Source organism: Sporosarcina sp. FA15, assembly GCF_051550195.1.
GTDB lineage: Bacteria > Bacillota > Bacilli > Bacillales_A > Planococcaceae > Sporosarcina > Sporosarcina psychrophila.
Map to the genome: position 1 here is coordinate 1,559,631 of NZ_CP188818.1, position 57,158 is coordinate 1,616,788.

Here is a 57,158-nt window from a genome sequence, read left to right on the forward strand (position 1 = left end):
CGCTTTCGACATAATACTTTAAAACATCGTTATAGCAAGATGAATACTTAATAAATTTAAACCTTGCGTATTCTTCTATGTCTCCCATAGTATCTCTGATGACTCTATTTATTGATTTATCGCCTCTTTCTCTCCAGTAATTCCAATTCCTATTTATGATTCTTGATAAACTGTGTCCACGCACCCAATCATGAATGAGTCTGGCGTAAGGGTATGTGGCACCTGGGTGATCACCCGATAAATATTCGCTTATCGTACCGATGATGAGCATAAACCTATTTAATGCGTCGGAGTCATAAGGATCGATAGGGAAATAATTCTGTATCTGTCGCTGGCTACGAAAAAAGTCTAGAAGATTTTGTTGTGCAAGCGGGCTTATCCCTGGATGTCTCAATAATATATCTTCTGGCACTTCGACTTCCTTCATTTTCTGACTGATTACGTCATTAATTTCATCAATAACGTCCTTGGAATGATGGCTTAATAAAGGTGAATTATTCAAATCTCCGTGCCTAAGTTTTTCACCTACCAAATAGACAAAACCATATTCCAAATCAGTCCATTTACTTAATTCCTCTCTCGGGGTTCCACGATTGATGTAGTCAATTAAGTGTTCAGTATCTTCTATAACATTATCAACTGATTTTTCAATTTCGTATTTTCTCCTGATTCTAGGAGGTGGAGTCTGCCATACATCTTCTTTGTTGGGTTCTATACATATTATATTCCCCTGAAACTCTTTTCCTTGCCTACCAGCCCTACCAGCTAAGTTCCAAAAATCAACCTCACCCATAGGTTTTCCGATGCCCTTTCGCGGTCCACGAACAAAAATAGAGCTTGATGGAAGATTCATCCCTTCTATTAAAGTAGAAGTGCATATCAAGTACCGAATTTTCCCTGTTTTAAAAAGGGCTTCGATTTCATTTTTTATGATTAGTGGCATGTTTCCGTAATGGTAAGCAATACCCCTTGATAAAACTTTTATAAGGGCAAAATCCTTGTGTATAATCGTTTTAATGAGGGTTATTAGCGATTCGATATCCTCATCTACAATTTCATTCTCTTCACCAATAAGATCCCAAAGAATTCCCGACATACTTTCAGCATCGGAAGGCTTATTTGCATAAATAATGTTTCCACCCGATACGGAACCCAACATATATGCGATTGTTGGTAGCTTTTTCATAGCCTGTCTTGGGTTCTCTTGTAGATTTAATTTCCCAAGAAAAATTGTCTCTTCACCCGAGCATAGATTAACATCCCATTCCTTCGGTTTTCTATAAATCTGTGTAACCCAAATCAAATTTTGATTGACTATTACTTGTTCAGTTTCAACGGTATTGTTTAATTCGTTGGTTGTCTTAGGAAGCAGTATTTCTGGATTTGATGTCATCGGGCTTGAAAATATAATTTTTGACTCATCGGAACGCCGCCTTATTTCTTCTATAACTTGTTGGAGCAGTATCCCTCTAGTTCCATCACCGATTTTTTGAGCTTCATCTATAAAAATTATATCTGGAGTAAATAAACTACTTTCGGTTAAAAGCCATTGCAACCTTTCTTGTGTCAAAACAAATACTATGTTTAATCCCTTTGTATTTTCAGGAATTACTGGTACCGAAGTAACGTATGTATTGCTTATTTTATGTTCTAAAAGCATTTCCTGAATATCTTCTTGAACTTGTTGGATTAAAGATCTCGTTGGTACTACATATACGATAGTATTATTGATATTTTTTTCAATCTGCAATTTAATTATTTGTAGCAAAATAAAAGACTTCCCGACGGAAGTAGGAGCGGAAATGCTTAAATTATTCGAGTGCTTAAACCCCTCCATTACATCATTTTGAAATCGATTGATAGGCAATAATTTATTCTCCTCTGAGTCAAAGATAGAAAATTCCATCCCCCTTGAAATCATTTCAAGTTTTACAGGTAGGGGCAGTGAATTCTTATAGTCTTCTTTAATTAAATTCTTCTTTATAGCCAGATTTATCGAAGGGTGGTTTGTCATTGAATCAAAAATTACAATTGCAGCATTTTTTTGAGCCTCAATAGTATCTTCGCTATTTAGACAATGTTGAGCGATTCTATACGCTGCATCTTGATGTGCTGATTTTGTAGATTGTGCCAGTATGCTGCTGCAAAGCAATAAATAACTCCAGTCTATTTCAGGTTCCACCTTCTGTTTTACCAGTCTGTTAAATTGACCGCTAACCGAGTCAATTAGCAAGGGTCTCAATAATTCCTGAAACCCCTCCAAATTATATAGTTTCGTTGCTAGCGATTCTTTAGACATGTTGTAGTCCCCCCAAAAAGAAATCTCTAAACTTGCCCACCGAAGGAAATGGAATCAAAAATATTTCTATTTTGAATGTATCAAGTGGATGTCTCGATTTAATCTTCGAATTAATTTTATTGTGCCAATTAGCTAGCGATTTGTTAATATCCTCCATTACAAGTTCCTCAATTTTCTCGTTTGGACCTTTGGGATAACAACCCTCATCAAAACCTATTAAACAAACAGCTCTATATTGAAGCTTTTTATACATGGGATCAGCTGGATTAAGATATTTCAAGAGGATTTCTTCGAGTTCCTCACTTATCACGTCTAGATTCGATGTTATCAGTTGCATATCTCTCGATGTTGGACCCGAGGTTTCATCATCGAATAAGAATGGCTTAATACTATCTAGGCAACTAGTAATAGCACTATCGATGGATTGATAAAGTTTCGACTCCCCCCAGTAAATAGCAAGCTTTTTACTATCTTTGTCATAACCAACATGAATTCCGTCTGAACCATGATAATGAACTTGGCTACTCGTTTTCAAAGGCATCTTGCATAGCAATTGAGGGAATCCAAGAAAGCTTTGAACCAACATGTATAGGAGCATTTCGCCACCCTCCCCAGTATTGGGGATAGATGTAAATAGACTTTTTGCTTTCATTTTTAACTTGACCATGTTTGTTGTAGTATTTTCTATGTCATCTGCTTTTTTCGCTTTTTCAATTTCAGACCTAGGAATAGCATAATCAAGAACTCTTGTAGCAATTTCAATTGCTAAAGGTTCTACCCTAGGGACATCGCTTCCATCCTGCCCAATCATGAAGCAATGTACATTTGTCTCTGTGTCTAATAATTTTTCATTCACTTTGACTTCAGTTAAAAATGCGTCTAGTTCATTTCTATTTCCACGGATAAGATTCTCCAATAATTGTTCTATATCATCAGTCATATTTGTTAAAGGTTTAGCAAGCATGTCTAACCTCCTATAAAAATAGATATTTTAGATAATTTCCCATTAGTATACCATACATTGATGCATAATAATTAGGTCGAATATTCTAAAGGTTCTTACTGAAAATGTGACATCTTTCTCTTAGTTAAACCATAAAGTAGTTCTAAATATACTAGGAGGGTCATTATGACTAAAAAATTGCTTATAGCGGTTATGGGGCAGCGAAACTCAGGGAAATCTGAAACATGGAAAGTATTGTTCAATGATAAGAACATTAGAACTACTCCGAAATCGGAAAGAATACTAAAGGTTGGTCCAAATAATGAGTACACCAATGTATTCCTCATAAATGGCTCACCTCAAGAACGCGGGAAAAGGGTCGAGGATATTATTCAGCTTAACTACAATCCAGAAATTGCGTTATGCTCAATACAATTTAAAAAAGATGCATTAAATACATTAAAGTATTTTCATGATAATGATTACCATATTTATTTGCATTGGTTGAATCCAGGGTATCATGACTCTTATGAATATCCCGATTCAGAAAACATTATCCAGGAAATTATGAAAATGGATTCATTAATAGGAAAAAGAAGTGGAAAAACAATTGCAAGTCTTAGGGTTGAGGAAATAAAGAATTATTTATATGATTGGTCAAAAAGAAACGGATTACTAAAATTATTGTAAAGTCTAAAATTATTTCGCATCTATTAAATTATATAAATGTAAAATAATTAACAGCTAAAAGTCCTTATAATAAAAAGGGGACGCGGATATCAACTTAAAATTGATCCGCTTCCCATAAGTTCTAGAGCACCTCTATATAAATTAATATTTCTCAAAGAGGTTATTATTGATTTATTGGTAAATTAATTTCTTTTAAAAATTCAGATCTCTTAGTTGGCTTACCATTAATCATCTTCGGAAATGTAATATACAAATTCTTTTTTGGTCTAGTTACAGCTACATACATTAGTCTCCTTTCTTCTTGTTTAGTTGAAGGAGGTTCAGCTTTCTCAATACATTCTTGTATTTCAGTCAGATTCATTTCTTTTGCACGCTTACTTGGTAGCCCCTCATTGTGCACGCCAATCAAAAATACATTTTCAAAAGATAATCCTTTACTTTTATGGATGGTTAATAGATACAACGCATTATAATTCCCCTTATGATATTCCTTAATTTTGTCTTTCATATCTTCTTTTTTCTTTATTAAGGAATCGTGACGCTGAATCATTTCATTCCAAGTTTTGAACTGTTCCGCTTCTTTATCTATCCACTTAATCTCTTCTTTTGTTAGATTTGTTTCAACCAATGGAAACGAAAGGAATGTTTTGATAATATTAGATACTGGAATTACCTCTTGGTTTTTCAACTTTATTAGGTCTTCCAAATATGTTATAACTACATCTTTCTTTACTTTATTTTTTCCATTGCAGATAAATTCAGCAGCTTCTTCTGGCTTGACAAATAAACCTTTATTTCTAAAAAATGAATTTACCTCATGTTTGTTTTTGTAAAATGAGAAAGCTGTTTGGTAGATAATTTGATTCCATCTAAATATTTTATCATCATTCTCATAAATAAACTTTTTCCAATTTAAAAAGGCTTTTTTGAATTCATTTAAATTGAAGATACCCATAAGATCTTCATTGGCTTCAATTACAAAAGGTATATTTTGACTTTCTAATTGATTTAACATTGTTTTTATTTGAGTATTTGAGCGATAAAGAATTACACTTTTTGTATAATCCGCCGTATTTTTATCTTGGTTTTCCAATTGGTTCATCCCCAATTTTCGGCTTTGCTGAATAATCCATTCAGCCTCTTCTTCTTGGTTATTCAATGCTCGAATAAAACAATCACCTTCAGTTTTCTTAAACGGGACCATATCCTTCGGTATTCGATTACCCTCATTATACTTAATTACTCTGTTTCCAGCTTGTACAACAGATGCAATAGAGCGATAATTCATCATCAATGTAAGAGTATGCGTTACATACATCTTATCAAATTCTTTTATATACTTTGGTTCCGCTCCCCTAAAAAAGTAAATGCTTTGATCGTCATCTCCTACAATGATTAGTTTAGTTCCCTCTTCTTGGTTAGGGGGACATATTTGTTTAATAATTTCCATTTGAAGAGGGTTCGTGTCTTGAAATTCGTCAATAAAGATGTATTGAAATCGCTGTTGGATATATTCTCTTACTTCATTGTCTTCTTGTAACGCCTGAAGTAAATTAAGCATGTGATCATCAAAAACTCCTATATTTCTCTCCTTACGAATTTGATTCATTTCGCTCATCATTTCTTTAAATCTCATGCTTATTGGGTAATCATTACTCTCTTCTAAATCGTTGAAATGCTTCTCCACGTACTGAGTCATTTCTTCATATGAAAAACCCATATTAGTCCAATACCCAATTTTCTCAAATAAACTTTTCTCACTCGCACCTTCATTTAGCAATTTCAAATTGAACTTTTTGATAAGTTTAATTAACAATTTTTTATATTCATTTTCACCTTTTTTGGGATCCCCGACCTTAACACCCATACTTTCTATATAAGGAAATTTCCTTATCAACTCCCAATATAAATTTTGGAAAATCGAATGGAATGTCCCTACCGATATATTGGTATTTTCAGCTCCTAAAAAATCTATGACGCGCTCTTTCATTTCTTCAGACGCTTTATTAGTAAAAGTTAACATAGCTATATTTTCTTGACGAACATTTTTCATCAGGACTAAATAAGCAGCCTTTGCACAAATAGTTTGGGTTTTTCCGCTTCCCGCCCCAGCAATTATTCGGAGATTCTTCTTCATGTCATAACGAATTGCATTAATCTGGTCGTGATTGAAGTCATTGTTCCCATTTTTAACTTTCAAAAAATCGAAGAATCCTTTATCTTCATCGAACTCCGAAATTGCTTCATCATTTTCTATCTGATCCTTAACTTTTATAGCACCATAAAGTTCTGAGTATGTTAGAATCATTTCTTCTTGTTTATTTAATTCATTTTTTTTGCAAGTTAAATCCGATCTCTGTTTGTCTATCTCATTCTTCATTTTTTCGATTAATTCATTTTTTCTTTTTAATAATCCATCCACTTTCGACATAGCTTCGTTCCATTTATTCTGCTTTTGACGAAAATCATTAACAATATTTTCATTATGTTGATTGTCAGATTCCAGGGAGGATATTTGGTCATTCAGTCGATTGATTTCATTAATAAATTTTGTTTTACCCAATAAGTTATCAATTATTTTCATTTTCTTCTCCTTATACAAAATATCAAGATATTAAATTACTGCTTTATATATAGATACTATACTAGCACTCCCGAAAAAGAAATCCCATGCACTATGTACATGGGACTAAAATAGAGGTAATAATGATGGAATGAATAGATGAACATGGTGGAATAGCTTAATAAAAAATTTCCTTCTTTCAAATTGAAACCAAATATTTATTATCAATAGGATATCGGCATCCGCCTATCACAGGTGAATGGATCTATCTTATTTGATGGTTACTTTTTAACATTCCGAACAATTTTGTTTTTGTTTTAATGCGAAAGCTTTTTCTTGGCGCTCTTTTAATTCCATAATGGTAGTTTCGTTTACATTAATTTTTTCTGATTGCAAACGTTCAATCGCTTCATCAATGATTGCAATTTCATTGTCGAAGTCTTTGAGTCTTCGATATGCCATTGCATACGATGTATATAATGCTGGAGCATTGTAGCCGTTATATCGTGCTATATCAAATAACTCAATAGCTCTTTCAAGGTTACGAGCTTTTCGCTCCTTATCGCCTTTTTCCCAATATGGCATCCCTTCATCAAAGCCTTTATCCCAATTGGATAGGTTTTTCACATCTTTTAGTGGAACTCGATTGTGGATTGGATTAATCGGTATCTCTTCTTTTGAAACTGTTTCAACTTCTCCAAGCTTTTCTTTTAAGAACTTCCAAACATCAATTAAATGAAAAGTTGGTATGTTCTGCCCTATCTTCTCTAATGCTTGCTCTTGGTCGTTTTCATAATTCGTCACATAATCGTCACCAATATATATCCATGCAGTCACTGATTTTGCAAACTTGCTTTTAAGTATTTTGCTGCCGTTTGTAGATAATAATGCCTTTGTTTCATCTTGGTACTTGTCAAATTCTCCGCCATATATTATACCAATTTCATCTCTTGCACTTCGAGTGATGAAGACCACCGCTTTTAAATTTTCGTACATAACTTCATCAAACGATCGGGATTGTATTCCAAAGTAATGCTCTTCTATCTCACTTGCGTAAAGATATGGAGCTGTTTCAAATTGTAGTTCAGGCGTTTCAGAACTGCGACTATATCCATTATCCCTTTTAGTGAAGAGTGGTGTTATACGGTTCGTTAGTCTATCGTTTGTTTCATTTAATATTCGTGTCATTTCTTTACTCTCTAGCTCTATTGCTTGTTCTTCGGTTAGTCCAGTTTCAACAAAGCGAGAGGCAGTATCATACATTTCACGAATTTTTTCAGCTTCATATGCTCGTTCGTGGAACATTTTATAACGGTTGCCCCGTCCTTTTCCGACATAGAATATTTCGCCAGTATCTTTAATAAACCATACATATACATAAAAATCTGTGGCTGCACTTCCAGTAGAAACACCCACGGGTAATGAGGAAATAGAAAATCCGTTTTTATCAGATGAGATATTTAAAGATAGACCCATGCCTACGCCAATGTCCTTGTCGTTTTTAGCTGTTTCTTTCTTTTTATCATGTTTTAGCAGTTCCTTTTTTTCATTTAACACCTTTTGATTATCATTGTGCTTTGCTTGTTTTTTATTCCCGAATAGTTTGCCAAACATACCCACTTTATCAACCCCCTTTTTAACTAATCTCTTCTGCTGCAACTTCCTAACGTCTTATTAAAATAATCTGCTCTTTTCAATAATTATATCATGTCAATAATTAGTTTCCTTCTATTAACATATAAAAAAGGACAAACTAAAAGCTATCCTAATTTGTACTTGAATTTGGTGTTATTTGCTTTGTGTTTGCGATGTTATTTATAGTTTTGTAACACTCAATTGGGTGGGCTATTAAAATACATTTTCATGTCGCATAATTAATCATTTAAACAGGTCAAACTATAAAAAACCAAGTCATTTTAGACTTGGGTAACATGTTGTGATGGATCGCTTAATAAAAATTTCTGTAAATTATTTTCCAATTGGTTCAAGTATAAGGGAAGTCTTTCCCAATCAGACGTATAGACTTCTTTTTGTTCTTTCGGGTTTTGCAACCCTTTAATCTTCCAGCCGACCAACAGTCCGACTGAATCGGGTGAGTTATGCAAAGGAATCTCAAAATCTTTTAAATATCCAAGCACCTTGTATACACCATCAGCTAAATAACCCCTGTTTTGCGATCGTTTCACTTCGATAATTGAATATCTTTTAGTATTTTCTTCGTTTACCCACTCCAGCAGAATATCAGGTCTACGATGATGGTTTGCCCCCTATATATCGGACGCAGTTAAATACTAGCTTTGAGGTAACAAGTGCGCTTCCAAGAAGGCTTTAGGTGTCTTATACCCTAAACGTTTTTGGCTTCTCTCATCGTTAAAGTAGTTGCGGAAGGCCAGTAAGTCGATTTTAGCCTGTGCATAATTATTCAAAGGATAATGAAAATCAAATTCGGTTTTGAAGTGAGAAAAGATACTTTCAATGACCGCGTTGTCCCAACAGTTTGCTTTTCTCGACATACTTGGCGTAAAGCCAAGTTCCTTTGATTTCTTATGGTGCTGAAGTGATGTAAAGACACTTCCTTGATCGGTATGGAAGAGAATGCCTTTCATCGACTGAAGATCACGTTCATTCATTGCCATATGAATAGTAGCTTCCACTAGCTCATAAATCGGCCTGGAACCAACAGCCAGCGCAATTAGTTCTCGATTGAACAAATCAACAATAGCTGAAATGAACAGTTTTGCGCCCTCTGCTTTGATTTCGGTGAGGTCCATAACCCATTTTAGATTCGGAGAATCTACATCAAAATTTCGATTTAATATATTTGGATAAACATGGCCAACAAGGTTTGTTCTTGTTTCTCTAGTGATTCTTGCCTTTCTTATCTTAGATGCTAAATTCAATTCATGCATTAATCTGGCCACGCGTTTATGGTTTATAATGTGGCCTCTTTCTTTAAGTTCTCCTGCAATATGTTTACAACCATAAGTACCTTTGCTCTTATTATACGTTCGTTTTATAGCTTTAATATCTCGAAGATCGCGTTCTGATGGTCCTTGTTGTGGGCGCTTCATGTAATCATAATACCCACTTTTTGATACACCAAGTGTCTTGCAAAGTCTTTCAACCGAATATTCCTTTCTCAAAGAAGTTATGGCATCATATGACTTTTGTTTTCGTTCTCCTTGAGAAAGACCTGGAACTTTTTTAGAATTTCAATCTCCTCTTGTTGTTGATAATATTTCGTCTCAAAGCAACGTAGGCGTTCTAATTCAATCCTATCATCTGATAGTAAGTCTGGGTTTTTCGATTGAAGACCAGTCTCACCGTGCTGTTCAAAGGTTTTGACCCAATTAATTACTGAATTTACACTGAAGCCAATTTCTTCGGCAACAAGCCTTTTGTTTCGGTTGAACTCTATCACTTGTGTAACCGCATATAATTTTGTTTCAAATGTTGAACGACGCTTTTTTAACTTTTTCCGGATATACATAATAACCTCTCCTTTAAATAGAATAATAAGGCTTTGTATATTCTATACCCTATTTTGTCCGTTTTAAGGGGGTCGACCATGATGAATGCTTAAATTCGACTCTTTCATTAATTCTTTATATCCGCTGGTATTATAATGACTTTAACAACACCGCATAAATTTATGCGGTGTTGTTAGTTTGTATGTGTATTGATGTGTTATTGATTCAGTCAGATTGACTAAATCATTGATATAACAACAAAAAGGAGGCACCGATTCATATGTGAATTTTTTATCCAATTAGGTTGTTATTTAACGTTCTCTCCCCAATAACCGAACCAGTTACTATACACTTAGTTGCTTTACTGAATTATTCACTTTAAGATATATTATTATTTCCTTATGATGATATTCAAATGTTTTCGGTCTTTTTTAAGAAAAAGTAAAATAATAAATTCGATGCTAACAACCACATAGCAATAAAATAGTAAGAAAAGAAATTGGAATGCTGATGTTCAATTACCAATACGGTGTAAACAAGAAAGACTATAAAGGAAATAAAGTAAGCGACAAATTTTTAGTATTTGTAATTAAGTCGTGCTTTTTTTAAGTTATCGACCACATACAGACTATAATAAACCAAACCATGTAAAAAAAACTGTATCAAGATAAATGAAATATGCTCCATTTTCTACACCCCTTGGATACAATAAAGATTTTAATGGTCTTGTCAATTGAAAATCCAAAGTAATATATAAACGATTGTCGGTGATAAACCTAGAATGTATACAATCCAGCTACTATTTTTATATTTTTGTAATCCGCTTTCTAATTGTTCCATAGTTTCACTGCGGATTAACTCCCATTTCCGACAATCTTTACTGGAAGTAAAAATTATATCAGCGTATTGAGATAACACTTTCAATGCTTCTTTGTTTGCACCAGATTCATCATTGATTTTAATAGTATTTAACAAAATAGAATAAAAAAAACTTATGATCATAATTCCACATAGAATCCATAAAGGAATTTTATAAATATATTGATTTATTCCTACCAATAGTATTGCTAATATAACGATACTAAATAAAACCAAATTTCCTAATTTAAATATTAAATACTGTTTATAATTATTTCGATTGTTAATGAAATGACCTACCTCGTGTGCTGCGGTAATTATGCTGCTGGTTTTTGAATCATCATCACAAAGTATTATTTTCGAAATTCCTTTAGCTTTATATAAAGTTTCACTATATCCTTTTCTGTTATTTAACTTCACTATACATTCTTTATTTGTGATATTAAGCAGTTTCAGTAGCTCCTCCGCAAAGTCTTTCCCTACAATCATCCTTTTCCTCCCATAACTTCTATTTTAGTTATAAATATCGAAAGAAATGTTTTATAAAAAAACTTTTAAATTATAACTTTCAAACAGTTTGGATTTCAATACTGAACAATGATGCTTATCTTTCGCTGATATTTACATTAAGTATTAAAAAAAGAAGCCCAATTTTAGAGAGTTAATATGGAATTAAAAGTATTATCCAAAAGCTTGATTTGTAAAAAAAACCATATAGGAAGCTTTACTGGTACATAAATCATCTTCCTATATGCATTTATATAATTATGGTTTTATATTCTGCATGACTCCACATAACCTGGCAGGGTGTAATCAAACGTTTGAATTAGTGGCATAGCAGTAAGATAATGTCCAACGAATAAAGCTAAACTAAAAGGTGTGTTTAGAAATAAATAAATTTCATTAATCCCTTTGCTTTTTAGATCTTCAGCAACCTCTTTTACTTTTGAAGCATAGGCAACTGCTTGTTCTGCTGTTTCAATCGAAGTTTGACTCGGACCACTTTCAGGTAATACATTGACTAACATCCTGTAATTTTTATTTTCCAACCCTAAAAATTCTTTTACTTCAGAGTGAATATCCTTGCTGACGCTTAAAATTAATATGGCTGTCTTACTTTGTTGCGAATTTCCAGAATGATATTCAGTATATGGTTTATAGGTCATATCAATTTTATCGGTTGACCATAATTCTCCATAATGATCGATTTCTAAAATAGTTCCTTTCGTTTTTGAAAAGTGAGTTCCAATGGCTATGCCCGCTGTAAGAGGCAGCTTGCCTTGTACTCTTATTCTATTTGTTTTTTTCGACCAGTTTTCTTCCCAAGTATTCAAAGAATAAGCTAATTCAGGATTTAATTGATTTTCCCAAATTTCACACGTGGGAATGAGACGCGGTTTGTACTTAATGTACGCAGTCCAATCTAGGGAGACTCCCTCTCCATCGCCTTTTTGTTTGTCATAGCCCTGAATACTTAGCATCATCGACATCTTCGTTTCTTTCACGCTGTTTAACAGAAAAGTTTTAATGTGTTTAAAGATTGCGCTACTTTCATCTGTTTTACAAATTCCTTTATGATCTACATCAACAGGATACTTAATTGCATCATCAAGATGAAGTGGTGAAGAGGACTGTTCAGTGACAACCCCATCCTGAGCACCGTACATTAACAGTTGAGGAATGGAATGTACCAAGTTTTTAGGTACAATTTTGGAACCACCCCTAAGTGTATATGTGGTCCACTCTTCCTCTAGTTCTTTAAGTTGGTTACTTCTTTTTTGTAAAGACCGAATCTGTTTATTAAAACTACCAAAAATGCTTGCCAGTGGTGCTCCCTTAAAAGGGACACATAAAAAAATAGCCCCTTTAATGAGCTTCAGATTTATTTCATCATTCATTTTATAACGATCAATGATGTATTGTTGTATAACCAACCCACCCATACTATGTCCTACAAAAACGATATCCCTTCCAGGGATTTTAGCCATAATGTCTGAATGAAGAAGTTTTGCTATTTGTCTGAAATCATATTGTCCAGGCGTAAATCCTGTTTTATACCCAAATGAATACACATCGAGATCGTCTATATCTTGGTCTGAACCAATTAGTTCAGGAAGGGTCTTTGTAAACCTGTCTCTTTTCCACGTATCTATTGGGTCACCATTAAGACCATGAATAAAAACAATAACGCTATTTTTTTTCGAATCTGAAATTTTATAAAGCTTAGCTGACTTTACCCCAAGACTTTCCCCCCTTTATTATTTTGTTCGACAAAAGGAGCAGTCGGTTGTATCGTTTGGATAGTTTGTTGAATAATTTTAAACGTTAATGGTTTATCTGGGTAGGCATATAAAACAGATTGAGGGATAACCCTCGTCAATAAATCTGAATAGGTAAATCCGTAATTATTGGATTCACTCTCACCTGTCATTTGTGCAAGGTGAGCTAATTCCTTTGGTGTTAAGGTAATATCATCAAAGTATTTTCTGAAAACTTCATATCTTTGTTCAAGGTTAGGGCGAGAAAAAGTATGAACAAGCGCTGCCCTTCTTTTAATAGCTGGGTCAAGTGCACCTAGTCGATTTGTACAGAATACAACCAAAATAGGAGTGGCTGAGTTACGAATATGATCAATTCCCTGAATTAATGCATTTACACCAGCCCGATCTTCATGATGCATTTGATTTTCTTCTCTTGACTGAGCAAGGCTATCTGCCTCGTCTAATAACACAATTACTGGTTTTTTTGTGCTTGTAGCTAGTTGCTTGGCATCTTGAAATGATTTTGTTATCAACTTACTCATTTCTCCTACTACACCATTGCCACGGGATTTCATACTCATGCGTGCTAAAATGATTTCTTGGTTCGTGGCTTGTGCAAGTTCATTACCAAAAGTCATTGCAAATTCAGTCTTTCCAGTACCAACATCTCCTTCAAATATAAAAAAAGGATAGCGGTCGCTAAATGATAATAAAGCTTCTAACGATTTGTTGTGAAACCTTTTACTCCAATTCTGAAGCGTTTCTGGAGCCATGATTGTGGCTCCTTCTTTTTTAATAAGGCTTTTTATATCGTCCAATCCAACTAAACGATTGTACCTTTTCTGAAGCTCTTCGTTAGGAAGACTTATGATTTCTTCGAATGTTGTAGATGCTGTATCAATCATAGCCGCACTTCTCTCATTTATTTTTTTCACACTTATGACTAGAGGTTTTTCAGCATATCCAAACGCTGCAAACGATTTTAAATATTTTATAATATTTGAAGGAGTGGAGGCATTTTTCAAGTAACCCTTCTCCTTAATCGATTGTTCAATTACCTGCACTGCGTTTGAGAAAGCATTGCCGCTTTGCGATTCTGCTTTCATCATCATCGCATCAAAGTCATATTCAAATTCTTGGACTAAATGCCCTTTTTCATCTGTTAAGTTAATATTCATAATTTTAACCACCTAAAATTGAGCGTTGCACACCTAAAGAACCACTCGAATATTGTTTATCAGAAGTTCGAGAAAGACCACTGGCGTATGTAGTCCCATTCGACTCTCCCCAATTTAAATCAAGTGTTTCCTTGTATTCTACTTGTTCATCTTTCGATAACTCATGCCATTTAGACGTCGTTTCAACGACGACATAAGTCGATGACTCAGATAGGTCAATTCCTCGAAACCTACCTACATTATCATCAACTGCAATCGAACCATCATCTTTCATCGCGTATTCGATTTGATAAAAACACTCATTATTTCGTTTGAATTGAATTTTAATCACGCTAGCATAACCATCATTCAACCAATGATAAAAATCATTCTTCCAACTTGTTAAACGCTTCTCAGTAAATATCCCTGGAAAACGAGCTACGAGGTACGTTAAATCAGCAATAATTTTATCGTTCACATATCTTGTATTGGCATATGTATACGATTTTGTACTTGATTGGGTATATGAATAGGACATTAGCAGGGCTCCTTTAAAAAGAGAATGACGTTCCAAAAATTTGTTTTAACGATGAAATAGCAACGTTTTTTGTAGAGGCTTGAATGGCAAGTGATAGTGAGCCTAGTGCCTCGTCAGCTTCGTCAATTATACGCTCAAGCTTTAAATAATCTAAGCTATCTCCTAGATTATTATCTGGATTTACTGGGTCAAAAATATTAATGCCGTTTTCTACAAGTGTTACCTCTGATTTTTTGTAATGATCTTCAAAAATAATTGGATCTTTCAATTCTGTATTAATGATGTACCGATAAAACTGTTGCAATGCAGTTACAATATCATCTGAGATTCCTTCACTATCGGCTATATGAGCCCAAATCATCTCAATTAAAAATGATTTCATTTTGAAATCATTTTTATTTCTCCACCACTTTGTCACTCTAACCATGGTCGCATAATTCGAGTTACTATTTTTCCTTGACCGAATAAATGATAAATGCAAAGGAATAGATGTTAGGACTCTTTCACCAGTATCCTGAGCTATTAAATGCCCTCTGTCATCTGGTTCTCCATTTGGAATTACGGGAACCACATCTACGTCTAATCCCGAACCTTTAAATGAAACCTTAATACAATGCCTTCCGATACTAAATTGATCTTCGGTCATATTATAGCGTTTATACGCCTTCACCAAACCGTCTTTTATATATGTTAGGACTTGTTCTTCCGTGTAATTTTCAACTTGATCAGGCTTAACGTATATTGCAACATCCATATCATTAAGTGTACTTATGGCTGTCCCTTTCCTAACAGAGCCTGAATGCAGCATTTTTACTAAACCGAAATCAGGATTTTCTTTTATATAGTCCGTTAAATTATCCCTTAAACGATTTACTTGTTTCCTATATTCATTTACTTTTTCTGACTTTACATTTACCTTAATTTCAATAAAATTTTTCAAATCCTGATTAGTAAATAACATGCGCATTCTTCCTTCCTTAAGTCCTGATACAAGAACATTTGTGTCCATTATTGATATTGTAAACGATTAGTCAAAAAAGGTCAAATTTTTAAAGGAGCAAGAAAAATTCCGTCTTTAATCATCAACATTAATCGAGAATAAAGACTCGAAGGAAGTAACCAACTACTTTATCAATTATCAAAAAGAATTGAAGGTATCGGCAGTTACAACCTGCAATCTCTTTGCAGCTACTTCGATATCACTTAAGAAAATCATCATATTGCCTTAGATGACACCATAGTCTGCGGAAAATTATTGCTAAACTTAATGGATGAAGCAGAGGTCCAAAATATCGAAGAAATAAGTAAAACCTGAGGCATTAGATTGGGAAGTTTAAGTCAAGATGATTTTATTTCTTCCTATATTAAAGCGGAAAAATGTTTGATGTTGAAATCAATAAAGAAGCAAATGAAACTAATTCATTCTACGCTAAAAATGTAGTCTTCACAGGTGCATTATCTGTATGTATAGGTACTGGTTTACAAAAAGAGGTGTGGTGTCGTTCGGCAGAAAGGGGTAACAAAAGAAACAAATTATGTGGTCTTCGGTGATTTTATTAATGTGATGATCAAGGGAGATAAATCCTCTAAATTAGTAAAAGCTGAGAAATACGCAAAAGACGGTAAGTAAATTAAAATAATAAGCGAAGAGGATTTTCTGAGAATGCTTCAAGACTAGATAGCATTTTGACAATACACCTAACAAATGGTAAAGTTCAGAAATTAATTCAATCATTTAAAATGTTTCTTAGGGTAAACTTAGGGTCGTGGATTCGCTAAGTATTGCTATTCCCTGAAATCATTAATAGCGAATGGATTTCAAATTAGCAACTTACAGGTAGAATGCCCATAAGGCATCAAGACGCTTCGCACTAATTCTCAACAAATCCTCTGGATACTTTTGAGAAACCCATATACAGACGTACTGTGACGTTTTAACAACATCCCATGCTTCATTAATTGATTTTAACCCTTGTATCGGAGAATCCTATCTCAACCTCTGTGATTAAATCGCCATGCTGTCTCAAATTATCTGACGGAAATGTCAAGCTGTCGCAACCTTTGTGACTTTTTTAGGCTTCATTTTTTGCAAGCATTTGCTTGTCTCACGCAAATGAATTTCAACCTTGATGTATCAACGTTTGTAAGCCATACCTGTCGCAGCTCAAAAGAATCTGTCGCTTTCCAAAAGACGGATTCGCAAACTATCAGACGGATTACAAACAGCCTGCTGGATCTTTAGAGTGCACGGATGTCAGTACTAAATGTCCAGTCAAGGCGGCTTGAATTGCAATTTTTGCCGTTTCACTATCACGTATTTCTCCAATCATGATGACATCCGGTGAATGACGTAATATCGCCTTTAGACCTGCCGAGTACGTCATACCGGACCGTTCGTTTACTTGAATTTGAAGCAGATGTGAATGATTATTTTCAACAGGATCTTCCAATGTGATTACATGCCGTTCTAGATGATTGACAGTATAGGATTGTATAAAAAGATGAAAATAATATTGATTTACCAAATCGCGAAATTGCCACACGAAAAATAAATCAGAACTTTAACCCAAGAAGAAACAATTGAAAAAACCATCACCAGAATTTAAGTCTCTTCTATAAATGTGCACGCGAAACACACCGCGACGATGGGCGTGAATATTGCAGATGAATTGAGCCGCCTGTTGCGGAGAAAAGAGCCAGGCTCTGCGGAACAGGGAGCCACTATAAATAATATAACCTCTTGTATACTAAAGTTGCATGCAAATTAGCATGACACAAACCCTAAAAACTCTGATGAGTTTTTCTTTAAGTTGACCACTTTCGATTTTTCCTCACTAATTTCAAGGTGGAGTCTTGTTTGAAGAAAATCTTTCACTGCATAATACATTTTTATCGCTTGCGAGAGAGTGCGACAAAGAATTTAAAATCATCAGCGTATCTTACGATATAACAGTGTTTCAAGTTCGATTTTTTCAATGCATTGTATCTGCCAGCATACGATTTATATGGCTTTCGTGTTTCAAGGCTTTCCCATTGGATAAGAATCTCTTAGTAAGGACGCAGAGGGTGTTATACGATGCAAAGAACCCGAGGTTTATAGCCGTATTAAAAAAGCTCCATTCGTGGGGATATTCAGTAACACCGAGTCATATGACACCTTTATAGAGAGTAGCTGCATGAAGTGCAAGAAGTATAAGAGGAACTGTTCCATCATACGTAAGGCTAAAGAAGGAAGGGTCCAAGAGGAAATAATTCTAAATAACGGGTTTGATAGTTGTATTAAAAGGACACTATAGTAATACATAGTTTCTTTCTCTTAGAAAAAGCTTAAAGCTACGGGATAATCCGTGGCTTTTTGTTCTCCTAAGACTACCGATGTATAGCAATATTAATTTGGTTATTAAAAATTAATCGCTACAGATAAAAATACCCTACGTTAATTTCAACGTAAGGTGTTTTTATCCGTCTAGTTTTACTTGGTCAGTGAGGTCTTTTTCAAGCGTTATTTCCCCTTATGTGTCCTATGAAGACATAAACCAATACTATGTACGTATTCCAATACCGAAATAAGATAAGACAGAAGAAATAACGAAATAAGTAACTAACCCTAAAACGAATAACCCTATATATTTCCAGGTCTTTTTCTTCAATTTAGCACCTTCCTAACAAATGAATCAAAGAAAGAATTCACGTCTAATTAATAGTATCATAACAATAGACTATATAAACTGCAAAAGCTATTATTAATCAGCTACATAACATTCTTTTTGCTTAGGATTTTCTTCTCAACCCTTTTTCGGTGGAAGAGGACCTAGTGAATAACTACATAATGTTTTACCACTTGGATAAATGTGGAATTCCCTATTAACTACCCCACTCTTATTCCAACACATAAAGGCATCCATAGATATTGATATCCATTGACCACCGGAAAAACCAGTATTATTTATTAATACCCCATCAAAAATGTAACCAACTAATATACCCCCTATAAATACTGGTATTCCAGCTACTCGCGGACTCACTTCTCCATCGACCGGAGTTAATTCAGAAAGCAAACCATTTTCTACCGACTCATCATATTCTTCTTTATTATCAAAATGCACCTCTTGAAGATTTTCAGATGCTTCCACCCCGGTAGGCATAATCATACCAAACAATAATATTACAGCTAACATACCCATAAAAAATTTCTTCAACGATAACCCCTCCATTTCTTATAATGTTATAATTTTACAGAATATTTTTTTCTGTTTTCGTTATTTTTATTGAAAATCCTGCCTCCTTTGTTATTTTAGCCTAACACCCATTCGTACCATTTACAAGGATAAACTGGAAAATATTTCTTTTATAATAAACACTATTATCCAATTTATTATTAAATGGATTGGTTATTTCAACCATACAAAAATATTAAGCTGAAATAGCCGTCCTAACTTTGATGTCTTTGTATATCGTATAATTTGTTGTACAAAGACATCAAATCATGTACATGGCAGACGTCGCGGCCATGCTCGCAGAGCTAGTCGCCCTCTAAGCTCTGTTGGTCTACCGAAGTTTCCTGTTCAGATGGGGCGTCCATATTGTACACGCTTGAAGAAGTTCGGGCACTCACACCAGTCTGCAAAGGATATTCATATCAGTGATTTCTAATGCGTTCGCTACAATGACGGCATGTTCTCTGTTAATAGTAGATCGTTGGTTATTGACCATCTCACTGATCGCATTTGCTCTCAACCCAGTTCGTTCCGCTAAATCCTTTTGCGTCATCCCTCGTTCAAAGATTCTAGTGATTGATTCTCAGATTGTGGAGGAATAACCACTTCCTTATTGACTTCATCGACTGTAGCTCGTTGAGACACTTCCGATGGGACATTATTGTGATATATGTCAAACGATTCCACGCAATGAGCTGTTAAAGAGTATATAGTGGTCGTTTTTCCACATCCTGTCGGACCGGTCAGTATAATTAGCCCTTGCGGCTCTGATACAGCCTGGCGTAATTTATCGGCCCACTCTTTTTCAATGCATAATTCATCGATTGAAACGATTTGGTCATGCCTTTGCAATCTTATAACAACACTTTCTTTCATTTGAATCGAAGGGATTGTTGAAACTCGGAAAGAATAATTCTCACCTCGTATCTGTTTATGAAAAGAACCACTTTGGGGTTTACGCTTATCGCTAATGTCGAGTGAGGATAGGAATTTGTAAAATGAAATCATGCGGCCCGCCAACTGTGGGGGAAGAATACCGGACCGGTTCAGCCTTGAATCTTTTTTGAATGAAACATCATATCCTTCTTTCATAGGAACAAGGTGAATGTCAGTCGCTTCGTACTTAATCGCTTTCTCTAATAGTCGAAAACTTTTCTGTTCTACGACGTTATCATTCTTAATCATTGAACACCCCTCTTTCTTTTGGGTTGAGTGAAGTTCAATCCAACCCAGTCGGATAAATCGCAATTCATCCTTGGGCACAGTATACGACTTACAAATACGTATTGGAATACTTTCCCTCAAAGTCGAATTGTGTATCCCCAGAAAGAGGTCGATACTTGAAATTCGCCCCACTTTTCGACAGCAAATATCATTTTTCGTGACAATCACCCTTATACACGTGTTTGTCACAATGAAAGAACGATTGGAGTTTACATCTGCTGTCGTTATCCCTTATAATGAATGGGAGCTTATTGTAATGTTTTATTAAGGAGGGACGCACACATGGATAACATGTTCAAGTTGATGGGCTTCTGGACAGGCATATTCGCAGTTATGTTTTATATGGGAGACATGCTGCCAGCCGCACTTCTTTTTGTTGCGAACACTGGGTTCTTCCTGCTACTTGGATATTTGAACCTAACAGAGCGGATGTACATGTACTTATTCGGAGCATATCTGATGATATTTATGGTCGGATTCAGCTACTACACAACGTTTATACACGTACCAGGCGCTGGCCACTAAAAGAAAAGTACATACAAAAAACAGCCTTTTTTTATTGGCTGTTTTTTTGTTTTTCTATACTTATATTGGTCAAAATCCATTCAAAAAAGGATTCGAATCTTTTTCCTCTTCTGGAGTTGTAGACGGTCCATGACCTGGATAGATGATAAAATCATCATCTAGGGAAAGCAACTTATCATGGATAGATGTCAGCAAAACCCCTGTATTCCCCCCCGGTAGATCTGTCCTTCCGACTCCCTGCTGGAAAAGTGTATCGCCAACAACGGCAAAACGAGATGGTCCGAAGATATACGAAACACTCCCCGGAGAATGACCGGGCGTATGCCTCACTTCAAACTCGAACGGGCCCACAGTCATCATTCCCTCATCGCTGATAAGTTTATCGGCTTTTCTAATGCGGACGTCAGGTAATCCTTGATACTTGGCAGAACCGTTTAATCTCGGATCAGACAGCCAGTCTTGCTCCTCTTCATGGATATAGACCGGAATAGTATAACGGTCCCTTATGCTGTCAACCGCCCCAATATGATCAAAATGCGCATGTGTCAATAAAATCGCGACAGGAGTCAACTCTTTACTTTTCACTTTATTAATAATACGTCCACTTTCTTCACCTGGATCCATGATTAGACAATTCCCTGATTCGTCACTGATGATGTAACAGTTTGTCTGGATTGGTCCGAGCGGATATGTATTAACTTTCAACATGGTCGGCACCTCCTGCAACTTATATTACGCAATGTGAAATACGATTTCAAACAATCGTCACTAATATCCCTCGACAAATTTGATTGCAAACAGTACAATAGAAGAGGAATAGCGCTAAACCGGACTTGCACAGTATGTGCTGACTTCTGTATTGCTCACAACAGTTCGTGAGCGGTTTTAGCAGAAGTTCCTATTGAAAGGAGTGTCTTCCCTATGAACTTATTGATGATTATTTTTGGACTCATCGCAATTTTAGCGGTGGTCGGTACGGTCCAAGCATTCAAAGAACGCAACGTTTTAAGTATTCTGTTCAATCTTGGAGCTGCAGTCGTTTTTGGAGGCTTCACAATTGCCACACTTGTTTTCCAAGGATTCCCACCAACTCTATAATCGAGAAAGTGTAAGTCTAAATTTGGACAACCAAAAACACCCTTTGTGTATTTATACACAAAGGGTGTTTTTTTGTTTCCTTAAAGTTAATAAAGTCTTGAGCTGTGAGTAACAATTAGCAGATGATTTCACAGCTAGATCCAGCAGCTTGCTACTTGCCTCATCTAAGCTTGTTTTATTTTTACTCAGGAAACGTTAACCACGTCGTCTGCGTTTTCTTTTTTATATCAATCAATTTTTCCGCGGAGTAACCAGTTAAACACTTTTGCCCCGACGGTGAACATCGAAGAACACCCGCCGTGATATCATCGGCTACAACGTCTTGACGTCCTTCTATAACGCGAATAAGTCGATATGGTGATAGGAGTTCATCGAGTTGCCCCCCCTCGTCAGGAGCGGGTATGAACACGGTTTCACTTGAACCCCATTCAACATCAGGTATTACCCACTCCGAATAATTACTAATGACGGGCATTGTCCATTCCGAGCTAATCATCCCATCCTGTCCCATGATGGTGTAGTGCGCATCCTTGTCTCCATTTATTCGCACAACGAGTAGCGTATCTTCATATGTATCAAAGTAAACAACACCGCTAATATCTAGCTGCCCCCACTTTTTAGTAAGTGGTTCATATGTATGTATCTCTCCACCATCAAGTACGTGGCCTTCGACATATCCTACAGCAATTTTATCCTCACCTAGCCATTTCGGGAATGGATCTTCAATCGCAAGCAGGTCCAAACTCTCTACTTTTCCGTTATAAATAAATAAATCAAAAGTCCAATCTTGATGAAAAGCCGTGAGAAGAATAAGTGAGGGGTCAGTATCGTTCCATTCAATCGCCAACTCTGTTGAAGCAACTATAACTTCATCTTGTACCGCACCATCCATAGTCACGATTTTAATTGTTGCAGATGCAGCATTATCACTAGTATGTAATAATAGATATTTTTTTGAAGGATGAATGAGGAGGTCGATGATTATAGATTCATCCTCATATAACGTGTCTGTCTGACCTGATTCAAAATCAAAACTATTCACTTGATAATGCCCATTTACCTTTTCGACGTAGATAACTTTTGACTCGGTTAACCAGTCTGCAACGAAATGGAACTTCGAAGGATCAGCAACTAACGTTTTAGTTACTTCCTCGTTAATCAGTTCGTTATTCCCTGGTTGTTCAACGGCAGTTGGTCCATCGATAATTTCATTCGTCTTCTTTGAACAGCCCATTAGTAACATGACTGTTACACAAAAGATGAATATTCTTTTTCTCACCGCGCCTCCCCCTTTCTGTATTTAAACTGAGTAAAGCGCAAGGTCCCGTTCCAGATACGACAGGCATAAGACGGACCGGCGTTCTTTTGCCTAGGAAGGATACACAGTTCAATCCTTCTTCCTAGCTGGCTTGACTTATAGCCAGAGCGCCTGGAGCTTGACATTGTCCCTGTTAAAAAACTTATACTTTATCTTAAAAAAAAGGCTGCACGGAAAGTTCCGTGCAGAACCTTATCATTCTTTACTTTTACTGTTTAATTTCGGTGATTGTTCCTGTTCTTCCTTGAATCTAAGTAAATCTCCATTAATGATCATATCGGAATAATTTAGCTCAGTGGCAGCCCGTTCGATAAACGGCTCACATTCAGCCATATCAGTTTCTTCACCAGTTTTACTATCATAACAGACCTCTTGCGCGTAAACATTTTTATCAGTTACAAAACGGCCATCACGGAAAATAGTAAACGGTTCATGATCAGGCGAGAATATGTCTGAACCAAGGTACATATCGTCTTTTGTTTCAAGCCCCATTAAATGTAGGAGAGTAGGCTTCAAGTCGATTTGTCCCGATACTTCATCCATTGTCTTCCCTTTACCGTAGCCAGGAATGTGAATGTACAATGGAACCCTCTGTAATTTCGCATTATCATAAGGGGTAATTTCCTTGTCTAAATACATGCCCATTGCCTTGTTATGATTCTCGGATATACCATAATGGTCTCCGTACATAACAATAATCGAGTTGTCATACAAACCGCTTGCTTTCAAGTCTTCGAAAAGAACTTTTATTGCCTCATCCATATAGCGTACCGTTTGGAAATATTTATTCAACGTATTTGAATTTGATGTATATTCAGGAATAAGTTTATCTTCTTCATCCAAGTCAAACGGATGATGGTTTGTCAATGTAATCAGCCTTGAATAAAAAGGCTGCGGCATTTCTTTCATCAACTCTACCGATTGGTCAATGAACGGGATATCTTTCATGCCCCAGTTGACCGCTTCTCCTTCTCCGACTGTATAACTTTCAAGATCATAAAACTTATCGATACCGAGAGCACCGTACATGATATCGCGGTTCCAGAAACTTCGGTTATTTGCGTGCATTACATTCGTGAAGTAGCCATTTTCACCTAGCTGAGCCGCCATCGATTGGTAAGTGTTTCCACTATGCGTGAAAAATACAGCACTACCATTTCTCGGGTACAGTGAGTTTTCAATGATAAACTCTGAATCCGATGTCTTTCCTAGACCAGTATTGTGATAAAAATCAGAGAAATAGAATGTATCCGGATCCTTCGTTAATTCATTCAAAAATGGCGTAATGACATGTCCATCCATTTCCTCATTAATGACAAACGACTGCAAGGATTCAAGCGAGATTGCAATAATATTACGACCTTTTGCAACTCCGTACATCTCAGGATCTGGAGCAGCGTAATTCGCATTAATATAGTTACCTACTTCTACTAGTTCACTGCCATCCGCAAGCGCACGTTGAGCATGAGATTTGGATTGAATGAACAAATCGTAAATATGGTAATTATATGTTCCGATATTTTTCACAAGAAGTTCTCTATCAAAACTGCGTGTTAATAGTTGTGGTCTTTCCATTTCGGCTAGACCAAGGTTTACCATAATAACTGCAGCAGTCATAACGAAGTAAAGTTTACGTCCAATTTTATTTGATTGTTCCACCCGATCAGTCTTAGGTATAAATTTGATTGCCAAAAAGATTATGAACACATCTGTGAAAAAGAATATGTCCGTGACCATTAGATTAGCAGTAACTGAAGATGAAAGATCTCCGAAGTTACTCGTTTGGAACAAGACTGGCAAGGTAATAAAATCATTGAAAAATCTATAGAAAACTGCATTACTAAACATAACAATTGAAGTCATCACACTTATTGTCAGTATATAAATGTTGCGTCTTTTCGTACTCTTGATGAATAGTGCAATACCATAAACAAATAAAAGGAAACTAAGAGGATTCAGAAAAAGAATGAATTCCTGCATTATATTATCGATTTTCATATTGAAGCTTGTAAGATAACCGAAATATGTTGTCAACCAAGTCGCCACTATTGCTACTACGAGTACGGAATGTTTTGACCATACTATTTTGTTCACTCCATCTCTTCCTTTCGAAAATAGATTCACATAAAAAACGTTCGAACTAAATCTTACTACATAATAGACGGGGTAGCTGAAGAAAAGTTTCACTAATTACCAAAACAAGTCCAAATGAACGATGATACTGGGTCTATCCTCATAGTTTTGCTATTTCACTACGCAAGATTAGCACCGCTTTCAAATAGTCTTCTTTCATTAGCAGTCCATTGTCATAAAGATCCTTCACTTCTGATTGCACCATATCGATGTCATCTTTTCGATTCCCCGTATAGACATAAATCCCGAAACGCTTCAGCAATTGGAGGACACCCAGATAGTCTTTCATATACAGATAATCTCTTTTTCATCTGTAACTATTTTGCTAACAGGAATATCGTGACTTTCAACAGGTATCCTATGACTCGTTTGAGCTACAAATGCTAACGACAATGTAGCACCATTGTAATCCGACATGTAGCGGTCATAATATCCTCCACCAAAACCAATCCTATATCCTTCGTCAGAAAAGACTAGCCCAGGTACAATTTGCAAATCAATCTCGTTTTTCTCAACCGACAGTGTTTCATCAGTTATCGGCTCAAAAAGGCCCATATAGACCGTTTCCAAACTCTCATATGATGTAATAAGACGAAAATCCATCTTCCGGGTTGCATGGATGCATTTAGGTACAGCAATTCGTTTACCAGCTGCCCAAGCCGCTTCGATAAGCGGGCGTGTGTCCACTTCGGGGTAACGAGAAATCGTTACCCCGATTGTATCCGCACTTCGAAATTCATCTGATGCAAGTACCCTGTCTGTAATCTTCAAAGATTTTTTTAGATGTTCAGTTCGATTTATATTATTCAATGTAACTAACACTTGATTCCTTAAAATCTCTTTACTCATTTAGTATCCCCCCGTTCTGAAATGAAAAAACCAAAACCGGTGAAGGTTTTGGCCTGAGCGATTATTTCGTTTCACGGTGCAAAGTTTGTTTCTTTTCACGTGAGCAATATTTTTTCATTTCAATCCGTTCTGGATTGTTACGTTTGTTTTTCTTAGAAATATAGTTGCGTTCACCGCATTCTGTGCAAGCAAGTGTAACATTTACGCGCATTGTTGGTCCCTCCCACTCATCAAGAATGTAAAGTTTTATATGAGCATAACTTATACGACCTATCAAGTATACCACATCAACAGCAAATGTCCACTAAAAAAACCATAATTTCCACAACAGCTTTCTTATGATAAAATAGTAGCAAAATGATTCACCAGAGGAGTGGTAAAATGGACATCACGATAATACTGATTATTATTGGACTTATATGTATAATAACTTCATTTTTCCTCGGCAATTCTTCATCCAGCTACGCCGATGAATTGGAACAGGTTTCAATTAGTATTCATCAGGAAACGAATGGCTTAAAGAAAAGATTGAAGGCTGTTGAAGAAGAGTTAATGATTGGTGTTGGTCCGCTAACTACAGTCGGCAAAACGCAAACAACTGCAAAACCTGTTCACGTAATCATTGTCAATCAAATTCTATCATTGCATTCCCAAGGTTATTCTATCAGTGATATCGCTGTACGTTCCTCCTTATCAAACGACGATGTAATCGCAGTGTTACAATCGAAAGGCGTGATTACATGATCCGTGAAATTTTACGGGCAGTCGGGATTGGTTGTATTCTTGCCGCGGGAATCCTTTATTTCACCATTGATAGTAAGGTTCCTTCAGACAATGACACGCAACAATTGCAGGCAAATGTTGAGAAACTCCAAAGTGAACTTGCTAAAACGAAAGAGCTATTAGCTACTGCACAGACAACATCTTCAGTTAAAGAAAATGTTCCAAAAACAGATGCAGAGAAAGCCGTTAGCAAGGAAGATGACGCAGCCAAAAGTACCCCCTCCTCCGATGCGATTGTTAAAACCATTTTAACGATTGAAAATGGTTCGAATTCGACAGTTGTCTCAGCAACCCTAGAGGAATTGGGTATTATCGAGAATGCAGCCATCTTCGAGTCATATCTTGAAGAATATAACTTAACTGGCAAAATACAGATTGGTGAACACCAAGTCGATTCTTCAATGAATTTCAAAACAATCGCCAAAGAAATTACGACAGTAAAAAAGTAGGAAAACCAAATGGTTTTCCTACTTTTTAATTGGACTCTACTTTAGGTGCTTGTATGATAGGTTGTTTAGCCGCTGTGGACGTTTCTTCTTTAGCTCTTTTTGCTTTCAATTTAAAATATTCATCCACAGCTTGTTCTGCAATTTGATTGTTTGCATATGTGTAGCCACGCGGAACTGTAGAGATATTAGGAATGACGACTGCATAAGCTATTTCTGGGTTTTCATAAGGCGCAAAACCGACATGTGATAAGTTGATTGTCGGTTTTCCAGAGCTAAATGCCTGCGCCGTCCCCGTTTTCCCGGCTCCATCATATTCTTTTCCAGCAAAGAAATTCGGGGCCGTCCCTTTAGCCCCGTAATACACGTAGTGCATTCCACGCTTCACTTGAGCAATTTCCGCATCAGTATTCTGGATCCTATTTAAGATGTTGACCTCTGTTTCTTGAATAAGGGGACCAAGAATTTTACCGTCTTCAGATGGTTCGCGAATTTCTTTTAACACTTTCGGAGCCACCCGATAACCACCATTTGCAATTGTTGAGACATATTGAGCAAGTTGTAGTGTTGTATAAGTATCGTACTGTCCAATGGATAAATCCAATAAAATACCTATTGAATTACTATCCCCAATCAGACCGCCTGACTCACCCGGTAAATCAATGCCGGTTTTTGTTCCAAGTCCGAAAGAAGCGAAAGATTGCCGGAACGTATCGAATGCATTTTTTCTAATAAGTGCCGAGTCTTCAGAGCTATTGTTAGAATTCGCCAAGGCCAATGCAATACGGAACATGTATACGTTCGAAGATCTACCGATTGCTTCAATATCAGTTACAGCAACCCTAGAGTTTTGATTAAACAGCGATCTTTTTGTAATACCACCGATTCTAATTGGTTCATCTATCTTCGTTTCGCCGATACGTACCACATTTTCCTGATACCCTGTAAGAAGCGTCGCCATCTTCACTGTTGATCCAGCCTCGTGAAGTGCAGTGAACGTACCAAATGCATAGTCCCATATTTCGAGCTTGCCTGTTTCTGGATTCGTAACAACCTGCTTACCTACAAGTGATAGAACTTCACCGTTATTCGGATTCATCATGACTAAGAAAGCCCTGTCCAATTCTCCGGTATTTGGTTTTCTTTTTAATTCCAACAGTTTATCCGAAACTATATTTTCAAGTGTCTCTTGCAGTTCGCTATCAATCGTCAGAATAAGATCCTTACCAGGTTCACCTTGTCGGATTGTTTTCGTTTCGACGACACGCCCGCTACGATCCTTAATATTTTTCACAATTGTTTTTTGCCCTTTTAACAAATCCTCATAATATTGCTCAATGTAACTTTTTCCAACACGGTCATTTCTTGAATAATCCCGTGCCAGGAAATACTTCTCACGGGATTTAGGAATACCTTCAATGGGACTCGTGGTCGTCCCTAGAATCGTATTGTCTGACTTCCTCACACGCTCCCAATCTGTCGTTGTATCCACGCCCGGTAACTCTCCAAGACGTTCAGATACAGTTGCGAATTCTTCGTCCGTCACATTCCCACTTTTAACGATTTGTGGGGAGTACGCATAGCCCGACATCATTTCTCTGTAAATCGCAAGTACTTCTAGCTCCTCTTCCGTAAAAGAATCAATTTCTTCGTCCGTAATTCGTTCTCGTGTAAGCCTATTAATCTCCTTCTGCAATTCCGTCCGTGAAAGTGTACTATCCTTTTCCAGCGCCTCTTGTTCCTTTATAGAAACCTTTTTCAACGCAGCCTCAGAATTCTTTAAAATCCAAAAATCTCTCTTATCCCCAATGGTAATCCTTTTCGTATCTTGTTCAATCAAGATCGCAAGTTGCTCAGCGACTTTTAGCATATCTGCTGAAGTCGTCGACGTCATTTTCGTATATGTAATGGCGTTTTTCGGATCATTATCAACAAGAACGCGTCCCATGCGGTCAAATATTTTCCCCCTTGGCACGCTTGTATTGATAGGGATTTCTTCCTTTTTTTCCAACTCGCGGGAATATTCTTCCCCTTTAACGATTTGTAAATAACCAAGGCGAAAAATGAGCAATGAAAATAGGACAAAGATTGAAAAGAATAGGAAGTTCATTCGGAATGCGATATGTTTTCGTTGGCGTATTTTAGCCTGATCCGCCTTACGCACCTGTTTTTTCATAATGTCCCCCCTCGTTAATCATTTTGAATTATAACACTCAAAACAACAAAAGCACACATCTTGACGAACAAGATGTGTGCTTGGTTCCTTCTAGATAAAGTTATAAATTTATTTACCGAAACGTTTTGCAACTTCGTCCCAATTAACAACATTCCAAAATGCTGAAATATAGTCAGGGCGACGGTTTTGATAGTTTAGATAGTAAGCATGCTCCCAAACGTCTAGTCCTAGAAGAGGCGTTTTGCCTTCCATGATTGGTGAATCTTGGTTTGGAGTTGACATAATTTCAAGTTCTCCGCCATTCAGTACGAGCCAAGCCCATCCTGATCCAAAACGAGTTGCACCCGCTTTTGCGAATTCTTCTTTAAATGCATCAAAGCTACCAAACTTGTTGTCGATTGCTTCAGCAAGTGCGCCTGATGGATTGCCGCCACCTTCTGCTGATAAAAGTTCCCAGAAAAGTGAATGGTTAGCGTGACCGCCACCGTTGTTACGGACAGCCGTACGTTTGCTTTCAGGTACTGCATCAAGGTTCGCAATAAGTTCTTCGATAGATTTGTTTAGAAGTTCTTCATTTCCTTCAAGAGCGTTATTCAAGTTCGTTACATATGCATTATGGTGTTTAGTGTGATGAATGTTCATCGTTTCTTTGTCGAAGTGTGGTTCAAGTGCATCATAAGCGTAAGGTAGTTCTGGTAATTTGTAAGTCATTTGTCCATTCCTCCTCAAGAGATTCATAAATATGCTACCTTTCAACATTATCAAAATTATGAATAACGTTCAAATAAAATGGACTATTTAGGAACGTTTCATTTGATAAAGAAAATAAAGACTGCAATCATCACAACCATGACAAGTCCTTTTGTCACAACCGAAGTGAGAAATCCAACGAGCGAACCAATGCCTGTCTTTACAGACTGCTTCACTCCGGACCGAGATACGACAAGTTCCGCAATGACCGCACCTAAAAATGGCCCAACTAAAATACCAGCAACCGGAATGACGAAAGGACCGATAAGAAGTCCAATTGTACTTCCCCACATCCCCGCCTTAGAGCCACCGAACTTTTTCACACCGACGAGATTCGATAGTGTGTCTGCACCGAACAGCAAGATAACGAATAATACCTGAATGATCCAAAACCAAATAGTCATCCCTTCAAATGTATCGATGAGTCCATATAGAAGGAAACCTCCTACAATGAAAAGAGCCGTTGGAATGATCGGATATACGAGTCCGGCAAAAGCAATAATAAACATGGCAATTGCAATAATCCAACCTATAACTTCCAAAAAACCATCCCCTTATTCGAACGATTATGCTCTGTTTCCAAGAATTGCTTCGGCTATATTTACGGCATGGTCACCGACCCGCTCTAAGTTAGAAACAATATCGACAAATACCATTCCAGATTGCGCTGTACAACGACCTTCATTAAGCCTCAAAATATGATTTTTTCTAAATTTCCGTTCCATCTTGTCAATGAGAACTTCTTTTTCAGCAACCGTTCTTGCCATTTCCATATCATTTTGATTGAGTGCGTCAACAGCTTTCTGAACGGTTTCAATCGTTAGCGTGAACATTTCCGTCAAATCATTCATCGCATCTTCCGTCAATTTTACGCGGTTAACATCACGATAGTCAATGAGTTCAATGATATTTTCGAAATGATCACCAATGCGTTCAATATCACGAACCGTATCCATAAGCATAAAGTGACGTGCAGATTCAACTGGCGAAATACTAACTGAAGTAATTTCAACAAGATAGTCCGTAATCTTGCGGTCCAAGTTATTAATGGCATCTTCAATTTGATAAGCAGTCTCTGCGTGTTTTTTATTACCCGTTTTCAAGTATTCGAAAGACTCCTGTAAACCACGGACACCGAATTCACCCATACGAATAATTTCTTCTTTCGCTTGTCCGATTGCAACTGCAGGTGATTGTTCTATAAAGTGCCTGTCCAAATGCTTCGGCTTGTATTCTATTAATACATCTTCACCTGGGATCATTTTTGTAACCAACCAAGCCCATGCTCCAATTAGAGGGAATTGGATGATTGTATTGGCAATGTTGAACGAACCGTGTGCAAATGCAATTTGCATTTTATTTTCAAGGGTCAATACCCCTGATATCCACTCGACATACGCAGTGAAGGGTATAAGAAGTAGCATGAATATGACCGTTCCGACAACATTAAATAATACGTGTGCTGCGGCAGCACGCTTTGCCGCTACCGATGCTCCGATTGAAGCAAGCACAGCTGTAATCGTTGTTCCAATATTATCTCCGAATAAAATTGGTAATGCTCCATTGATATCGACGAGATTTTCTGCATAAAGCCCTTGCAAAATACCAACTGTCGCACTGGAGCTTTGAACAATCAAAGTAAATACCGTTCCAACCACGACGCCGAGCATAGGCTGGTCACTCATCGATATCATTAGATCTGTAAACGTTTCTAATTCCCTAAGCGGCTTCATCCCACCACTCATTAATTCAAGTCCTAGAAACAGGCCACCAAATCCAAAAATAACTTCACCTATATTTCTAATTGAACTCTTTTTAATGAAAAAGATTAGGAACGCCCCAAACGCCATAATCGGAAGTGCATAGGCTCCTACATCTAATCCGATGATAAAAGCAGTAACAGTCGTTCCGATATTCGCTCCCATTATGACGCCAATCGCTTGACGAAGCGTCATGAAACCTGCGCTCACAAGTCCTACGGTAATAACAGTCGTCCCAGAACTCGATTGAATCAAGACTGTGACGATAATTCCGACAAGTACACCCATGAACGGATTCGTCGTGAATCGGTCAAGGATTGCGCGGAGCCTATCACCCGCCGCTTTTTGAAGGCCATCTCCCATATACTTTATAGCGAACAAGAAAATTCCGAGTCCACCAAGAAACTGAAACAGCATTTCCTGCCAGTTTACCTCCATTACGCAGTCAACCCCTCATTATGCTTTATGTATTGCATCTCATTATGAGGATAGTCACCCCAAATTGTAAATAGTAGTAGTCGAATCTTTACATTCCCTTTACAATTGATTTACGTAACGTCATCAATCTGTCGAAAATAGTAGCGCGCACAATTGCGTCGTAAAATGATAGACTGTTATTGATGGAGGGGGTTTTATAGTGAAGTTCCACCAACTAGTCAAAGCAGCAATCCATGAACCTAAAAAATTAGCAGCCTTTCGCCTATTACCTATCGGCAAAGTGTTTCGCTATGTTTTCATTTTCGTTGCGTTGTTCACATTGCTATCATTCACCCGTTATATAGCAGGAGATGCAGTCTTATTCGAATCATCGCCAGAACTGCTCGAACACGGAGAAACAATCGGTGGACTCATTTATCCAATTGCATTTCTTCTGCAGCTCGTTATCAGTACGACTTATATCTTCATCCGAATCAGTATTTTTGGTTACGTGGGAATCCTGTTGTTAAAACTGATGAAAAGACGAGGAGAATACCGTCATATGTGGAGAACTTCCGCTATCGCGATTACCATCCCTATTCTTCTGACCATCGGACTTGATTTCTTTCCGGCAATGAAAAACGTTAGTACAGGTATTACATCCCTTGTCCACTTCGCTTATATTGCGGTGGCTGCTAAGTACTATCCCAAAATACCTCGATGAATACTTCCTCTTTTCGTGCATATAGTGGCGAAAGGGGGAATTTCCATGAGAATACTACTACTCGCAGCCTTATTATTCGTAACCGTTCATTTCATCCGACTCGATTTAATGGAAGGCACAATCCCGCTTGCTTCTTTTGTTCAAGAACAGCCTGCATGTGAAGAAGAACAAGTCAAGACGATACCTGTCACAACAGTTGATGGAGATACGATTGAAACACTATTCTCATTGTATCCCGATCCCGAATCTGGCTTCATTGATAGATTGGCTTCCTTCTATTCATTGAACCCACATCTTCAAAATCAACAGATTATTGGAGGCGAGAAAATCGTACTCCCACTTACCGTTATGCAAACGGAAAAATGCATAGAGTCTAATCGATAAGGGTTGTCCCTTGTCTTTTTGCTATGAAGATTGCTAAAATAGTTATAGTTATGAGGCTAATGCCGACTAAGGAGCGAAATAAATGAATGCTATGATAAACAGAAAAAACACACGTCCTGTACGAGTTGGTAACCTGACAATCGGCGGAAGTGATGAGCTTTTCATCCAAAGTATGACAACGACCAAGACACATGACGTCGAAGCAACAGTCGCAGAAATCATGCGTTTAGAAGATGCCGGATGCCAAATTGTCCGTGTTGCGTGTCCAGATGAGCGCGCGGCATATGCTATCGGTGAAATCAAAAAACGCATCAACATTCCTCTTGTCGTCGATATCCATTTCGACTATAAATTAGCGTTGATCGCTATTGAACAAGGGGCAGACAAAATTCGGATTAACCCTGGTAATATCGGAAGACAGGCAAAAGTCGAAGCTGTCGTCAATGCAGCTAAAGCAAAAGGTATTCCGATTCGAATTGGTGTCAACGCCGGTTCACTTGAGAAAAAAATTCTTGAAAAATATGGCTATCCAACTGCCGACGGAATGGTAGAGAGTGCTCTGCATCATATTAAAATATTGGAAGACCTTGATTTCCACGATATCATCGTGTCGTTAAAAGCTTCCGATGTAAATTTAGCGGTCGAAGCGTATCAAAAAGCTGCGGCAGCATTCGATTATCCCTTGCACCTCGGTATTACAGAGTCTGGGACGTTGTTTTCGGGGTCTATTAAGAGCTCTGCGGGCCTCGGCACCCTTCTATCAGCAGGCATCGGCAACACGATGCGTGTATCACTGAGTGCCGATCCTGTCCAAGAGGTTAAAGTGGCACGGGAGTTGTTAAAAATATTCGGTCTTTCCTCAAACGCCGCGACACTTATTTCATGCCCTACATGCGGACGAATTGAAATTGACCTTATTACGATCGCAAATGAAATTGAAGAATATATTTCGCATATTAAAGCTCCACTTAAAGTGGCAGTGCTTGGCTGTGCAGTCAACGGTCCCGGCGAAGCGCGTGAAGCGGATATTGGAATCGCGGGTGCACGTGGCGAAGGCCTTCTCTTCATGAAAGGAAAAACAGTCCGCAAAGTACCGGAAGCAACGATGGTTGAAGAGTTAAAAATCGAAATCGACAAGCTTGCGGAAGAGTATTTCGAAAAGAAAAGACAGGAAGAACTCCTCCTGCAAGGTGAGACAGCGGAATGAGAAACCTCCGCTTCGGCATCGACATTGATGGTACAGTGACATGCCCCACTTCTCTCTTGCCGCATATCAATGAACAGTTCGGATGTAATCTTGTCCTTGATGATATTAAAGAATATGACTTAACAAAAGCATTTACAGTAGATGAAAAAGCATTCTACGAGTGGTATAAAGGTGCGGAGGCACATATTTACAAAACGTCTCCCGCACAACAATATGCCAAAGACATTTTAACTAGCTTTCAAGCGCAGTTTGAACTGTATTACATTTCTGCCCGTGGCCATCATGTCTATGACTCCACGCTGGACTGGTTCAAACAACAGGAAATCCCGTACGATCATATCGAACTTGTCGGAAGTCATTATAAAATTGAGACCGCGAAAAAGTTCGGTGTTCATGCATTTTTTGAAGACAAGCATGACAACGCGGTTGAAATCCATGAAGAACTCGACATTCCTGTCATACTATTTGACACACCGTATAACAGGATGCCGATTCCTGAAGGCGTCATCCGAGTCTACGATTGGCAAGAAGCGAATAGTTGGATCAAGAAGTTATTTCCTATAGAAGAACCATCATTTAATTAAAAAAACGGTGTGAAACTCTCATGATAGAGTTTCACACCGTTTTTTCGACTTAGAATTATGTTTAGCTTCAGCGCCCTAGACCCTCGAGTCGCTTCAAGCCTTGTAGAGACGCCACTACGTACCCGCAAGGCTGCAGGGTACTTAGTGGGGAGGGATTGAACTTCATCCCTCCTTGTCGCGACAGGACGTCACGGTTTTAAGACCGCTTCCTCTTAAGTGGCGCACTTATGCTGCGTTCCTTTTAGGCGCCTTCCGCTTTTCATTGTGTCTAGCTTCAGGCGCCAGCCGCTCTGGTCATAAGCAATCCAGCTATGTGGCAAAGATCGCCACGTCGCTGGATCGACTTATGCCTGTCGCATCTGGAAGGCGCCTTCCGCTTTTCATTGTTCCACACATAGCGGACATTTTCCGTAGATTTCGAATTTATGTCCTTCCACTTCATAGTCGGGTAAATTAACAGTAATCATTTCCATAGGGCAATGCGGGATGCTGCGCGTCTTACCACATGCAGTACAGATGAAATGATGATGGTGGATGCCTGGATCACATTGCATACGGAAATTTCGTTCCCCATTCAAATCGGTTTCTTCCAGAATACCGAGTTCAGAAAACGTCGTCAAGTTTCGATAAATTGTATCGAAACTTATTCCAGGGTTATCCTTCGCCATGAAATTCTTCACTTCAAGAGCCGTTAAATAGCGGTCTTTATGCGAAAAGAACTGTAAAATTGTATCTCTATTTTTCGTCCGTTTAAATTGATTTTCCTGAAGAATCCGCCATGCCTCATCGAGTGTCATACCAACTCCCCCTTCACTGTACGGGCATTACGTCCGCCTTGTATTTTCTTCCAAGCGAGTACCACTAACAAAATAACTATCGATGTGACGACAATCGTTCCCCCCGGAGCAATATCAAGATAATAGGCAGAAACAAGTCCAATGATAACCGCTAACTCACCGAAAATAATGGAGTAGATCATCGCGCTCTTAAAACTTTTCGCAAGTTGGATAGCTGCCGCTACCGGAATCGTCATAAGTGATGATACAAGTAAAATACCGACAATCCGCATAGAAGCCCCAATAACAAGCGCTACAATGATCATGAACACCATCTGGATATAGCGTGAATTAATACCAGAAACCTTGGCATACTCCCCATCGAATGATAAGGCAAATAGTTCTTTATAAAGAAATCGGATATAAGTGATGACAATGATTGCAATGATGATAACAACGAAAAGATCCTGCCTGCTAACCGCTGACACTGAACCGAATAAATAGCCAATCAAATCAGAGCCATAGCCTTTCGATAATGAGATGAAAATAGCGCCAAGGCCAATACCTGCCGACAAAATAACCGGAATTGCAAGTTCTTCATAATGACGGTATGCCCCCCGTAACTTCTCAATCAGTAGTGACCCACCTACTGCAGATGCGATCCCAAGGTAAACTGGGTTCAGCGCAGCAAAGAAGAGCACTTGCTGGCTTAAATAAAGGCTTCCAGCGATTCCCGCAAGTGCAACATGACTGAGCGCATCCGCAATCAGGGAAAGACGTCTGACGACGATAAACAAGCCAAGTAAAGGAGCGATGACACCGATGATTAAGCCGGAAAGAAATGCATTTTGCAAAAACTCATACGATAAAATATCATTAATCATCGTTCCACCTCATCCGTGTGCTGATGGACGCGGCGAACTGGGTGTCCATACCATCTAGAAACGTCATCATCTTCCATCTTTTTATAATCGGATTGTTTACCGTGAAAATGAATTGTTCGGTTCAAACAAGCCACATGGGTTGCGAGATCAGTAACAAGGTCAATTTCATGAGTCACAAGTAAAATCGCAATTCCGTGCTCACGATTTAATGTATTGAGCATAGAATAAAACGACGCGACATTTTGCTGATCAATACCAACTGTCGGTTCATCCATAATAAGAAGATCTGGTTTTCCTGCAAGCGCTCTTGCAATGAACACACGCTGCTGCTGGCCACCGGAGAGCTCGCCCATATTCCGTTGTGCGAAAGTGTCCATACCGACTATGCTAAGCGCTTCTAATGTTCGCTGCTCATCTTTTTTTGAAAAGCTTTTGAACATTCCTACTTTCCGAGTTAATCCGCTCCGCACAACTTCAAGAACGGTTGCTGGGAAACCAGAGTTAAAAGAATTGGATTTCTGTGAAACATAGCCAATCCGTTCCCGGTGCTTAAATGATTCTATTTCCGAACCGAAAAGCTTTACTGTTCCACTCGTTGGTTGTAAGAGACCGAGAATAATATTGATGAGTGTTGATTTACCAGAACCATTTGGCCCTATCAACGCCCAAAATTCACCCTCTCCTACCTCAAGAGAAATATGATCAAGGGCGATTGACTGTTCATAATTGAAACTGACATCGTCCAATTGAATAAGATTATTTGTCATTTTACTATCCTTTCTTTGAAACAGGAATCATTCCGATTCACTCGTCAAATTATAAACCATGACACGACCGGATACAACCATTTAAGAAAGAAGGGATTATTAGTGGATTATGCTCAACTACTGAATGAAGTCAAAATGAGAAGTGATGATGAAGTGAAAATCATTGCAAAGCAATATGGAATTGACTTTTCTAAGACAGAAATAAGGGCACTTCGACCATTGCTTGATGAAATTTCTTTCCATTGGCTTTTCACCGGTGTTCCTGAAACGTTTATCAATAAAATCCGTGGAGCTATTGGTGATAGAAAGACTGAAATCCTATTCAAGAAGTATTTAGACTCCACCAAGTGATAAATTTATTTAAAAGAAGAAAACCCGCCTGCGTATATATACTTTGCAGGCGGGTTTTCTATTTAAATTCTTAGCAGATCAATCTTATCTGGTTGAAACGATTTCGCCTTAAACATTTCTATCTCAAATTTATAAGGTGCCGATTTTTTCTTTGGATCCAGACCCACAAATGGTGTTTCAAGAATTTTAGGAATCGATTGGAATCCTTCATGATGGACAATATAAGAAAGTGGTTCAAAGCCGATATGGCCGAAACCTATATTTTCATGTCGGTCCTTCATTGCACCGCGCTCGTTCTTACTATCATTAACATGAATAACAGATATTCTGTCCATGCCCACAATTTTATCGAACTCGTTTAGCACTCCTTCAAAATCACCAACGATATCATAGCCCGCATCATGAACGTGACAAGTATCAAAACAAACCGATAAACGCTCGTTATGTGTGACTCCATCGATAATCGCGGCAATTTCATCAAAGTTACGACCGCATTCAGTCCCTTTCCCTGCCATCGTTTCGAGAGCTATGCGGACTGGATAGTCCTGGGAAAGCACTTCATTTAGTCCTTCGATAATTTTCGCGATCCCTAGGTCAACACCAGCACCAACATGCGCGCCTGGATGAAGAACAATCTGGTCAACGCCAAGTGCAGCTGTGCGCTCGATTTCACTTTGAAGGAAGTCGACACCAAGTCTGAATGTCTCGGGCTTTAACGTATTAGCAATATTGATAATATACGGAGCATGGACGACGATATTTGACTGACCATTTTCCTCCATACTAAGATGGCCCGCTGCAATATTCAGTTCCTCAATCGGCTTCCTCCGTGTGTTCTGGGGTGCACCGGTATAAATCATGAATGTAGTTGCTCCGTAACTTGCAGCTTCCACGCTTGAGCCTAACAACATTTTGCTTCCGCTCATCGAAACATGGGAGCCAAGCAATAGTGGCTTATCATTTGTCATTTTTTACGTTTCAGTCTCCTTTCTCTCTTTTTGAAGCTCTCTACTTGCTGAGCCATTTTCTTTTTATAGCCTGGTTTCACTTTCGACGGCTTTGGTACGAATGAGATTGCTTTACGGTCAATATCATCTACTTCTTTTACTCGATTTCGTCTTGAATGACGCTCTTTTACTTCAACCCACTCACCATTTTTTACTTCTTCATGAACAAACGGAATACCCATCTTTTCAATTCTGACTACTTTATCGTCTTCAGAAGGTTCATACAGTGTAATTGCCGTTCCCTTAAGCCCAGCACGTGCAGTACGTCCCACGCGGTGAATGAAAAATTCAAGGTCATCAGGAAGTTCGAAGTTAATAACGTGACTGACACCAGGAATATCAATTCCGCGTGCCGCAAGGTCTGTCGCTACTATATATTGGAATTCTAGATCCCGGATTTGCTTCATCATTCGTGTCCGTTCACGCGGTGTTAAATCGCCGTGAATTCTTCCGACTTTAATGCCGCTTTCTGCAAGGTAAGTTGCGAGTCCTTCAGCGTTTTGTCTTGTATTCATAAAGATGATTGCCAAATAAGGATTGATCCCTTCCATTACTTGCAGTAACTTTTTCTTTTTACTCATACTGCGAACAGGTACTAGGGAGTAGTGCATCCCTTCCGTCAATGGTTTGCGTTCACCAATTTTTACATGAACAGGTGATTCCATGTATTTAGTTAGGAACGGTTTTAGCTTTTCCGGAATCGTTGCAGAAAATACGTACATTTCAAGTTTAGCAGGCATTTTTGCTGCGAACTTATCGATATCTTCAATAAAGCCCATGTCGAATGCAAGGTCCGCTTCATCTATAACCAAGATTTTTGCTGTATGAATTACAAGTGCCCCATTTTCGGACATATCGTTAATTCGTCCTGGCGTTCCAACGATAATATGCGGATTCGATTTTAATTTCCCGATAGACCGCTGCTTGTCCGTACCACCTATGAGCAGCGAACTGCGCACCTCCGTGCCTTCTGTCATCTTCGCAAGTTCATTGTACAGTTGCGTCGCCAACTCTCTTGTCGGGGCCGTGATAACTGCTTGCAGTTCATCGACAGTTGCATCTGTCCGTTGTAATATCGGTATAAGGAAACTGTGGGATTTCCCCGTTCCTGTATGTGCTTGTCCGATTGCATTTGTACCCTTCAGAATAAGCGGTATGATTTCCTTTTGGATCGGTGTCGGATTTTCAAAGCCGAGCCTCCCGATTGCTTCCCGTAAAAACGGTTTAAATTGATAGTCTGTAAATTTAGACATTCGTAACCCTCCTAATGTACACCTATTATAACACGATTTCGTTCCGCCGTATGCGATTTTCGCATAGTATACTATGTGAAAGTCCATTCTGATTTATTGAAAGGAGATAATTATGAGATATGAATCCTTTTATCCATTCGCGCGACAACAACCGCCACCGGCTCCTATGGGACAAATGAACTTCGGACCACCTCCTCAAATGGGGCAATTGCAGGCACCTATACAACCATTCATGAATGGTCCACAGAACGATCCATTTGGTGGCCCTATAGGGGGTCCACAGAACAATCCATTAGGTGCTCAAATGAATGGCCCGCAGAACAATCCATTAGGTGGTGGCCCTATGGGTGGTCCAGGAGAGCAACCAATTCCATCAAAAATGGAATCGTATATGCAAACGGCAAACCAATTCTTAAACACAGCCCAGCAATTCGCTCCTGTGGTCCAACAATTCGCACCAATGGTTCAAAACTTGCCCGCAATGTGGAGATTGTACAAAGGCTTTCAATCACTTCCGGTAGCCGGTGCCGCTAGTTTACCTACAAGTGGAGCAGCTGCCGCACGGTCAGTTGCTAATGTCACTTCCGGACTGTCAGCCCCCCGTATTTTTCAGCCGCCCATCCGATAATTTTGAATCCGCCGTCCAACTCCGTTATAATGGATGGTAGATCCTATTAGAGGAGTGAAACGACATGAAAGTATTAAAGATTACCCCTAGAGGTTATTGCTATGGGGTTGTCGATGCAATGATCATCGCAAGAAATGCGGCACTCGACAAAACATTGCCGAGACCCATTTATATATTGGGAATGATTGTCCATAACAAACATGTTACAGATGCGTTTGAAGAAGATGGCATCATCACGATTGATGGTGAAAATCGTCTAGAAATTCTTGAAAAAGTTGAGACGGGTACAGTGATTTTCACAGCACATGGTGTTTCTCCTGAAGTGCGGGAGCTTGCGAAAAGAAAAGGCCTTGTATCGATTGATGCAACTTGTCCTGATGTAACTGTCACCCATGACTTGATTGGGGAAAAAACTGCAGAAGGCTACGACATCATTTACATCGGAAAAAAATATCATCCAGAACCAGAAGGTGCAATCGGTGTGGCACCTCACGCGGTCCATTTGATAGAAACGATTAAGGATGTCGAAAATCTTACTGTACAGAACCCTAAATTGCTTGTCACAAACCAAACAACAATGAGCCAATGGGATGTTGTTCACATTATGGACGCACTTAAACTGAAATATCCACATATCGAAGTTCATAAGGAAATTTGTCTTGCTACTCAAGTAAGGCAGGAGGCCGTCGCACAGCATGCCGGGGAATCAGACCTTCTTATCGTCGTAGGAGATCCGAAGAGCAACAACTCGAATCGCCTGACACAAGTCTCTGTCGAAATTGCCAACACTCCATCATACCGAATCTCGGATCTTTCGGAACTCGATGTGAAGTGGTTGGAAGGTGTTGAAACTGTCTCTGTCACTGCGGGTGCTTCGACACCAACTTTGATTGTTCGTGAAGTAATTGCTTTCCTTGAGAAGTTCGATCCTGAAGATACTTCTACACATCTTCCAGAACGGAAATTCCTAGTAGAAAAAATTCTACCTAAAATTAAAAACCCTACACCTGTGATACGAATTGAACCGTACACAACAACTTAAGATAAGCTTCTGGCGCTTAGAGCTAGACACTATTCCGTGTTGAAAAACATATTTTCATCTTTAAAGTGAACCAGCCTCTTTTACAGAGGCTGGTTTTTTTCGTCAAACATTATCAAATGAAAGTAAACGGTTCTGTGACAATTTTCGATTCGATAAACGAGACATTATAGCTAGCCTGCGCGCAAGCTGCCTGCATATAGTCTGCAACGCCTTGAATCATCACTTTCTCAATATTGTGCCCCGGGTCAATGACAGCAATACCCATCGCTTCTGCGTCATGTGCAACATGGTAATACAAATCCCCGGTTACCAGAACATCCGCTCCGCTTCGTTTAGCAGCTCCTATATATTTATTCCCATCTCCGCCCAAGACAGCAACTTTTCGAATCTGCTTGTTTGGATCACCCACAAATCGAAGTGCCGGGACATCAAAAGCTTTTTTTACAAGTTCCGCAAATTGTCCAAGCGTTGTCTTTTCCAAAAGTTTCCCAACACGACCAAGACCATAGTCAGTTGACTGTTGATCAAGAACGACTAAATCATACGCAGGTTCTTCGTATGGATGGACTTCTAACATCGCTTTTAGTACCTTACTGCGAATAGGTCCAGGGACAACCACTTCGATTCTTTCCTCTTCAACTGCCTCACTTTTACCCATTTCACCAATAAACGGCTCAGCCCCCTCGACAGGTGTGAAACGCCCAATACCTGATGCGCTAAAACTGCATCCGACATAATCGCCAATTGCACCAGCACCCGCTTTTTCCAGCGTTTGTCTAATGTCATCCGCATGTGTTGCGGGGCTGAAGACAACCAGTTTATAAAGTGACTCAGAATGCGTCGACTCAACTATTTTCGTGTCAACCAAACCAAGTTTTTCAGCGAGCATATCATTCACTCCGCCCGGTGCAACGTCAAGATTTGTATGTGCCGCATAGACAGCTATATCATTTTTAATGCACTTTTCGATCATGCTACCTTGCGGCGTGTCTGTTAATAGGCTTTTCAACGGCCTGAAGATTGGTGGATGGTGCGCGATAATAAGGTTGGCACCTTTTCGAATCGCCTCATCAATCACTTCTTCATTGACATCCAATGTAACAAGCACATTTTCTACAGTTCGATTCAATTGCCCGATATGAAGACCGACTGGATCTCCATCCATTGCAAATCGTTTTGGGGACCACTTTTCAAAAAGCGCAATAATTTCATGACCATTCACTTTTTTCACGTTGTCAACACCTTCCTAACTAACGCAATATGACGTGCCAACTGTACTTTTTTCGTTTTTATTGCCTCTGTTTCAATTGTTTTTTCGAGGGAATCAAGTACGCGATTCCATTCCGACAATTCACTTTCCCACTTTTCAATGAATACGTCGGTTTTTGAAGTCAATAACAAAGGTCCTGCCATTAATTCTAGTTCCTCATAGACCGCTTGCCCTTTTTCCATCACGATAATTTCATATATTTTGCCGTCTTCTTTCAAAATGTGTTCTTTTATTATTTTCCAACCGTTAGAAACGGCCCATTCTCGGATTGCTCTAGAATATATATTCGGTTGTGCGATGATTCGCTTCACTTGAGAAAGACGGTCTTTTCCGCTCTCCAAAATTGTAGCGATGAGCGGTCCACCCATCCCCGCGATTGTCACCGTATCGACAGCATCATTTTCTTCAATAGCGAATAAACCATCTGCCAATCGCACGGTAATCGCATCGGAAAAACCTTCACGTCTCACATTTTTAACCGCAGACTCAAATGGCCCTTTGGCTACTTCTCCTGCGACTGCCCCCTTCACTTTCTTTGTATGAATGAGGAAACATGGCAAATAAGCATGGTCGCTGCCGATATCTGCAACGACTGCACCCTCGTCAACGAAAGAAGCAACCGCCTTCAATCTGTTAGATAATCGTTCGGAATTCAATTGATCGCCGCCTTTCAATACTTTTATTGTATTGGATTTTGTCGTATTTTGCACTTTATCCTATTTGTTGAAATTAAGAATCCTATTGAATTCGCAGCGGGGCTAAGAGTAACCTTCGCTTTGTTTATGTAAGTATTCAATTGTTCAACATAAAAAACAGAAAAAGCCATCAGTTTACAGAAATGCTCTGCTAACTGACAGCTCTTCCTAATTAAGGATTATTTAAGTGATAAAATATAATCTGCCATAGCGTCAAGCTCGGCATCATCCGAAACGAGTCCTGCTGGCATTCCGCCATCAGTACCGTCTTTTATGATGTTTTTAATTTCATCCTTAGACAGTTTAGTTCCAACCAGTCCTGGTCCCATTCCGCCTGTAAGGTCTCCACCGTGACAGCCGATACATTTCCCTTGAGCAACTGCTTCAGCATCAAATTCCGCAGAACTTGGAGCTTCTTCAGTTACCCCCTCTTCGCCTTGTTCAGCGATTTCACTTTTCTGTTCAAGTCCATAAAGGGACATGAAGAAAATAAGACCGATTCCAAGCGCAAAAATAAGAATATAAGGAATTATTGGATTTTTTCCCATTGAATTACCCTCCTTTATCAGGATCTATTCTGTAATGAATACAGTACACAACTATTATTGTACTGTATTCAATAGAAAACTGAAAGGGTTAACGATGATCTTTTCGGTGTTTGTGACAATTTCGACAAATATTTTATTATTATCTAGCTACAGGCACCAAATGCTCGGGTCTAAGCGGGTGCAAGACGCTTTTATTGTTAACAGCCAATTAGTCTGGCAATGACCATTCTTTGGACTTCCGAAGTTCCTTCTCCAATTTCAAGAAGCTTGGCATCCCTCATATAGCGTTCGACTTCATATTCTTTCATATAGCCATAACCGCCATGAATCTGGATTGCTTCACTCGCTACTTCCATAGCAATTTCCGATGCATATAGTTTACACATGGAAGCTTCTTTCGAGAATGGACGTCCTTGATCTTTCAGCCATGCTGCTTTATGGACCATATTGCGTGCAAGCTCAATTTTCATCGCCATATCTGCCAGCTTAAATTGTGTTATTTGGAATTCAGAAAGAGTTTTGCCGAATTGCTTACGTTCTTTAGAGTAGCGGAGTGCCCGGTCAAATGCCGCCTGAGCGATTCCTACTGCCATAGCACCGATCCCAATACGTCCACCGTCTAATGTTACGAGGAATTGTCGGAAACCGTTACCTTGAGTCCCTAACAGGTTCTCTTTTGGTACTCGGACGTTGTCAAGCACAAGTTCTGTCGTATTAGAAGCATTTAGCCCCATTTTTTCATAGTTATCAATAACCGTGAAGCCTTCTGCATCAGTCGGAACGATTATTGCACTAATTTCTTTCTTTCCGTCTTCATTCCCAGTGATAGCAGTAATTGCAAGGTGCTTGGCATAGCTCGCATTCGTGATAAACACTTTAGAACCGGTGATGACATAATCGTCCCCGTCTTCTTTTGCTGTCGTTTGCGTCCCCCCCGCATCCGAGCCCGCATTCGATTCTGTCAATCCAAATGCGCCTAATGATTCCCCTGTACAAATTGGCGTCAAATACCTCTGTTTCTGTTCTTCAGTGCCAAATAGGTTGAGCGGTGCCCCTCCCAAAGAAATATGCGCCGAATATGTAATTCCTGTTGATGCACATGCCCGGCTCAGTTCTTCCGTAACAATTGCGAAACTTACTGTGTCGGCTCCTCCGCCCCCATATTCCTCAGAAAACGGTAAACCCATCATTCCCATTTCGGAGAGCTGTTTAAACACCTGTACTGGAAATTCTTTTGTCCGGTCGCGGTCGATTGCACCTGGTGCAACAACTTCATCTGCGAATTCCCGAATCATTTTTTTAATCATCTGTTGTTCTTCTGTCAAATCGAAATTCAACATCTTCATCCCCTTTGTTGTGAACGCTTACAATTTCAATTATAACGAATTGTCTACCGTTTTCACAACTATTACTGAAAGAATAGGAGAATTCAGAACGAAACAAGTAAAAATACGATGATTAATAGTAGCCCAGCTGCACCAGAGATTGTGAAATACTGTAATTTTAGCATACGTCCTGCAAATAGCCAGAGCGCACAGTTCAACATAAGTAATCCGATTAGTAACATCGTATGCCCATCGAAAAAGACAACCCATAGCTTCAGTGACATTAATAACAACATCAAGGATGCCAGTATGTATAAAATAGGTGCTATTCCCATTTGAATCATTGATTTACGCATCGTCAACAGGAGAAACGAGAACAAAACAACAGCCGTCAAGGTAAGTGTCCACCCTGGGTATTGGGTAAATACGAACATGCCTCCACTAACGATTATCGCTAGTATGGTCATCAAAACAATTTTCCGTTCCAATTTCTTTTTTTCCTTGACAAGAATGGCTTCGGTGGCTTTCACTTCCTTCTCATCCTGCCCTTGAGCATAGAGAGTAATTAGAAAATCACAGTAATGTTCCGGCAACAACTTATTCTGCTTCCAATATTTTATTTCCGAAATAATCATTCGTTTTCGCTGTGGATTCATAGTATAAATCGCTCCTTGAAAAGTGTAGGTAAATCGGAGAGCGCCAATCAGCTGCCCTGTTGCTTAACAGTGAAAAAAGCATCGGCACAAATTATGCCGATGCCCTTTTTTATTCAAGAAAGTCTTTTAGTCGTTTACTTCTAGATGGGTGACGCAGTTTGCGTAATGCTTTTGCCTCGATTTGACGAATTCGTTCACGGGTTACGCCAAACACTTTACCGACTTCTTCAAGTGTTCTTGTACGACCATCATCAAGACCAAAACGCAGACGAAGCACGTTTTCTTCCCTGTCTGTCAACGTATCGAGTACGTCTTCCAGTTGTTCTTTCAATAACTCATATGCTGCATGATCAGACGGTGACTGAGCCTCTGAGTCTTCTATGAAGTCACCGAGGTGAGAATCATCTTCTTCCCCAATTGGCGTTTCAAGTGATACAGGTTCTTGTGCAATTTTTAGGATTTCACGTACTTTTTCAGCAGTTAAATCCATTTCTTCTCCAATTTCCTCTGGAGATGGTTCACGACCAAGATCCTGTAGTAATTGACGCTGAACACGAATCAACTTATTGATGGTTTCAACCATATGAACTGGAATCCGGATTGTACGGGCTTGGTCCGCGATTGCACGGGTGATTGCCTGACGTATCCACCACGTTGCGTACGTACTGAACTTGAAGCCTTTCGTATGGTCGAATTTCTCGACTGCTTTAATGAGCCCCATGTTTCCTTCTTGAATTAAATCAAGGAACAGCATGCCACGTCCGACATACCGTTTTGCAATACTTACGACTAGACGCAAGTTGGCTTCTGCAAGCCTCTTTTTCGCCTCTTCATCGCCATCCAGGATGCGAATTGCAAGTTCAACTTCCTCCGCACCTGTCAGTAAATCGACACGCCCAATTTCTTTCAAGTACATTCTTACAGGATCGTTGATTTTAACACCTGGTGGGACACTGAGGTCATTCAAATCGAACTTTTCTTCTGCCACTACTTTCCCCTCATCGCCGGCTTCTTCATCGGCTTTGCGGTCCATTTCAATTCCTTGTACTTCAATCAAATCAAGGAATTCTTCGAACTGTTCAGGTTCCATTTCAAACACAGATAACTTCTCAGTTACCTCATCGAGCGTAAGTTCACCTGTTTTCTTTCCGGCCTCCAACAGGTTTGCCTTCACTTCTTCAACAGTCATTTCAATTTCCATATCTTCTGTTTGCTCTTTTTTGCTCATCTTACCCGTTCCTCCTAAGTACACCGGAAAACGACTACAATGTCGTCAATGATTTCCGGAGCTGTATAATTTCCCTGGCCAGCTCCAGCGCCCGGGTATGATCATTTATTTTTTCTGCTTCTTTCGATTCATGGATCTTTGCATGGATTGTCAAACTAATTTTATATTTTTCAAGGTGACTGATACAATCAGCTATTTCTTCCGCAGCGTGTTCAGGATCTCTTTCCACCATTGCAGATTCTAATACAATTTTTCTAAGTTCTCGGTCTTCCAACGATTCCGCAAACCTGTGGAAATCAGGTATTCCGTGTTGTTCATAAAACCCAGCGAGCCGAATGAAGATGGCAACATAATCTTCTCGAACGAACAGGTTTTGCTTGTCCAATCGTATTCGATCAAACAATTCCCCATCACTTAACAGGTGAAAGAGCAACAATCGCTCTGCACGCTCAGTACCGGTCTTCTTTCTGATTGGAACAGTAGGTTGGGGACGCATAGTTTCCCCATGCTTTGGTTCTGTTTTTGCTTTCTTCGCTTGATGTCCCGCCATTTTTATAAACTGCTGATTAATGGCTTCGATTGATACACCAGTCACGGTTGAAAGCTGCCGGAAATAAAGATCCCGCTCTACTGGCGATGAACGCTTCGCTAATTCTTCCAATACTTCATGGATATATTGCAACACATCGTTTTCATAAGATAGGTTCTTTGATCGCTTTGCATATGCCATTATGAATGACATGAATGAATGGGGATTACCGATGACCTTTTCGCGAAATGCATCACCGCCATGCTCTGTGATGTAGTCGTCGGGGTCCATCTTTCCAGGCAACAACGCGATTTTAACATCCAACCCTTTTTGGGTGGCCATGTCTGCGAATCGTTTTGCCGCTTCCCATCCAGCATCATCTCCGTCACAGCAAATGATAAGATCTTTAGCAATTCTTTTTAATTTCAGCAGATGTGTATCTGATAAAGATGTGCCCATTACGGCAACACTATTCGTCACACCAGCACGATCAGCCGATATCGTGTCCATAAATCCTTCAAACAGTATTACTTTACCCGTTTTCCGGACGTTAAGACGTGCATTGTGAAAATTGTACAGAATATGACTCTTTTCGAATATTGGGGTTTCGGGACTATTTAGGTATTTGGCTTCCTGTTTTGAACCGGTAAGTATACGTCCAGAAAATGCTACAACGTTACCATTGTCGTCATGAAGCGGGAACATGATACGTGCTCGAAATCTGTCAAAATAGCCAGTCCCATCGTCTTTCATGATGCAAAGCCCAGCACGTTCCATATCCCTCATATCGAAACTCTTACGCTTTAGTAGACCCGACAGCGCTTCATTATCATTTAGCGACCACCCGATTCCATATTTTTCGATACTCTCTCTCGTAAACCCTCTTTTTTCAAGATATTCTAGTGCTTCTTCACCTTCTACAGTGTTTAGGAGTAGATGACTATAAAAGTTTGCAGCAAGAGCATGCGCTTCAATCATAGATTTAAATTCATTATGCTGCTTTGCTCCGGATCCTTCACCCACTGTAGCATCGATTTCAATACCAGTTCGTTCAGCGAGCTTTACAACGGCTTCGGTGAAAGGGCTATTTTCAATATCCATAATGAAGGTAATCGCATTTCCACTAGCGCCACATCCGAAACAATGGAAGAGTTGTTTATCTTCTGTAACTGAGAAAGAAGGTGAACTTTCATCGTGAAACGGGCAAAGCCCGAACCAGTTCTTTCCTCTTTTTGTAAGTTGCACATATTCTCCAATTAAATCTACAATATCAGTCTTTGATCGGACGGCTTCTATAGTCTCTTCTGGTATTCTCGTCATCCTATCACCAACCACTCTATCAAGATTAAATTCGAGATAGTATTCAAAAACCCTTCATTTTCGACAAAATATTTTCGATTATGCTCGGAATCTTTCATACTACACTAATAGTAAAGCTTTATCTCTATATGAACCTCATATTTCAAAAAAAATTCTTCATCCGCAAAAGAAGAACCAACCCGTATTAGCGGTCGGTCCTTCTACATCACTGTGTCCTGATTATGAATACCCTTCCACCTCAGGATTAACAGTAACTCCCACTTCTTGCTTACGAATGACGATTCGTAAGCTCACTTAGTATAACATTTGCAGTTTCCTCTACAGCCCGGTTTGTTACATCGATAACATTGCAACCGATTTTCGAGACGACATTATTAAAATGCGTAATTTCAGCTTCAATCCGCTCAACTCGCGCATAATTCGCATCATCTTTTAAACCAAGTGCGATGAGACGTTCTCTGCGGATGAAGTTTAGTTTTTCCGCAGAGATAACAAGTCCGTAACATTTAGCTGGGTCAATCATAAATAGTTCTTCCGGCGGCTCGACTTCAGGTACTAGTGGAACATTCGCCACTTTAAAACGTTTATGTGCAAGGTACTGCGATAAGGGTGTTTTCGACGTTCTTGAAACACCTACTAGAACAATATCTGCTCTCAAAATACCTCGCGGATCCCTACCATCGTCATATTTAACGGCGAATTCAATTGCTTCAATTTTTTTGAAATAATCTTCATCAAGTTGCCGCACAAGTCCAGGTTCTTCTAATGGCTTTTCACCAAGTTCCATACCTATCCGTTCGATAATTGGCCCAAGGAGATCGATGCACTGAATTTCTTTAATTCGACATTCTTGCTTTAGTTTTTGACACATTGCACTTTTCACAAGCGTATAGATAATGATTGCATTTTGCTGTTTCGCTAAATAGACGATTTCATCAAGTTGCGATTCATCCTCTACATGTGAAAACCTTTTAATTAATACGGTTTCTAGCCCTTGTCTGAATTGACTTGCCGCTGCTTTTGCAACAAGGTCGGCCGTTTCACCGACTGAGTCAGAAACGATGAACAAAATTAGCTTCTTCATAGTATCCCCCTCATAATTCGTGATCATCCGCAAGTGATAGGAAGGCTGCAGTAATATTGGTTTTGGTTACCCTACCAACAACTTCAAGCCCTTCCCCATTGTCAACGACAACAGGTAGCGAATCAATTTGCTGGTCTATCATTTTCTTCGCCGCATGAAGGAGCGTATCCTGCTTATCACAATACGTAATATTTGGCATTCTCGTCATAATGACATGGACCGGAATTTTCTCCAATTCATTGTTCCCAAGACTCGTTCTTAGTAAGTCTTTCCTCGAAAGAACTCCGGTAAGAAATGAAGATTGATCGACGACGAATAATGTCCCAACATCTTCTAGGAACATTTGACAAATTGCATCATAAACCGAAATATTTTCTTCCACAACGACCGGAATTGACTGAAAATCACGCACCCTCATGCCGGTCATACTGTCAGCAACTGATTGGGCAGGTCTTTTTCCCGAATAAAAATAGCCTACTCGAGGTCTTGCATCCAAAAAGCCAGCCATTGTTAAAATAGCTAAGTCAGGACGGATTGTAGCCCTCGCTAGCTTAAGCCGCTCCGCGATCTGTTCGCCAGTAATTGGGCCATCTGCTTTAACGATTTCAAAGATTTCCGTCTGACGCTTATTCAGTTCCATATATGTCACCGCCCTAAGCGTTCAATTGTTTATCCTTGATTATTATATACGAAGACGCGAGCTATTGCGAAGAAATCGGAACCATGCTAAACTAAGTTAGAATTGAATAGGCGAAGATAGGTCTATGAGTAATGTCAAATTGAAGCGAGCGGGGATAGTGAAAGCCCGTACCGACATGAAACGGCAACCTGGAGCTAATGCACTATTAAAGAGGGCTGTTCGTCAGCCAATTAGGGTGGAACCGCGGGTAATCATGCACTCGTCCCTGGACATATGTCCAGGGATGGGTGCTTTTTAATTTGTTTCAGCATAAGCCCCCGCTGAACAAAATTAAAGCCTCCGGCGGATGTCACAGATTTTGAGGGGAATTATTTGAGCAAGCTCAATTCAAAATCTGGACGCAAATCCGCCAAGGCGTATTTGATTAATAATTGGAGGGATTTATTATGTCAATGGAACAAGTCGTTAACTTAGCAAAGCAAAGAGGTTTTGTTTTCCCAGGCTCTGATATTTACGGAGGTCTTGCAAATACGTGGGATTATGGCCCACTTGGGATTGAATTAAAAAATAATATCAAAAAAGCTTGGTGGCAGAAATTCATTCAAGAATCGCCGTATAACGTCGGTCTTGACGCGGCTATCCTCATGAACCCGAAAGTATGGGAAGCTTCAGGTCATATCGGAAACTTCAACGATCCGATGATTGACTGTAAAAAATGTAACACACGTCATCGTGCTGACAAACTAATTGAAGACGCACTTGATGCAAAAGGTATCGAAATGGTTGTCGATGGTCTATCTTTCGATAAAATGGCAGAACTTATCAACGAACATAACGTTGTCTGCCCTACTTGTAGCGCTATGGACTATACAGATATTCGTCAGTTCAACTTAATGTTTAAAACATCACAAGGTGTTACAGATTCATCAGCGAATGAAATTTTCCTTCGCCCTGAAACTGCACAAGGTATCTTCGTAAACTTCAAAAACGTACAGCGTTCGATGAGAAAGAAAATGCCATTTGGTATTGGACAAATCGGAAAAAGCTTCCGGAATGAAATTACACCTGGAAACTTCACATTCCGTACGCGTGAGTTCGAACAGATGGAACTTGAATTCTTCTGTAAGCCTGGCGAAGATATGGAATGGTATGCTTTCTGGCGTGAATTCTCAAAGCAATGGTTATTGAACCTTGGTTTGACAGAAGGCAATATGCGCTTACGTGAACACGATGAAGACGAACTTTCGCATTACTCAAAAGGAACTGTTGACATCGAGTACAAATTCCCGTTTGGTTGGGGTGAACTATGGGGCATTGCGAACCGTACTGATTTCGATTTGAAACGTCATATGGAACATTCCGGTGAGGATTTCAACTACCTAGACCCTATCACAAACGAGAAATTTGTACCTTATTGTATCGAACCTTCACTTGGTGCGGACCGTGTGACACTTGCGTTCCTATGCGATGCATTTGATGAAGAAGAGCTAGAAGGCGACGACAAACGTACTGTTCTTCGTTTCCACCCAGCGCTTGCACCGGTAAAAGCTGCGATTCTGCCATTATCGAAAAAACTCGCGGAAGGCGCAGATGAAGTCTATGCGGAACTGCGTAAACATTTCAACGTTCAATACGATGATGCACAATCAATCGGTAGACGCTACCGTCGTCAAGATGAAATTGGAACACCATTTTGTATTACGTATGATTTTGATTCCGAAGAAGATCGTCAAGTGACAGTTCGTCACCGCGATTCTATGGAACAAACACGTATGCCTATTTCAGAAGTGAAAGATTATATTGCAAAACAGCTTGAATTTTAATCTATCCTAACGTGAAAAAATTCAGATGAAAGACTAAACCACCTGCCACCAATGAATTTGGTGTCAAGTGGTTTTATTTTATTCAAATTCGTATTTCTAAGGGAATAATTATATCTATTTTACCACTTTGATACTATAAAAAATAACAGGTACAAATGTCAATTTGACCAATATGGGGGACGTTGAAATGAAAAAAAATTTGATCACTCTCCAATTTTCCATCCATCCGATGACTAACAACTTTATCGAAATCATAAAAGGTGCACTCCAAGGAGTCAACACTTCAAATGTGACAATGTCTACAGACGACGTAGCTTCAACTATGATTGGCGAGCAGGAAGCTGTCTTTGACGCTGTGAAAGCGATGATAATTCACGCCTCAAAAAGTGGAACTCATATAGCATTCAATGGTACGTTTTCCTCGGGATGTCCTTCGGTAGTTCATGAATTCCATGAACCTTCCGAACAAAAATTCCGTATTAATCAAGAATCATACGCTCCATTTCAACAATATGTTTCCGCTAAGTTCAATTTATATCCTTTGGGTCAACCTGATTATATGGATAGTATAGGCTCCGAAATTAGCCGGTTGAAAAACAGTGATTTGTACAATGCGACTTCAAAAAATGGTAGTGGTTTACACGGCGATGTTCACCCAGTATTTTTATTCTTAGAGGATAGTTTTTCAAGTGTTCAGTCACATGTAGTCATGACCGTGAATATGAGTGTGAATAGTCCCTCGCATAAGAACGTTTAATTTTAGGTGACAATCGGCCATACATCGAATTTCGATTGACTGATGCACAATGATGAGGACCGTATTTTGGATTAAAAGCAAAGCGTTCTCTAGCGGTGCAATCGGCACTGATCAACTCCAGGCAATCATTGAGAAAGAATTACTAAAACATGCCAACTGACATCATTCAAAAACCCCTTGTCTCTTATTGAACAAGGGGTTACATTTTCATTATCATTAAGAACCGATTTCACGATCTAATTGTTTCAAAAAACCTTCCATATAGTCATGTCGTTGCTCCGCGAGCCGCTTCCCTTCTTCTGTCACCATCAACTCTTTTAACAGCAACAACTTTTCATAGAAATGTGTAACTGATGCCGTTTCCTTGCTACGGTATTCTGTTTCAGACATATTAACACGAACCATCTCGTCTGTATCGTATAGCTTCCTTCCCCTTGCACCGCCGAACGCAAATGTGCGTGCAATCCCAATAGCACCGATTGCATCAAGCCGGTCTGCATCGCGCACAATGGCTCCATCGATGGACGTGATGTCCTTCGCATTACCACCACTGAATGACACGCTTTCAATACACGCTACTACTTTCTTAGTTAATTCATCTTCGAGACCAATTTCCTGTAAAATGTCTAGGATGGATGGGTTGTCATCTGATTTATATTTAGCATCTTCGATATCATGCAACAAAACAGCAAGACGGACAACTTCCTCATTCGCTGAAGGCTCCCGAACCAAGATTTCTTCCGCATTTTTCATTACGCGTTGGATATGAGCGAAATCATGACTTGCATCGAACTTATTGTAAATTCCAATGACTATCTGCATGCATTTTTCAATCGTTTTTATCATATAATCACTCCTATAAAAAGATTTTTTATGTGAAAATGCGTCTGAATATTTAGGCATATCGTTGACGCACAATGTCGATTCATGTATAGTTGATGCATCCATGTTTCTAATGGATGGGACATCGAATCGCCGAGGAGGAATATACATGTACCAGGGAAAAGTCAAATGGTTCAGTAATGATAAAGGCTATGGTTTCATCGAAGCGGATGACGGGGAAGATGTGTTTGTCCACTTTACCGGTATTCTATCTGAAGGCTTTAAAACGCTTGATGAAGGACAATCCGTATCCTTCGAAATCATCGAAGGGAATCGCGGTCCTCAGGCAGCGAATGTCTTAAAACTTGGAGATGAATGATCGAACACAAAATCCCGCTGATGCAATTTCCAGCGGGATATTATTTTGTGTTTTTATTCATTTCCTGGCCTAGAAACCGAAGCTGCTCACCGATTGTACACACGGTAATACAAAACTTATGTGATCCCGACTTCCCTTTGTCTTTTGACAGCTGTGTTTTCAGGAAGCAGCCATCGCAATAGGCATCTAGAATTCCATCTATTTCATTCATAATAATTGTTTTATTCATAATGACTACCCCCAAAAGACGCGATTCATATATTCTAATACTATTTGAACACTGGTGCAACAATCCAATTAAATCGAGGTGCTAAATCAAATGATTGAGTTGTACGTAGACGGCGCAAGTGCAGGAAATCCCGGGAAAAGTGGTATTGGAATTTTCATAAAAGGTGAGGGACATGCAATAAAGTTATCCGAAAAAATCGAACCTACGGATAATCATTCTGCCGAATTCCAAGCACTGTTACGCGGCTTGGAAGAAACATCCAAACTGACGACTGGCATGGTATCAGCTCGTTCTGATTCCCAAATCGTTGTCATGGCCGTGGAAAAGAAATTCGTGAAAAATGAAGCATATAAAGAATACTTGAAAAAAATACTTGAGTTTGCAGACACGTTTGACTTTTTTTTCATCAAATGGATTCCCGATGTAGATAACCGTGCTGCAGACGCACTTGCACGAGAAGCAATTCACAAAAAAGACTGAACAGTTATCTGTTCAGTCTTTTTTGTTAGGCTTTCATAAAAGTAACCGTATTCTCCGATACATTATACAGCGCCCATTCTCGATCAATGACGACTGCCCCTACATTCACGAGGACCTTGTCACCACTTACATCATATGGAATTCCAAATTCAATTGCTTCATTCACACCATTTCGGGATAATTTGGACGTATGACTATGCCCATAAAACACGGGAGATTCATCCACGTCCGCTTGAATAAGCGCCCACGGTTCACCGCCCCATTTCCACTGATGACCATGGATTATTTTAGCCGTCGCAATGTCCAGCATTTCCGGCATAGTGCCCAGTTTTTCTCGAAGCGGATCGTCTGTTTCTGTAATCATCATTATTCGGTCTTCCTGATTGCCGCTAACCGACAAGAATGTTAATAGCTCGGTAAACCCTTCTGGAATGATCATAACGTCTTTAAGTTTCGTAAACTTCTGATCAGTAATATTCTTTTTACTAATTATGCATTCAAACAGATCGCCCGTCCCGACACGGACTGCTTCGGGATACTTCTCCGAAATATCCATGAGTACTTTTTCTAAATCCTCTTTAGAGGAATGTATGTCACCAAGAAGTGCATAATGCATTTATAAGCCTCCTGAAAGTCAATCTTTTTCGACTTTGACCCCTTGTTGTGATATCCAGTCGCTATAGCTTCCGACATACAGACGGGCCTTCTCATAGCCATTGTGTTTGAGTAAAGCATATAATGGGGCTGCTGTTACACCGCTACCACAATAAACCGTTACTTCTTCTGCCGGTTCCACCACAGTATGCAATTGCTCTCTTACAGCACCATCCAAATTGAAGGCGCCTCCTTTTTTTAATTGCTCCCAGTCAAAGTTTAGCGCTCCTGGAATCCGTCCAGCGATCGGGTCTATTGGTTCCTTCTCCCCCCGGTATCTCTCTGCTGAGCGGGCATCTAGCAGGACACTCGCTGTTTTTCCAGCCACTGTTTCTTCAACGTGCTCTCTAGGGGCATAGATTGTTTCATCCCACTGAGGAGTAACTGAAGTCCTCAGTGGCTCCGGTGGACGATTATCTAAAGGTAAACCCGCTTCTTTCATTGCCTGGAATCCTTCAAGTGCGATATATGAATTGTTAAATCCAGCATATTGCAATAGCCACCAAGCACGAGTTGCAAAAGGGCTTCCACCGTCATCATAAACGATGATTTGGTCGTCAATTGAAAGTCCACTCGTTCTGAAGAGCTCGGTCAAAGTCGCCTTCTCTGGCATCGGATGTCTTCCTTCCGATTTCGT

The 57,158-nt window shown here is 39.2% G+C and carries 60 protein-coding genes and 1 pseudogene (2 of these 61 cut by a window edge); 17 read left to right on the forward strand and 44 right to left on the reverse strand.

All coding sequences use genetic code 11. The features are described 5' to 3' along the window. Together ACP8HG_RS07570 and ACP8HG_RS07575 are read right to left on the reverse strand one after the other, a co-directional pair. On the reverse strand, positions 1 to 2,299 hold the 5' portion of the coding sequence (locus ACP8HG_RS07570) for a DEAD/DEAH box helicase (RefSeq protein ID WP_438298442.1). It extends 272 nt beyond the left edge of the window; only the first 2,299 of its 2,571 coding nucleotides appear in the window; the start codon lies at positions 2,297 to 2,299; its stop codon lies beyond the left edge, outside the window. Next, positions 2,292 to 3,263, reverse strand: a complete 972-nt coding sequence (locus ACP8HG_RS07575; protein ID WP_438298443.1) for a HamA C-terminal domain-containing protein — start codon at positions 3,261 to 3,263, stop codon at positions 2,292 to 2,294. Before ACP8HG_RS07575 ends, ACP8HG_RS07570 begins: the two co-directional genes overlap by 8 nt. Positions 3,264 to 3,428: 165 nt before the next feature. Here ACP8HG_RS07575 and ACP8HG_RS07580 point away from each other — a divergent pair, with 165 nt between their 5' ends. Then, the gene (locus tag ACP8HG_RS07580; RefSeq protein WP_438298444.1) at positions 3,429 to 3,932 is read left to right on the forward strand and encodes a hypothetical protein; all 504 of its coding nucleotides are present in this window, start codon (positions 3,429 to 3,431) and stop codon (positions 3,930 to 3,932) included. A 163-nt stretch (positions 3,933 to 4,095) separates the two neighbouring features. Here the strand turns inward: ACP8HG_RS07580 and ACP8HG_RS07585 are convergent, their stop codons facing one another. The 10 genes from ACP8HG_RS07585 to ACP8HG_RS07630 form a co-directional block, all read right to left on the reverse strand. Beyond that, positions 4,096 to 6,516, reverse strand: a complete 2,421-nt coding sequence (locus tag ACP8HG_RS07585) for an ATP-dependent helicase (protein WP_438298445.1) — start codon at positions 6,514 to 6,516, stop codon at positions 4,096 to 4,098. Between the two features lie 267 nt (positions 6,517 to 6,783). Further along, a complete protein-coding gene (locus ACP8HG_RS07590) occupies positions 6,784 to 8,109 on the reverse strand; it encodes a GIY-YIG nuclease family protein (RefSeq protein WP_438298634.1) in 1,326 nt (441 codons plus the stop codon). A 302-nt stretch (positions 8,110 to 8,411) separates the two neighbouring features. Next, the gene (locus ACP8HG_RS07595; protein WP_438298446.1) at positions 8,412 to 8,681 is read right to left on the reverse strand and encodes a hypothetical protein; all 270 of its coding nucleotides are present in this window, start codon (positions 8,679 to 8,681) and stop codon (positions 8,412 to 8,414) included. Between the two features lie 105 nt (positions 8,682 to 8,786). Beyond that, the gene (locus ACP8HG_RS07600; protein ID WP_187045316.1) at positions 8,787 to 9,638 is read right to left on the reverse strand and encodes an IS3 family transposase; all 852 of its coding nucleotides are present in this window, start codon (positions 9,636 to 9,638) and stop codon (positions 8,787 to 8,789) included. Between the two features lie 5 nt (positions 9,639 to 9,643). Further along, on the reverse strand, positions 9,644 to 9,985 hold the full coding sequence (locus ACP8HG_RS07605; protein WP_187045315.1) for a transposase: 342 nt from the start codon (positions 9,983 to 9,985) through the stop codon (positions 9,644 to 9,646). 709 nt (positions 9,986 to 10,694) lie between these two features. Then, positions 10,695 to 11,312, reverse strand: a complete 618-nt coding sequence (locus ACP8HG_RS07610; RefSeq protein ID WP_438298447.1) for a zinc metallopeptidase — start codon at positions 11,310 to 11,312, stop codon at positions 10,695 to 10,697. A 284-nt stretch (positions 11,313 to 11,596) separates the two neighbouring features. Further along, positions 11,597 to 13,036, reverse strand: a complete 1,440-nt coding sequence (locus ACP8HG_RS07615; RefSeq protein ID WP_438298635.1) for an alpha/beta fold hydrolase — start codon at positions 13,034 to 13,036, stop codon at positions 11,597 to 11,599. 20 nt (positions 13,037 to 13,056) lie between these two features. After that, a complete protein-coding gene (locus ACP8HG_RS07620) occupies positions 13,057 to 14,262 on the reverse strand; it encodes an AAA family ATPase (protein ID WP_438298448.1) in 1,206 nt (401 codons plus the stop codon). Between the two features lie 4 nt (positions 14,263 to 14,266). Next, positions 14,267 to 14,779 (reverse strand): hypothetical protein, encoded by a 513-nt coding sequence (locus tag ACP8HG_RS07625; protein ID WP_438298449.1) that lies wholly within the window; start codon positions 14,777 to 14,779, stop codon positions 14,267 to 14,269. A gap of 13 nt (positions 14,780 to 14,792) precedes the next feature. After that, positions 14,793 to 15,788, reverse strand: a complete 996-nt coding sequence (locus tag ACP8HG_RS07630) for a CBASS oligonucleotide cyclase (RefSeq protein ID WP_438298450.1) — start codon at positions 15,786 to 15,788, stop codon at positions 14,793 to 14,795. Positions 15,789 to 16,156: 368 nt separating this feature from the next. On the opposite strand from ACP8HG_RS07630, the gene ACP8HG_RS07635 reads away from it, so the two are divergent. Next, entirely contained in the window at positions 16,157 to 16,330 is a 174-nt protein-coding gene (locus ACP8HG_RS07635; protein ID WP_438298451.1) for a hypothetical protein, read from the forward strand. Between the two features lie 668 nt (positions 16,331 to 16,998). Here ACP8HG_RS07635 and ACP8HG_RS07640 read toward each other — a convergent pair. The 4 genes and pseudogenes from ACP8HG_RS07640 to ACP8HG_RS07655 all read right to left on the reverse strand — a co-directional run. After that, positions 16,999 to 17,259: pseudogene (locus ACP8HG_RS07640) on the reverse strand (ATPase, T2SS/T4P/T4SS family); the annotation flags it as partial. A 1,305-nt stretch (positions 17,260 to 18,564) separates the two neighbouring features. Further along, positions 18,565 to 18,978 (reverse strand): hypothetical protein, encoded by a 414-nt coding sequence (locus tag ACP8HG_RS07645; protein ID WP_438298452.1) that lies wholly within the window; start codon positions 18,976 to 18,978, stop codon positions 18,565 to 18,567. Positions 18,979 to 19,390: 412 nt separating this feature from the next. Then, positions 19,391 to 19,549: a helix-turn-helix domain-containing protein gene (locus tag ACP8HG_RS07650; protein WP_438298453.1), complete on the reverse strand. Its 159-nt coding sequence runs from the start codon at positions 19,547 to 19,549 to the stop codon at positions 19,391 to 19,393. Then, positions 19,546 to 20,181: an ATPase, T2SS/T4P/T4SS family gene (locus ACP8HG_RS07655; RefSeq protein ID WP_438298454.1), complete on the reverse strand. Its 636-nt coding sequence runs from the start codon at positions 20,179 to 20,181 to the stop codon at positions 19,546 to 19,548. The genes ACP8HG_RS07650 and ACP8HG_RS07655 overlap by 4 nt, the downstream gene beginning before the upstream one ends. A gap of 321 nt (positions 20,182 to 20,502) precedes the next feature. On the opposite strand from ACP8HG_RS07655, the gene ACP8HG_RS07660 reads away from it, so the two are divergent. After that, positions 20,503 to 20,745: a DUF2626 domain-containing protein gene (locus ACP8HG_RS07660; protein WP_067210178.1), complete on the forward strand. Its 243-nt coding sequence runs from the start codon at positions 20,503 to 20,505 to the stop codon at positions 20,743 to 20,745. Positions 20,746 to 20,814: 69 nt separating this feature from the next. Here ACP8HG_RS07660 and ACP8HG_RS07665 read toward each other — a convergent pair whose 3' ends face one another. Beyond that, positions 20,815 to 21,453 carry an MBL fold metallo-hydrolase gene (locus ACP8HG_RS07665; RefSeq protein WP_067210180.1) on the reverse strand — a complete coding sequence of 213 codons (639 nt, stop codon included), beginning with the start codon at positions 21,451 to 21,453 and terminating at the stop codon, positions 20,815 to 20,817. A 213-nt stretch (positions 21,454 to 21,666) separates the two neighbouring features. Between ACP8HG_RS07665 and ACP8HG_RS07670 the strand changes: the two genes are divergently transcribed. Next, entirely contained in the window at positions 21,667 to 21,843 is a 177-nt protein-coding gene (locus ACP8HG_RS07670; RefSeq protein WP_082786602.1) for a DUF2759 family protein, read from the forward strand. A 181-nt stretch (positions 21,844 to 22,024) separates the two neighbouring features. On the opposite strand, the gene ACP8HG_RS07675 is transcribed toward ACP8HG_RS07670, so the two are convergent. The 5 genes from ACP8HG_RS07675 to rpmG form a co-directional block, all read right to left on the reverse strand. Beyond that, a complete protein-coding gene (locus ACP8HG_RS07675) occupies positions 22,025 to 23,122 on the reverse strand; it encodes a hypothetical protein (RefSeq protein WP_438298455.1) in 1,098 nt (365 codons plus the stop codon). Between the two features lie 234 nt (positions 23,123 to 23,356). Continuing rightward, positions 23,357 to 25,255, reverse strand: coding sequence for an LTA synthase family protein (locus ACP8HG_RS07680; protein WP_399632749.1), 1,899 nt, complete (start codon positions 25,253 to 25,255; stop codon positions 23,357 to 23,359). Between the two features lie 139 nt (positions 25,256 to 25,394). Further along, positions 25,395 to 25,583 (reverse strand): YqgQ family protein, encoded by a 189-nt coding sequence (locus ACP8HG_RS07685; protein ID WP_338656436.1) that lies wholly within the window; start codon positions 25,581 to 25,583, stop codon positions 25,395 to 25,397. Beyond that, positions 25,580 to 26,143, reverse strand: coding sequence for a 5-formyltetrahydrofolate cyclo-ligase (locus tag ACP8HG_RS07690; RefSeq protein ID WP_438298456.1), 564 nt, complete (start codon positions 26,141 to 26,143; stop codon positions 25,580 to 25,582). The genes ACP8HG_RS07685 and ACP8HG_RS07690 overlap by 4 nt, the downstream gene beginning before the upstream one ends. A 61-nt stretch (positions 26,144 to 26,204) precedes the next feature. Next, positions 26,205 to 26,354, reverse strand: a complete 150-nt coding sequence (gene rpmG, locus ACP8HG_RS07695) for a 50S ribosomal protein L33 (RefSeq protein WP_067210194.1) — start codon at positions 26,352 to 26,354, stop codon at positions 26,205 to 26,207. A gap of 170 nt (positions 26,355 to 26,524) precedes the next feature. Between rpmG and ACP8HG_RS07700 the strand changes: the two genes are divergently transcribed. Further along, complete coding sequence (locus tag ACP8HG_RS07700; protein ID WP_187045098.1) at positions 26,525 to 26,887, forward strand: hypothetical protein; 363 nt, start codon at positions 26,525 to 26,527, stop codon at positions 26,885 to 26,887. Next, entirely contained in the window at positions 26,884 to 27,375 is a 492-nt protein-coding gene (locus tag ACP8HG_RS07705; protein ID WP_438298457.1) for a hypothetical protein, read from the forward strand. The genes ACP8HG_RS07700 and ACP8HG_RS07705 overlap by 4 nt, the downstream gene beginning before the upstream one ends. Positions 27,376 to 27,400: 25 nt before the next feature. Here the strand turns inward: ACP8HG_RS07705 and ACP8HG_RS07710 are convergent, their stop codons facing one another. From ACP8HG_RS07710 to ACP8HG_RS07725, 4 genes are all read right to left on the reverse strand, one after another. Beyond that, the gene (locus tag ACP8HG_RS07710; protein WP_067210201.1) at positions 27,401 to 29,548 is read right to left on the reverse strand and encodes a peptidoglycan D,D-transpeptidase FtsI family protein; all 2,148 of its coding nucleotides are present in this window, start codon (positions 29,546 to 29,548) and stop codon (positions 27,401 to 27,403) included. A gap of 108 nt (positions 29,549 to 29,656) precedes the next feature. Beyond that, positions 29,657 to 30,259 (reverse strand): superoxide dismutase, encoded by a 603-nt coding sequence (locus ACP8HG_RS07715; RefSeq protein WP_067210203.1) that lies wholly within the window; start codon positions 30,257 to 30,259, stop codon positions 29,657 to 29,659. Between the two features lie 98 nt (positions 30,260 to 30,357). After that, on the reverse strand, positions 30,358 to 30,840 hold the full coding sequence (locus ACP8HG_RS07720; RefSeq protein WP_067210206.1) for a DUF456 domain-containing protein: 483 nt from the start codon (positions 30,838 to 30,840) through the stop codon (positions 30,358 to 30,360). A gap of 24 nt (positions 30,841 to 30,864) precedes the next feature. Continuing rightward, positions 30,865 to 32,496 (reverse strand): Na/Pi cotransporter family protein, encoded by a 1,632-nt coding sequence (locus ACP8HG_RS07725; RefSeq protein WP_067210208.1) that lies wholly within the window; start codon positions 32,494 to 32,496, stop codon positions 30,865 to 30,867. Positions 32,497 to 32,695: 199 nt separating this feature from the next. Here ACP8HG_RS07725 and ACP8HG_RS07730 point away from each other — a divergent pair, with 199 nt between their 5' ends. The 4 genes from ACP8HG_RS07730 to ACP8HG_RS07745 all read left to right on the forward strand — a co-directional run bounded on the left by ACP8HG_RS07730 (position 32,696) and on the right by ACP8HG_RS07745 (position 35,374). Then, positions 32,696 to 33,199, forward strand: a complete 504-nt coding sequence (locus ACP8HG_RS07730) for a DUF1189 family protein (RefSeq protein ID WP_342538514.1) — start codon at positions 32,696 to 32,698, stop codon at positions 33,197 to 33,199. Positions 33,200 to 33,244: 45 nt separating this feature from the next. After that, positions 33,245 to 33,583 (forward strand): hypothetical protein, encoded by a 339-nt coding sequence (locus ACP8HG_RS07735; protein WP_340742238.1) that lies wholly within the window; start codon positions 33,245 to 33,247, stop codon positions 33,581 to 33,583. Positions 33,584 to 33,665: 82 nt separating this feature from the next. Further along, entirely contained in the window at positions 33,666 to 34,790 is a 1,125-nt protein-coding gene (gene ispG / locus ACP8HG_RS07740) for a flavodoxin-dependent (E)-4-hydroxy-3-methylbut-2-enyl-diphosphate synthase (RefSeq protein WP_067210215.1), read from the forward strand. Further along, the gene (locus ACP8HG_RS07745; protein WP_067210218.1) at positions 34,787 to 35,374 is read left to right on the forward strand and encodes a 5' nucleotidase, NT5C type; all 588 of its coding nucleotides are present in this window, start codon (positions 34,787 to 34,789) and stop codon (positions 35,372 to 35,374) included. Before ispG ends, ACP8HG_RS07745 begins: the two co-directional genes overlap by 4 nt. 380 nt (positions 35,375 to 35,754) lie before the next feature. Here ACP8HG_RS07745 and ACP8HG_RS07750 read toward each other — a convergent pair whose 3' ends face one another. Genes ACP8HG_RS07750 through ACP8HG_RS07760 form a run of 3 tightly spaced genes read right to left on the reverse strand, consistent with a single transcriptional unit; the run spans position 35,755 to position 37,801 of the window. Further along, positions 35,755 to 36,171 (reverse strand): Fur family transcriptional regulator, encoded by a 417-nt coding sequence (locus tag ACP8HG_RS07750; RefSeq protein WP_067210219.1) that lies wholly within the window; start codon positions 36,169 to 36,171, stop codon positions 35,755 to 35,757. After that, a complete protein-coding gene (locus ACP8HG_RS07755) occupies positions 36,168 to 37,034 on the reverse strand; it encodes a metal ABC transporter permease (RefSeq protein ID WP_338656420.1) in 867 nt (288 codons plus the stop codon). The genes ACP8HG_RS07750 and ACP8HG_RS07755 overlap by 4 nt, the downstream gene beginning before the upstream one ends. Beyond that, positions 37,031 to 37,801 (reverse strand): metal ABC transporter ATP-binding protein, encoded by a 771-nt coding sequence (locus tag ACP8HG_RS07760; RefSeq protein ID WP_067210223.1) that lies wholly within the window; start codon positions 37,799 to 37,801, stop codon positions 37,031 to 37,033. Before ACP8HG_RS07760 ends, ACP8HG_RS07755 begins: the two co-directional genes overlap by 4 nt. Before the next feature lie 102 nt (positions 37,802 to 37,903). On the opposite strand from ACP8HG_RS07760, the gene ACP8HG_RS07765 reads away from it, so the two are divergent. Next, complete coding sequence (locus tag ACP8HG_RS07765; RefSeq protein ID WP_067210225.1) at positions 37,904 to 38,152, forward strand: hypothetical protein; 249 nt, start codon at positions 37,904 to 37,906, stop codon at positions 38,150 to 38,152. Positions 38,153 to 38,214: 62 nt separating this feature from the next. On the opposite strand, the gene ACP8HG_RS07770 is transcribed toward ACP8HG_RS07765, so the two are convergent. Further along, entirely contained in the window at positions 38,215 to 39,120 is a 906-nt protein-coding gene (locus ACP8HG_RS07770; RefSeq protein WP_067210228.1) for a deoxyribonuclease IV, read from the reverse strand. Continuing rightward, positions 39,117 to 40,412, reverse strand: a complete 1,296-nt coding sequence (locus tag ACP8HG_RS07775; RefSeq protein WP_338656415.1) for a DEAD/DEAH box helicase — start codon at positions 40,410 to 40,412, stop codon at positions 39,117 to 39,119. The genes ACP8HG_RS07770 and ACP8HG_RS07775 overlap by 4 nt, the downstream gene beginning before the upstream one ends. Before the next feature lie 112 nt (positions 40,413 to 40,524). On the opposite strand from ACP8HG_RS07775, the gene vrrA reads away from it, so the two are divergent. Further along, positions 40,525 to 41,040 carry a VrrA/YqfQ family protein gene (gene vrrA, locus ACP8HG_RS07780; RefSeq protein ID WP_338656413.1) on the forward strand — a complete coding sequence of 172 codons (516 nt, stop codon included), beginning with the start codon at positions 40,525 to 40,527 and terminating at the stop codon, positions 41,038 to 41,040. A gap of 64 nt (positions 41,041 to 41,104) precedes the next feature. After that, positions 41,105 to 42,082 (forward strand): 4-hydroxy-3-methylbut-2-enyl diphosphate reductase, encoded by a 978-nt coding sequence (locus tag ACP8HG_RS07785; RefSeq protein ID WP_067210236.1) that lies wholly within the window; start codon positions 41,105 to 41,107, stop codon positions 42,080 to 42,082. A 112-nt stretch (positions 42,083 to 42,194) separates the two neighbouring features. Here ACP8HG_RS07785 and ACP8HG_RS07790 read toward each other — a convergent pair whose 3' ends face one another. The 9 genes from ACP8HG_RS07790 to ACP8HG_RS07830 all read right to left on the reverse strand — a co-directional run bounded on the left by ACP8HG_RS07790 (position 42,195) and on the right by ACP8HG_RS07830 (position 51,377). Continuing rightward, a complete protein-coding gene (locus tag ACP8HG_RS07790; protein ID WP_338656412.1) occupies positions 42,195 to 43,313 on the reverse strand; it encodes a Nif3-like dinuclear metal center hexameric protein in 1,119 nt (372 codons plus the stop codon). Next, a complete protein-coding gene (locus ACP8HG_RS07795) occupies positions 43,310 to 44,062 on the reverse strand; it encodes a tRNA (adenine(22)-N(1))-methyltransferase (protein ID WP_438298458.1) in 753 nt (250 codons plus the stop codon). Before ACP8HG_RS07795 ends, ACP8HG_RS07790 begins: the two co-directional genes overlap by 4 nt. A gap of 164 nt (positions 44,063 to 44,226) precedes the next feature. Further along, on the reverse strand, positions 44,227 to 44,595 hold the full coding sequence (gene cccA, locus ACP8HG_RS07800) for a cytochrome c550 (RefSeq protein WP_067210244.1): 369 nt from the start codon (positions 44,593 to 44,595) through the stop codon (positions 44,227 to 44,229). Between the two features lie 197 nt (positions 44,596 to 44,792). Further along, positions 44,793 to 45,932 carry an acyl-CoA dehydrogenase family protein gene (locus ACP8HG_RS07805; RefSeq protein WP_067213966.1) on the reverse strand — a complete coding sequence of 380 codons (1,140 nt, stop codon included), beginning with the start codon at positions 45,930 to 45,932 and terminating at the stop codon, positions 44,793 to 44,795. A 92-nt stretch (positions 45,933 to 46,024) separates the two neighbouring features. After that, the gene (locus tag ACP8HG_RS07810) at positions 46,025 to 46,576 is read right to left on the reverse strand and encodes a hypothetical protein (protein ID WP_187045105.1); all 552 of its coding nucleotides are present in this window, start codon (positions 46,574 to 46,576) and stop codon (positions 46,025 to 46,027) included. Between the two features lie 109 nt (positions 46,577 to 46,685). Further along, positions 46,686 to 47,804, reverse strand: coding sequence for an RNA polymerase sigma factor RpoD (rpoD, locus tag ACP8HG_RS07815; RefSeq protein ID WP_067210248.1), 1,119 nt, complete (start codon positions 47,802 to 47,804; stop codon positions 46,686 to 46,688). A gap of 34 nt (positions 47,805 to 47,838) precedes the next feature. Next, positions 47,839 to 49,653 carry a DNA primase gene (gene dnaG, locus ACP8HG_RS07820; protein WP_067210250.1) on the reverse strand — a complete coding sequence of 605 codons (1,815 nt, stop codon included), beginning with the start codon at positions 49,651 to 49,653 and terminating at the stop codon, positions 47,839 to 47,841. Positions 49,654 to 49,921: 268 nt separating this feature from the next. After that, positions 49,922 to 50,737, reverse strand: a complete 816-nt coding sequence (locus ACP8HG_RS07825; RefSeq protein ID WP_067210252.1) for a pyruvate, water dikinase regulatory protein — start codon at positions 50,735 to 50,737, stop codon at positions 49,922 to 49,924. A gap of 10 nt (positions 50,738 to 50,747) precedes the next feature. Next, complete coding sequence (locus ACP8HG_RS07830) at positions 50,748 to 51,377, reverse strand: helix-turn-helix transcriptional regulator (RefSeq protein WP_082786604.1); 630 nt, start codon at positions 51,375 to 51,377, stop codon at positions 50,748 to 50,750. A 443-nt stretch (positions 51,378 to 51,820) separates the two neighbouring features. Here ACP8HG_RS07830 and ACP8HG_RS07835 point away from each other — a divergent pair, with 443 nt between their 5' ends. Together ACP8HG_RS07835 and ACP8HG_RS07840 are read left to right on the forward strand one after the other, a co-directional pair. After that, a complete protein-coding gene (locus tag ACP8HG_RS07835) occupies positions 51,821 to 53,200 on the forward strand; it encodes a glycine--tRNA ligase (RefSeq protein WP_187047908.1) in 1,380 nt (459 codons plus the stop codon). Positions 53,201 to 53,387: 187 nt separating this feature from the next. Continuing rightward, positions 53,388 to 53,957 (forward strand): YkoF family thiamine/hydroxymethylpyrimidine-binding protein, encoded by a 570-nt coding sequence (locus ACP8HG_RS07840; protein ID WP_438298459.1) that lies wholly within the window; start codon positions 53,388 to 53,390, stop codon positions 53,955 to 53,957. Positions 53,958 to 54,173: 216 nt separating this feature from the next. Here the strand turns inward: ACP8HG_RS07840 and ACP8HG_RS07845 are convergent, their stop codons facing one another. Further along, complete coding sequence (locus ACP8HG_RS07845) at positions 54,174 to 54,803, reverse strand: HD domain-containing protein (protein ID WP_067210263.1); 630 nt, start codon at positions 54,801 to 54,803, stop codon at positions 54,174 to 54,176. Between the two features lie 145 nt (positions 54,804 to 54,948). Here ACP8HG_RS07845 and ACP8HG_RS07850 point away from each other — a divergent pair, with 145 nt between their 5' ends. Further along, on the forward strand, positions 54,949 to 55,158 hold the full coding sequence (locus ACP8HG_RS07850) for a cold-shock protein (RefSeq protein WP_067210265.1): 210 nt from the start codon (positions 54,949 to 54,951) through the stop codon (positions 55,156 to 55,158). 40 nt (positions 55,159 to 55,198) lie between these two features. Here the strand turns inward: ACP8HG_RS07850 and ACP8HG_RS07855 are convergent, their stop codons facing one another. Further along, positions 55,199 to 55,387, reverse strand: a complete 189-nt coding sequence (locus ACP8HG_RS07855) for a zinc-finger domain-containing protein (RefSeq protein ID WP_067210267.1) — start codon at positions 55,385 to 55,387, stop codon at positions 55,199 to 55,201. Positions 55,388 to 55,477: 90 nt separating this feature from the next. On the opposite strand from ACP8HG_RS07855, the gene ACP8HG_RS07860 reads away from it, so the two are divergent. Beyond that, on the forward strand, positions 55,478 to 55,867 hold the full coding sequence (locus ACP8HG_RS07860) for a ribonuclease HI family protein (RefSeq protein WP_067210269.1): 390 nt from the start codon (positions 55,478 to 55,480) through the stop codon (positions 55,865 to 55,867). 25 nt (positions 55,868 to 55,892) lie between these two features. Here the strand turns inward: ACP8HG_RS07860 and ACP8HG_RS07865 are convergent, their stop codons facing one another. Both ACP8HG_RS07865 and ACP8HG_RS07870 read right to left on the reverse strand, forming a co-directional pair. Then, a complete protein-coding gene (locus ACP8HG_RS07865; protein WP_187045107.1) occupies positions 55,893 to 56,483 on the reverse strand; it encodes a metallophosphoesterase family protein in 591 nt (196 codons plus the stop codon). Positions 56,484 to 56,501: 18 nt separating this feature from the next. Beyond that, positions 56,502 to 57,158, reverse strand: the 3' portion of a protein-coding gene (locus tag ACP8HG_RS07870) for a sulfurtransferase (RefSeq protein WP_187045108.1). Its footprint extends 165 nt past the window's final position; the window shows 657 of its 822 coding nt (coding positions 166-822); its start codon lies off the right edge, out of view; it ends in the stop codon at positions 56,502 to 56,504.

What these genes read in the sequence shown, in the direction of transcription:
- ACP8HG_RS07650 (WP_438298453.1), bottom strand. Translation starts at nt 19,549, where the DNA reads ATGACGCAAAAGGATTTAGCGGAACGAACTGGGTTGAGAGCAAATGCG.
- ACP8HG_RS07725 (WP_067210208.1), bottom strand. Translation starts at nt 32,496, where the DNA reads ATGGAGGTAAACTGGCAGGAAATGCTGTTTCAGTTTCTTGGTGGACTC.
- ACP8HG_RS07665 (WP_067210180.1), bottom strand. Translation starts at nt 21,453, where the DNA reads ATGTTGAAAGTTAATACATATCCGCTCGGACCAATCCAGACAAACTGT.
- vrrA (WP_338656413.1), top strand. Translation starts at nt 40,525, where the DNA reads ATGAGATATGAATCCTTTTATCCATTCGCGCGACAACAACCGCCACCG.
- ACP8HG_RS07685 (WP_338656436.1), bottom strand. Translation starts at nt 25,583, where the DNA reads ATGAAAGACTATCTGGGTGTCCTCCAATTGCTGAAGCGTTTCGGGATT.
- ACP8HG_RS07850 (WP_067210265.1), top strand. Translation starts at nt 54,949, where the DNA reads ATGTACCAGGGAAAAGTCAAATGGTTCAGTAATGATAAAGGCTATGGT.
- ACP8HG_RS07840 (WP_438298459.1), top strand. Translation starts at nt 53,388, where the DNA reads ATGAAAAAAAATTTGATCACTCTCCAATTTTCCATCCATCCGATGACT.
- ispG (WP_067210215.1), top strand. Translation starts at nt 33,666, where the DNA reads ATGAATGCTATGATAAACAGAAAAAACACACGTCCTGTACGAGTTGGT.
- rpmG (WP_067210194.1), bottom strand. Translation starts at nt 26,354, where the DNA reads ATGCGCGTAAATGTTACACTTGCTTGCACAGAATGCGGTGAACGCAAC.
- ACP8HG_RS07735 (WP_340742238.1), top strand. Translation starts at nt 33,245, where the DNA reads ATGAGAATACTACTACTCGCAGCCTTATTATTCGTAACCGTTCATTTC.
- ACP8HG_RS07785 (WP_067210236.1), top strand. Translation starts at nt 41,105, where the DNA reads ATGAAAGTATTAAAGATTACCCCTAGAGGTTATTGCTATGGGGTTGTC.
- ACP8HG_RS07860 (WP_067210269.1), top strand. Translation starts at nt 55,478, where the DNA reads ATGATTGAGTTGTACGTAGACGGCGCAAGTGCAGGAAATCCCGGGAAA.
- ACP8HG_RS07705 (WP_438298457.1), top strand. Translation starts at nt 26,884, where the DNA reads ATGATCCGTGAAATTTTACGGGCAGTCGGGATTGGTTGTATTCTTGCC.
- rpoD (WP_067210248.1), bottom strand. Translation starts at nt 47,804, where the DNA reads ATGAGCAAAAAAGAGCAAACAGAAGATATGGAAATTGAAATGACTGTT.
- ACP8HG_RS07590 (WP_438298634.1), bottom strand. Translation starts at nt 8,109, where the DNA reads ATGTTTGGCAAACTATTCGGGAATAAAAAACAAGCAAAGCACAATGAT.
- ACP8HG_RS07700 (WP_187045098.1), top strand. Translation starts at nt 26,525, where the DNA reads ATGGACATCACGATAATACTGATTATTATTGGACTTATATGTATAATA.
- ACP8HG_RS07710 (WP_067210201.1), bottom strand. Translation starts at nt 29,548, where the DNA reads ATGAAAAAACAGGTGCGTAAGGCGGATCAGGCTAAAATACGCCAACGA.
- ACP8HG_RS07775 (WP_338656415.1), bottom strand. Translation starts at nt 40,412, where the DNA reads ATGTCTAAATTTACAGACTATCAATTTAAACCGTTTTTACGGGAAGCA.
- ACP8HG_RS07760 (WP_067210223.1), bottom strand. Translation starts at nt 37,801, where the DNA reads ATGACAAATAATCTTATTCAATTGGACGATGTCAGTTTCAATTATGAA.
- ACP8HG_RS07585 (WP_438298445.1), bottom strand. Translation starts at nt 6,516, where the DNA reads ATGAAAATAATTGATAACTTATTGGGTAAAACAAAATTTATTAATGAA.
- ACP8HG_RS07825 (WP_067210252.1), bottom strand. Translation starts at nt 50,737, where the DNA reads ATGAAGAAGCTAATTTTGTTCATCGTTTCTGACTCAGTCGGTGAAACG.
- ACP8HG_RS07715 (WP_067210203.1), bottom strand. Translation starts at nt 30,259, where the DNA reads ATGACTTACAAATTACCAGAACTACCTTACGCTTATGATGCACTTGAA.
- ACP8HG_RS07575 (WP_438298443.1), bottom strand. Translation starts at nt 3,263, where the DNA reads ATGCTTGCTAAACCTTTAACAAATATGACTGATGATATAGAACAATTA.
- ACP8HG_RS07620 (WP_438298448.1), bottom strand. Translation starts at nt 14,262, where the DNA reads ATGAATATTAACTTAACAGATGAAAAAGGGCATTTAGTCCAAGAATTT.
- ACP8HG_RS07635 (WP_438298451.1), top strand. Translation starts at nt 16,157, where the DNA reads ATGTTTGATGTTGAAATCAATAAAGAAGCAAATGAAACTAATTCATTC.
- dnaG (WP_067210250.1), bottom strand. Translation starts at nt 49,653, where the DNA reads ATGACGAGAATACCAGAAGAGACTATAGAAGCCGTCCGATCAAAGACT.
- ACP8HG_RS07690 (WP_438298456.1), bottom strand. Translation starts at nt 26,143, where the DNA reads ATGAGTAAAGAGATTTTAAGGAATCAAGTGTTAGTTACATTGAATAAT.
- ACP8HG_RS07855 (WP_067210267.1), bottom strand. Translation starts at nt 55,387, where the DNA reads ATGAATAAAACAATTATTATGAATGAAATAGATGGAATTCTAGATGCC.
- ACP8HG_RS07655 (WP_438298454.1), bottom strand. Translation starts at nt 20,181, where the DNA reads ATGATTAAGAATGATAACGTCGTAGAACAGAAAAGTTTTCGACTATTA.
- ACP8HG_RS07745 (WP_067210218.1), top strand. Translation starts at nt 34,787, where the DNA reads ATGAGAAACCTCCGCTTCGGCATCGACATTGATGGTACAGTGACATGC.
- ACP8HG_RS07630 (WP_438298450.1), bottom strand. Translation starts at nt 15,788, where the DNA reads ATGGACACAAATGTTCTTGTATCAGGACTTAAGGAAGGAAGAATGCGC.
- ACP8HG_RS07845 (WP_067210263.1), bottom strand. Translation starts at nt 54,803, where the DNA reads ATGATAAAAACGATTGAAAAATGCATGCAGATAGTCATTGGAATTTAC.
- ACP8HG_RS07750 (WP_067210219.1), bottom strand. Translation starts at nt 36,171, where the DNA reads ATGACACTCGATGAGGCATGGCGGATTCTTCAGGAAAATCAATTTAAA.
- ACP8HG_RS07865 (WP_187045107.1), bottom strand. Translation starts at nt 56,483, where the DNA reads ATGCATTATGCACTTCTTGGTGACATACATTCCTCTAAAGAGGATTTA.
- ACP8HG_RS07830 (WP_082786604.1), bottom strand. Translation starts at nt 51,377, where the DNA reads ATGGAACTGAATAAGCGTCAGACGGAAATCTTTGAAATCGTTAAAGCA.
- ACP8HG_RS07770 (WP_067210228.1), bottom strand. Translation starts at nt 39,120, where the DNA reads ATGACAAATGATAAGCCACTATTGCTTGGCTCCCATGTTTCGATGAGC.
- ACP8HG_RS07660 (WP_067210178.1), top strand. Translation starts at nt 20,503, where the DNA reads ATGGATAACATGTTCAAGTTGATGGGCTTCTGGACAGGCATATTCGCA.
- ACP8HG_RS07610 (WP_438298447.1), bottom strand. Translation starts at nt 11,312, where the DNA reads ATGATTGTAGGGAAAGACTTTGCGGAGGAGCTACTGAAACTGCTTAAT.
- ACP8HG_RS07670 (WP_082786602.1), top strand. Translation starts at nt 21,667, where the DNA reads ATGAACTTATTGATGATTATTTTTGGACTCATCGCAATTTTAGCGGTG.
- ACP8HG_RS07605 (WP_187045315.1), bottom strand. Translation starts at nt 9,985, where the DNA reads ATGTATATCCGGAAAAAGTTAAAAAAGCGTCGTTCAACATTTGAAACA.
- cccA (WP_067210244.1), bottom strand. Translation starts at nt 44,595, where the DNA reads ATGGGAAAAAATCCAATAATTCCTTATATTCTTATTTTTGCGCTTGGA.
- ACP8HG_RS07755 (WP_338656420.1), bottom strand. Translation starts at nt 37,034, where the DNA reads ATGATTAATGATATTTTATCGTATGAGTTTTTGCAAAATGCATTTCTT.
- ACP8HG_RS07580 (WP_438298444.1), top strand. Translation starts at nt 3,429, where the DNA reads ATGACTAAAAAATTGCTTATAGCGGTTATGGGGCAGCGAAACTCAGGG.
- ACP8HG_RS07810 (WP_187045105.1), bottom strand. Translation starts at nt 46,576, where the DNA reads ATGAATCCACAGCGAAAACGAATGATTATTTCGGAAATAAAATATTGG.
- ACP8HG_RS07625 (WP_438298449.1), bottom strand. Translation starts at nt 14,779, where the DNA reads ATGTCCTATTCATATACCCAATCAAGTACAAAATCGTATACATATGCC.